The sequence below is a fragment of the Autumnicola aciditolerans genome, assembly GCF_041679265.1.
In the GTDB taxonomy this organism is placed as follows: domain Bacteria; phylum Bacteroidota; class Bacteroidia; order Flavobacteriales; family Flavobacteriaceae; genus Autumnicola.
The window spans coordinates 57,672-100,066 of record NZ_JBGFSM010000011.1; the positions used below are offsets into that span (position 1 = coordinate 57,672).

At 39.2% G+C, this 42,395-nt stretch carries 38 protein-coding genes (1 of these 38 only partly in view); 19 read left to right on the forward strand and 19 right to left on the reverse strand.

What is annotated here, in order from left to right; translation table 11 throughout:
- Together AB8M93_RS12725 and hutH are read left to right on the forward strand one after the other, a co-directional pair.
- On the forward strand, positions 1-829 hold the 3' portion of the coding sequence (locus tag AB8M93_RS12725) for an NAD(P)H-hydrate dehydratase (protein WP_373058235.1). 698 nt of this gene lie to the left of the window's left edge; the window shows 829 of its 1,527 coding nt (coding positions 699-1,527); its start codon lies beyond the left edge, outside the window; it ends in the stop codon at positions 827-829.
- Positions 830-939: 110 nt separating this feature from the next.
- Positions 940-2,451 (forward strand): histidine ammonia-lyase, encoded by a 1,512-nt coding sequence (gene hutH / locus AB8M93_RS12730; protein WP_373058237.1) that lies wholly within the window; start codon positions 940-942, stop codon positions 2,449-2,451.
- Here hutH and AB8M93_RS12735 read toward each other — a convergent pair.
- Positions 2,448-2,822, reverse strand: coding sequence for a hypothetical protein (locus tag AB8M93_RS12735; protein ID WP_373058239.1), 375 nt, complete (start codon positions 2,820-2,822; stop codon positions 2,448-2,450). The genes hutH and AB8M93_RS12735 overlap by 4 nt on opposite strands.
- Positions 2,823-2,930: 108 nt before the next feature.
- Entirely contained in the window at positions 2,931-5,492 is a 2,562-nt protein-coding gene (locus AB8M93_RS12740; RefSeq protein WP_373058241.1) for an ATP-dependent Clp protease ATP-binding subunit, read from the reverse strand.
- Positions 5,493-5,738: 246 nt separating this feature from the next.
- Here AB8M93_RS12740 and gyrA point away from each other — a divergent pair, with 246 nt between their 5' ends.
- A complete protein-coding gene (gene gyrA, locus AB8M93_RS12745; RefSeq protein ID WP_373058243.1) occupies positions 5,739-8,270 on the forward strand; it encodes a DNA gyrase subunit A in 2,532 nt (843 codons plus the stop codon).
- Between the two features lie 23 nt (positions 8,271-8,293).
- The gene (locus tag AB8M93_RS12750; RefSeq protein WP_373058245.1) at positions 8,294-9,547 is read left to right on the forward strand and encodes a tetratricopeptide repeat protein; all 1,254 of its coding nucleotides are present in this window, start codon (positions 8,294-8,296) and stop codon (positions 9,545-9,547) included.
- 55 nt (positions 9,548-9,602) lie between these two features.
- On the opposite strand, the gene AB8M93_RS12755 is transcribed toward AB8M93_RS12750, so the two are convergent.
- The gene (locus AB8M93_RS12755; protein WP_373058247.1) at positions 9,603-10,352 is read right to left on the reverse strand and encodes a C40 family peptidase; all 750 of its coding nucleotides are present in this window, start codon (positions 10,350-10,352) and stop codon (positions 9,603-9,605) included.
- Positions 10,353-10,375: 23 nt separating this feature from the next.
- Entirely contained in the window at positions 10,376-11,557 is a 1,182-nt protein-coding gene (locus AB8M93_RS12760) for an acetyl-CoA C-acyltransferase (protein WP_373058249.1), read from the reverse strand.
- A gap of 112 nt (positions 11,558-11,669) precedes the next feature.
- Here AB8M93_RS12760 and AB8M93_RS12765 point away from each other — a divergent pair, with 112 nt between their 5' ends.
- On the forward strand, positions 11,670-13,718 hold the full coding sequence (locus tag AB8M93_RS12765; RefSeq protein ID WP_373058251.1) for an HD family phosphohydrolase: 2,049 nt from the start codon (positions 11,670-11,672) through the stop codon (positions 13,716-13,718).
- Between the two features lie 2 nt (positions 13,719-13,720).
- Here the strand turns inward: AB8M93_RS12765 and AB8M93_RS12770 are convergent, their stop codons facing one another.
- Complete coding sequence (locus tag AB8M93_RS12770) at positions 13,721-14,170, reverse strand: transcription elongation factor (protein ID WP_373058253.1); 450 nt, start codon at positions 14,168-14,170, stop codon at positions 13,721-13,723.
- Between the two features lie 192 nt (positions 14,171-14,362).
- Here AB8M93_RS12770 and AB8M93_RS12775 point away from each other — a divergent pair, with 192 nt between their 5' ends.
- Together AB8M93_RS12775 and AB8M93_RS12780 are read left to right on the forward strand one after the other, a co-directional pair.
- Positions 14,363-15,025, forward strand: a complete 663-nt coding sequence (locus AB8M93_RS12775; protein ID WP_373058255.1) for a SatD family protein — start codon at positions 14,363-14,365, stop codon at positions 15,023-15,025.
- Positions 15,022-15,750, forward strand: coding sequence for a DUF3307 domain-containing protein (locus AB8M93_RS12780; protein ID WP_373058257.1), 729 nt, complete (start codon positions 15,022-15,024; stop codon positions 15,748-15,750). Before AB8M93_RS12775 ends, AB8M93_RS12780 begins: the two co-directional genes overlap by 4 nt.
- On the opposite strand, the gene AB8M93_RS12785 is transcribed toward AB8M93_RS12780, so the two are convergent.
- Positions 15,727-16,134 (reverse strand): glyoxalase, encoded by a 408-nt coding sequence (locus AB8M93_RS12785; RefSeq protein WP_373058259.1) that lies wholly within the window; start codon positions 16,132-16,134, stop codon positions 15,727-15,729. The two genes, AB8M93_RS12780 and AB8M93_RS12785, sit on opposite strands and share 24 nt — an antisense overlap.
- A 172-nt stretch (positions 16,135-16,306) precedes the next feature.
- Between AB8M93_RS12785 and AB8M93_RS12790 the strand changes: the two genes are divergently transcribed.
- The 4 genes from AB8M93_RS12790 to AB8M93_RS12805 all read left to right on the forward strand — a co-directional run bounded on the left by AB8M93_RS12790 (position 16,307) and on the right by AB8M93_RS12805 (position 19,547).
- Entirely contained in the window at positions 16,307-17,665 is a 1,359-nt protein-coding gene (locus AB8M93_RS12790; RefSeq protein ID WP_373058261.1) for an NAD-dependent succinate-semialdehyde dehydrogenase, read from the forward strand.
- A gap of 10 nt (positions 17,666-17,675) precedes the next feature.
- Entirely contained in the window at positions 17,676-18,545 is an 870-nt protein-coding gene (locus AB8M93_RS12795; protein WP_373058263.1) for a DUF72 domain-containing protein, read from the forward strand.
- A gap of 3 nt (positions 18,546-18,548) precedes the next feature.
- Positions 18,549-18,962 carry an NUDIX domain-containing protein gene (locus AB8M93_RS12800; RefSeq protein ID WP_373058265.1) on the forward strand — a complete coding sequence of 138 codons (414 nt, stop codon included), beginning with the start codon at positions 18,549-18,551 and terminating at the stop codon, positions 18,960-18,962.
- A 195-nt stretch (positions 18,963-19,157) separates the two neighbouring features.
- Positions 19,158-19,547 (forward strand): acyl-CoA thioesterase, encoded by a 390-nt coding sequence (locus tag AB8M93_RS12805; RefSeq protein ID WP_373058267.1) that lies wholly within the window; start codon positions 19,158-19,160, stop codon positions 19,545-19,547.
- Between the two features lie 2 nt (positions 19,548-19,549).
- Here AB8M93_RS12805 and AB8M93_RS12810 read toward each other — a convergent pair whose 3' ends face one another.
- From AB8M93_RS12810 to AB8M93_RS12825, 4 genes are all read right to left on the reverse strand, one after another.
- Complete coding sequence (locus AB8M93_RS12810; protein ID WP_373058269.1) at positions 19,550-20,473, reverse strand: mechanosensitive ion channel family protein; 924 nt, start codon at positions 20,471-20,473, stop codon at positions 19,550-19,552.
- Between the two features lie 78 nt (positions 20,474-20,551).
- Entirely contained in the window at positions 20,552-21,679 is a 1,128-nt protein-coding gene (locus AB8M93_RS12815) for an endonuclease/exonuclease/phosphatase family protein (protein WP_373058271.1), read from the reverse strand.
- 29 nt (positions 21,680-21,708) lie between these two features.
- The gene (locus tag AB8M93_RS12820; protein ID WP_373058273.1) at positions 21,709-23,019 is read right to left on the reverse strand and encodes a mechanosensitive ion channel family protein; all 1,311 of its coding nucleotides are present in this window, start codon (positions 23,017-23,019) and stop codon (positions 21,709-21,711) included.
- A gap of 2 nt (positions 23,020-23,021) precedes the next feature.
- Entirely contained in the window at positions 23,022-23,306 is a 285-nt protein-coding gene (locus AB8M93_RS12825; RefSeq protein WP_373058275.1) for a DUF3817 domain-containing protein, read from the reverse strand.
- A 166-nt stretch (positions 23,307-23,472) separates the two neighbouring features.
- On the opposite strand from AB8M93_RS12825, the gene galE reads away from it, so the two are divergent.
- Entirely contained in the window at positions 23,473-24,504 is a 1,032-nt protein-coding gene (gene galE, locus AB8M93_RS12830; protein ID WP_373058277.1) for a UDP-glucose 4-epimerase GalE, read from the forward strand.
- Positions 24,505-24,580: 76 nt separating this feature from the next.
- Here galE and AB8M93_RS12835 read toward each other — a convergent pair whose 3' ends face one another.
- The 4 genes from AB8M93_RS12835 to AB8M93_RS12850 form a co-directional block, all read right to left on the reverse strand.
- Positions 24,581-24,739: a YqaE/Pmp3 family membrane protein gene (locus tag AB8M93_RS12835; RefSeq protein WP_373058279.1), complete on the reverse strand. Its 159-nt coding sequence runs from the start codon at positions 24,737-24,739 to the stop codon at positions 24,581-24,583.
- A gap of 48 nt (positions 24,740-24,787) precedes the next feature.
- On the reverse strand, positions 24,788-25,570 hold the full coding sequence (locus AB8M93_RS12840) for a DUF1206 domain-containing protein (protein ID WP_373058281.1): 783 nt from the start codon (positions 25,568-25,570) through the stop codon (positions 24,788-24,790).
- Between the two features lie 120 nt (positions 25,571-25,690).
- The gene (locus AB8M93_RS12845; protein ID WP_373058283.1) at positions 25,691-26,308 is read right to left on the reverse strand and encodes a YqaA family protein; all 618 of its coding nucleotides are present in this window, start codon (positions 26,306-26,308) and stop codon (positions 25,691-25,693) included.
- An 81-nt stretch (positions 26,309-26,389) separates the two neighbouring features.
- The gene (locus tag AB8M93_RS12850) at positions 26,390-26,761 is read right to left on the reverse strand and encodes a hypothetical protein (protein WP_373058285.1); all 372 of its coding nucleotides are present in this window, start codon (positions 26,759-26,761) and stop codon (positions 26,390-26,392) included.
- A 212-nt stretch (positions 26,762-26,973) separates the two neighbouring features.
- Between AB8M93_RS12850 and AB8M93_RS12855 the strand changes: the two genes are divergently transcribed.
- Entirely contained in the window at positions 26,974-27,687 is a 714-nt protein-coding gene (locus AB8M93_RS12855; protein ID WP_373058287.1) for an SDR family oxidoreductase, read from the forward strand.
- An 87-nt stretch (positions 27,688-27,774) separates the two neighbouring features.
- Here the strand turns inward: AB8M93_RS12855 and AB8M93_RS12860 are convergent, their stop codons facing one another.
- Complete coding sequence (locus AB8M93_RS12860; protein ID WP_373058289.1) at positions 27,775-28,773, reverse strand: NADP-dependent oxidoreductase; 999 nt, start codon at positions 28,771-28,773, stop codon at positions 27,775-27,777.
- Positions 28,774-28,923: 150 nt separating this feature from the next.
- On the opposite strand from AB8M93_RS12860, the gene AB8M93_RS12865 reads away from it, so the two are divergent.
- The 3 genes from AB8M93_RS12865 to AB8M93_RS12875 all read left to right on the forward strand — a co-directional run bounded on the left by AB8M93_RS12865 (position 28,924) and on the right by AB8M93_RS12875 (position 33,610).
- On the forward strand, positions 28,924-31,191 hold the full coding sequence (locus AB8M93_RS12865; RefSeq protein ID WP_373058291.1) for an FUSC family protein: 2,268 nt from the start codon (positions 28,924-28,926) through the stop codon (positions 31,189-31,191).
- Positions 31,188-31,697: a DUF6155 family protein gene (locus AB8M93_RS12870; protein WP_373058293.1), complete on the forward strand. Its 510-nt coding sequence runs from the start codon at positions 31,188-31,190 to the stop codon at positions 31,695-31,697. Before AB8M93_RS12865 ends, AB8M93_RS12870 begins: the two co-directional genes overlap by 4 nt.
- Before the next feature lie 62 nt (positions 31,698-31,759).
- Entirely contained in the window at positions 31,760-33,610 is a 1,851-nt protein-coding gene (locus AB8M93_RS12875) for a T9SS type B sorting domain-containing protein (protein WP_373058295.1), read from the forward strand.
- A 2-nt stretch (positions 33,611-33,612) separates the two neighbouring features.
- On the opposite strand, the gene AB8M93_RS12880 is transcribed toward AB8M93_RS12875, so the two are convergent.
- Positions 33,613-34,827: an MFS transporter gene (locus AB8M93_RS12880; RefSeq protein WP_373058297.1), complete on the reverse strand. Its 1,215-nt coding sequence runs from the start codon at positions 34,825-34,827 to the stop codon at positions 33,613-33,615.
- Between the two features lie 539 nt (positions 34,828-35,366).
- Between AB8M93_RS12880 and epsC the strand changes: the two genes are divergently transcribed.
- Positions 35,367-36,158, forward strand: a complete 792-nt coding sequence (gene epsC, locus AB8M93_RS12885; protein WP_373058386.1) for a serine O-acetyltransferase EpsC — start codon at positions 35,367-35,369, stop codon at positions 36,156-36,158.
- The gene (cysM, locus tag AB8M93_RS12890; protein WP_373058299.1) at positions 36,155-37,045 is read left to right on the forward strand and encodes a cysteine synthase CysM; all 891 of its coding nucleotides are present in this window, start codon (positions 36,155-36,157) and stop codon (positions 37,043-37,045) included. Before epsC ends, cysM begins: the two co-directional genes overlap by 4 nt.
- Positions 37,046-37,096: 51 nt before the next feature.
- Here the strand turns inward: cysM and AB8M93_RS12895 are convergent, their stop codons facing one another.
- Complete coding sequence (locus tag AB8M93_RS12895; RefSeq protein WP_373058301.1) at positions 37,097-37,648, reverse strand: hypothetical protein; 552 nt, start codon at positions 37,646-37,648, stop codon at positions 37,097-37,099.
- Between the two features lie 275 nt (positions 37,649-37,923).
- On the opposite strand from AB8M93_RS12895, the gene AB8M93_RS12900 reads away from it, so the two are divergent.
- Positions 37,924-39,438, forward strand: coding sequence for a DEAD/DEAH box helicase (locus AB8M93_RS12900; RefSeq protein WP_373058303.1), 1,515 nt, complete (start codon positions 37,924-37,926; stop codon positions 39,436-39,438).
- A 56-nt stretch (positions 39,439-39,494) separates the two neighbouring features.
- On the opposite strand, the gene AB8M93_RS12905 is transcribed toward AB8M93_RS12900, so the two are convergent.
- Both AB8M93_RS12905 and AB8M93_RS12910 read right to left on the reverse strand, forming a co-directional pair.
- Entirely contained in the window at positions 39,495-41,792 is a 2,298-nt protein-coding gene (locus tag AB8M93_RS12905) for a transglycosylase domain-containing protein (RefSeq protein WP_373058305.1), read from the reverse strand.
- 216 nt (positions 41,793-42,008) lie between these two features.
- Positions 42,009-42,134: a hypothetical protein gene (locus AB8M93_RS12910; RefSeq protein ID WP_373058307.1), complete on the reverse strand. Its 126-nt coding sequence runs from the start codon at positions 42,132-42,134 to the stop codon at positions 42,009-42,011.
- Between the last annotated feature and the right edge of the window lie 261 nt (positions 42,135-42,395).

The window sequence follows — 42,395 nt, forward strand, 5'->3', positions numbered from 1 at the left end:
GCAGCTCTATATTCCCAGGAAGAAGAATTCTCATAAAGGCAATTACGGGCATATGATTACCATAGGCGGGAGCTACGGTAAAATTGGCAGTATTTTACTTTCCACCACAGCTGCTCTAAGAACTGGGGCAGGGCTGTGTACTGTATTTATTCCTAAATGCGGATACGAAATTATGCAAACCGGACTGCCCGAGGCAATGGTAATTACCGATAATAATTATGAAATGCTCACTAATATAAAAACAGATTTCGATGCAGATGCGGTATGCTTTGGAATGGGCGCGGGGAAGAGCGAGGAAACTGTAAAGGCATTTAAGGCATTGCTGGAAAACACCAAAAAGCCAATGCTTATTGATGCAGATGGCCTCAATATCCTTTCTGAAAATAATGACATGCTGGAGCTGGTTCCCGAAAATTCCGTTCTTACTCCACATCCAAAAGAATTGGAAAGGCTTATTGGCAAGTGGAAGGATGACTATCAGAAAATGAAAATGGTTCAGGATTTTTGTAGAGCGTATAAGCTAATTGTAGTGCTTAAAGGCGCTTATACCTTTATTTTTGATGGAGAAAGTAAGTATATTAATACTACAGGAAATCCCGGTATGGCCACTGCCGGAAGTGGTGACGTACTTTCCGGGGTTATAGCCGCCCTGCTTTGCCAAAGGTATAAACCTGTTGCTGCCGCACGACTCGGAGTTTTTTTACATGGACTTGCAGGAGATGTTTATGCAGCCAAACATTCTTATGAAGCCCTTATTTCTGGGGATCTTGTTGAAAATATAGGACAGGCTTATATGAAGCTTTTTGTAACCGGGGAAGATAATAAGTAAATCTTGAAGGATGGAGTTTTGGCATTTTTTGATTTTTATAGACTTTCGTAGAGATATTTCCTAAAAAAAACTAATTTTTGTATGCCGAAATAAATTTTTTGATAATCTCCATGCAAAGCACTCATTATATTTCTTCTGCAGTTTTAGATCTGGAACAGATAAAGGAAATTCTGGATAAGGGAAAGAACATTGCCCTTAGCGATGAGGCAAGAGTAAATATTCAAAAATCCCGGCAGTATCTGGATAAAAAGATTAATGAAAGTACTGCGCCGGTTTATGGAATAAACACGGGCTTTGGCGCCCTTTGCAACGTAAAAATCTCTCCAGAAAAATTAACGGAGCTACAGGAAAACCTCGTGAAATCGCATGCCTGTGGCACGGGAGAAAAAATTGCCAAACCTCTAATAAAATTAATGTTGCTGCTAAAGATACAGTCACTTAGCTATGGAAATTCTGGAATCTCCTTGGAAACGGTTAACCGACTGGTGGCCTTTTTTAATGAAAATATTTTGCCGGTAATCTATGAACAAGGTTCTCTTGGAGCTTCAGGAGATCTGGCGCCTTTGGCGCATTTGGCACTTCCTCTTATTGGAGATGGAGAAGTTTATTACAAAGAAGAGGTGATGAGTGGCGGAGAATTGCTTGATGTGATGGGGTGGGAGCCGTTAAAGTTGCAACCCAAAGAAGGGCTTGCGCTTTTAAATGGTACCCAGTTTATGAGTGCTCATGCGGTATATGCATTACTAAAATCTTATAAGTGGGCTTTTCTGGCAGATCTGGTTAGTGCTGTTTCCATAGATGCTTTTGATTGTAATCTTTCTCCTTTTGATGAGCTGGTGCACATGATAAGGCCTCACCGCGGGCAGGTAAAGACTGCAGAGAGGATAAGGGGATTTTTAAATGGCAGTGAAATTGCTTTAACGGAAAAAGAAAATGTCCAGGATCCATATTCTTTCAGGTGCGTGCCACAGGTGCATGGAGCTACCAAAGATACTCTTGCTTTTGTACGTAAAATCGTGAAAACCGAAATAAATTCGGTTACAGATAATCCAAATATCTTTGTTGATGAAGATAAAATAATTTCCGGGGGAAATTTTCATGGCCAACCTTTAGCCCTAGGACTTGATTATCTTAGTATTGCCATGGCAGAACTTGCCAATATTTCAGAAAGAAGAATTTACCAGCTGGTGTCCGGGCTAAGGAATTTACCCAACTTTCTTGTGGAAGATCCGGGGTTGAACAGCGGGTTTATGATTCCGCAGTATACCGCCGCAAGCATTGTGAGTCAAAATAAACAACTGGCTGTGCCTGCATCAGTAGATTCTATTGTTTCTTCAAACGGGCAGGAGGACCATGTGAGCATGGGAGCCAATAGCGCAACTAAAAATTTGAAAATAATAGATAATCTTCAAACGGTACTAGCCATAGAACTTTTTAATGCTTCACAGGCTATGCATTTTAGGGAGCCCGCCAGAACCTCACCTAAAATTTCACTGGTATTAGAGAAGTTTAGAGAGGAAGTGCCAATTTTAAGACAGGATGTGACCATGGCGCCCTACATTCAAAGAGCAAAAACTTTTCTGGAAAAGTTTAAAATTGAAGAGAATTACCTGGAAGTTTAAAATTTTGATTTCATCCAGTTAAGAGCTTCTTCCAGAGTGTCAAAGACTTCAAAAGCTTCTGGATTTTTATAAAATTTCTGTTCCACCTGCCTGGCATTTAATTTTACCAGGTGATTTTTACTTACCACGGCAATAGCTTTTAAGGTATCTACATTTGAAGATTCTTTATAGACCATTGGATCTACAGCATAGGAGTGGGTACGATTTGAAATATAACCATAGGCTTTTCCATCAAAGATATCCCGCCCTAACTCAAGCAATTTCCGGTTATTTTCAACGCTGAAGAGGATGCCTTCATTTAATTCAGCTATTAATACATTTTCATGTACAGAAATTAAGCCGAATTCCAGCTTAAGGTTTTTTTTTATCATTAAGATGACAGGTTTGTAGGTTCAGAAGTTTAGATCCCGGGGAAAAATCAAATCTGATGGATGTAAAAGTAAGAAAGCCGCCTGAATTAACAAGCGGCTTTTAAAAATTTAGGATTCTGTTTCCTTTACTGTCTTTTCAACATTAATGGTGAGTTCATTTTTCTCTTCATCCAGGTCCATATAAATCGTATCCCCTTCATTAATTTGTGAGGTAATAATCTCTTCAGCCAACGCGTCCTCAATATACTTCTGGATGGCTCTGTTTAATGGACGGGCACCATATTGTTTATCGAAACCTTTATCTGCAATAAAATCTTTGGCTTTATCGCTTAAGGTAAGATTGTATCCAAGACTGCCAATTCTTCCATATAACTTGGAGAGTTCAATATCTATAATTTTATGGATATCATCCCTTTCCAAAGAATTGAAAATTACCACATCATCAATTCGGTTAAGGAATTCCGGAGCAAAGGCTTTCTTCAATGCCCCTTCAATTACCCCCCGGGCATTTTCATCTACCTGAGATTTCATGGCAGCGGTTCCAAATCCAACTCCCTGCCCAAAATCTTTAAGTTTTCGGGCTCCAATATTGGAAGTCATAATTATTATGGTGTTCCTGAAATCGATCTTACGGCCTAAACTATCTGTTAAATATCCGTCATCCAACACCTGAAGTAACATATTAAATACATCTGGATGTGCTTTTTCTACTTCGTCCAGAAGAATAACTGCATAAGGTTTGCGTCTAACTTTTTCGGTTAACTGCCCTCCTTCTTCATAGCCTACATACCCCGGAGGTGCTCCAATTAACCTGGATACCGCAAATTTTTCCATGTATTCACTCATGTCTATTCGAATAAGGGTATCTTCATTATCGAATAATTCCCGCGCAAGCACTTTAGCCAACTGTGTTTTACCAACCCCGGTTTGTCCTAAAAAGATAAAGGATCCAATAGGTTTATCGGGATCTTTTAATCCAGCTCTGTTTCTTTGAATAGCTTTAACCACTTTGGAAACTGCATCATCCTGCCCAATCACCTTGCCTTTAATTTTTTCAGGGAGTTCCACAAGCTTATTGCTTTCGGTTTGGGCAATCCTGTTAACAGGTACACCCGTCATCATAGAAACCACATCAGCAACGCTGTCTTCACTTACTGTCTCTTTGTGTTTCTTAGATTCTTCTTCCCATTTTTCCTGGGCCAGGCTTAATTCTTTTTCAAGGTTCTTTTCATCATCACGCAGTTTTGCAGCTTCTTCATACTTCTGCTTTTTTACTACGGAATTTTTATTTTGCCTTACTTCTTCAAGCCGACGCTCTAGATCAAGGATTTGTTTGGGAACATCAATATTAGTAATATGTACACGGGAACCTGCTTCATCTAAGGCATCAATAGCTTTATCTGGAAGAAACCTGTCTGTCATATACCTATTAGTGAGTTTTACGCAAGCTTCAATAGCTTCATCGGTATAAACCACATTGTGATGCTCTTCATACTTATCCTTAATATTGTTTAGGATTTCAATAGTTTCCTCCACAGTTGTAGGTTCCACAATAACTTTCTGGAACCTTCTTTCCAGAGCTCCGTCTTTTTCTATGTATTGCCTATATTCATCTAGGGTAGTGGCGCCAATACATTGAATTTCCCCTCTGGCAAGAGCGGGTTTAAACATATTACTGGCATCCAGGCTACCTGTGGCGCCACCGGCACCTACAATAGTATGTATTTCATCAATAAAAAGAATAATGTCATCATTCTTTTCAAGCTCGTTCATCACCGCCTTCATCCGCTCTTCAAACTGGCCCCTGTATTTGGTTCCTGCAACAAGACTTGCCAGGTCCAGGGTCACCACACGTTTATCAAACAAGATGCGGGAGACTTTCCTTTTTACAATTCTTAAGGCCAAACCTTCAGCAATGGCAGATTTTCCAACACCTGGTTCTCCAATAAGAAGCGGGTTGTTCTTCTTGCGCCTGCTTAAGATCTGGGAAACACGCTCAATTTCTTTTTCTCTTCCCACTACAGGATCTAGCTTATCTGCTTCTGCCATTGCAGTAAGGTCCCTGCCAAAGTTATCAAGAACAGGTGTTTTAGATTTTTTAGATGTTTTGCCGGGGCCGCTGCCTCCACCGCCGCTAAACGGATTGTCTTTGGTAGCATCATCAGTATCCCCTTCATCAGAAAATGATTCGGCAGCAGGACTGTCTGAAAAATCATTTTCATCATTGGCTATCATGTATTTAAACTGATCCTTAACGCCGTCATAATCAATTTTGAGCTTATTCAGCAATTTAGTGGTAGGATCATTCTCGTTTCTTAAAATGCACAGCAACAGGTGGGCGGTATTAATAGAAGTGCTCTGGAAAAGCTTAGCTTCTAAAAAAGTAGTTTTAAGTGCACGCTCTGCCTGCCTTGTAAGGTGCAGATTCTTTTTTTCATTAGAAACCGATGCAGAGCCAGGAGTGGCCGGGCTTAAAATCTCCACCTTCCTTCTAAGGTGGCTCAGATCAATTTCCATTGCGTTTAATATATTTATAGCTTTGCCATCGCCATCCCTCAACAGTCCAAGCATAAGATGCTCTGTCCCGATGAAATCATGGCCCAGCCTTAATGCTTCTTCCTTGCTATAAGAAATTACATCTTTTACTCTAGGTGAAAAATTATCATCCATGTTATTTTCCTTTCTCTCATTAATTAACTAATCTATGAAGTTCAAAAACTGTACCTAAGATCAGTCGTAAGCTAATTGACGAAATTACTTTCAATAATCAAAACTCAAAGTAGTGAACTTATCAACGAATGTGCACTAAAAATTTGTTAATAAAAAAACACCAAAGCATGTGCCAGAGCGGCATAAAACAAGGTAAAATTCGTAAATTGGCACGTTAGATTTTAGAACTAAATTAAATTTTTTAATATGGCTGAAGGAGAAGAATTAATTCCTATCAACATTGAAGATGAAATGAAATCGGCTTACATTGATTATTCAATGTCGGTCATTGTGTCACGTGCGCTTCCCGATGTACGTGACGGGTTAAAACCTGTACATCGAAGGGTCTTATTCGGGATGTACGAACTTGGAGTGCTCTCCAACAGAGCCTATAAAAAATCTGCAAGAATAGTAGGAGAAGTGCTGGGTAAATATCACCCTCACGGAGACTCCTCTGTTTATGATACCATGGTACGGATGGCACAAGAATGGAGTATGCGCTACATGCTTGTGGACGGCCAGGGTAACTTTGGATCGGTAGACGGAGATAGTCCTGCAGCCATGCGTTACACAGAAGCCCGTATGCGTAAAATAAGCGAAGACATGCTGGCCGATATTGATAAGGAAACTGTAGATACCCAGCTTAACTTTGATGATTCCCTTAACGAACCTGTAGTACTGCCCACCCGTATCCCAAACCTACTGGTAAACGGAGCAAGTGGTATTGCAGTGGGAATGGCTACCAACATGGCTCCGCATAACCTCGCAGAAGTAATAGATGGCACCGTTGCATATATTGACAATCATGACATAGAGATTGATGAATTAATAGAGCACATTAAAGCTCCAGATTTTCCTACAGGTGGTATTATTTATGGTTATGATGGAGTAAGGGAGGCTTTTAAAACCGGCAGAGGGCGCATAGTGATGCGCGCCAAATCTACGCTGGAAGAAGTAAACGGCCGTGAGAGCATTGTGGTTACCGAGATACCTTACCAGGTGAATAAGGCGGATATGATCAAGAAAACGGCCGATCTTATTAATGAGAAGAAAATTGACGGCATCAGCCTGATCCGGGATGAGTCAGACAGAAATGGGATGCGTATTGTGTACCAGTTAAAAAGGGATGCAATTCCAAATATTGTTCTAAACACCTTGTTTAAGCATACCGCTCTGCAATCTTCCTTTAGTGTAAATAATATTGCGCTGGTAAATGGAAGACCGGAAATGCTTAATTTAAAGGATATTATTTATCATTTCGTTGAGCATCGTCACGAAGTGGTGGTTCGAAGAACCCAATACGAGCTTAAAAAAGCTGAAGACAGAGCACATATCCTGGAAGGTTTAATTATCGCTTCAGATAATATAGATGAAGTTATCGCGCTTATCAGAGCTTCCAGCAATGCTGAAGAAGCCAGAGAAAAGCTTATGGAGCGATTTGAACTTACCGAAATTCAGGCCCGCGCTATTGTGGAAATGCGATTAAGACAACTTACCGGTCTTGAGCAGGATAAATTGCGCGCTGAGTATGAAGAAATTTTAAAGACCATAGAAGACCTTAAAGATATCCTTGCCAGAAAAGAGAGAAGAATGCAGGTAATTAAAGATGAACTTCTGGAAGTAAAAGAAAAATATGGCGATGAAAGACGTTCTACTATAGAGTATGCTGGAGGAGATTTGAGTATTGAAGATATGATACCTGATGAGCAGGTAATAATTACTATTTCTCATGCCGGGTATATTAAAAGGACTTCGCTTACTGAATATAAAACTCAAAACAGGGGAGGAGTGGGACAAAAAGGCTCCACAACAAGAAATGAAGATTTCCTTGAATATCTGTTTGCAGGTACCAATCATCAGTACATGTTATTCTTTACTCAAAAAGGTAAATGCTTCTGGATGAGGGTTTATGAAATCCCTGAAGGCAGCAAGGCCTCAAAAGGAAGGGCTATTCAAAACCTTATTAATATAGAACCAGATGATAAGGTAAAAGCCTTCATTTGTACCCAGGACCTCAAAGATGAGGAATATGTCAACAGTCATTATGTAATAATGGCTACTAAAAAAGGCCAGGTGAAAAAAACTTCACTGGAACAATACTCCCGCCCAAGGGTTAATGGAATTAATGCCATTACTATTAAGGACGACGATGAATTACTGGAAGCTAAACTTACCAATGGTGAGAGCCAGGTAATGCTTGCAGTAAAAAGCGGAAAAGCCATTCGTTTTGAAGAAGGAAAAACCAGGCCAATGGGAAGAAATGCTTCCGGGGTACGAGGGATTACTTTGGCAGATGATAAGGATGAGGTTGTAGGGATGATTTCGGTTAATGACATGGAATCCAATATACTTGTGGTTTCAGAAAATGGATACGGAAAACGCTCCAGCCTTGAAGATTATCGTATTACTAACAGGGGCGGGAAAGGCGTAAAGACCATTTCTGTAACTGATAAAACAGGAGGGCTTGTTGCAATTAAAAATGTTTCTGATAAGGATGATCTTATGATCATTAATAAATCTGGTATTGCGATAAGAATGGGAGTGTCAGATCTTCGGGTAATGGGCCGTGCCACGCAGGGAGTTAGGCTTATTAATTTAAAAGGAAAAGATTCTATTGCGGCTGTGGCAAAAGTACTTCATGATGAGGACGATGTAGAGGCTATGGACGATGCGGAAACCCCCGATCCCACCAATCTTAATAGCAATGGCACAACTATTGCGGACGATAGTGAAGAATAATTAAATAATTAAACCAAAATCAAATGAAAACTAATATTTTGACGCTGGCGTTGTCTGTATTAACCTTTACGGCGTTCGCACAAAAGAATGAAATTAAGGATGCCGAAGATGCCATTGAAGATGGTAATTATGCTCAGGCCAAGACACAATTAACCAAGGCTGAACAGATGTTGTCTGACGCCAATGACAAATGGACAGAAAGATTCTACCTGTATAAAGGACAGGCTTATCTTGGGTCTGGAGAAAATGTTTCTCTTGAAGATCTTAAAACTGCTGCAGCCGCTTATCAAAAAGCTGCCGATATGGGAGCAGAAGGGGCTGAAGATGGACTTGTTGCTGTTAGAAACAGTTTAGTACAAGGCGCAATTGCCGATCAAAACGCGCAGGAATTTGAAAATGCCGCAGATAAATTATACACCAGTTATGAGTTAAGTGGAAAGACCGATACCATTCACCTTTATTATGCAGCGAATAATGCCGTCCAGGCCGGAGATTATGATAAAGGTCTTGAATACCTGAATACCCTTAACGAAATTGGTTATGATGGTTCCGGTACAGAATATTATGCTGTAAATACTGAAAGTGGTGAAGAAGAACTAATGGGAAGCAAAGAACAGCAGGATTTAATGGTTAAAACCAACCAATACAAGGATCCTTCTGAAAGAAAGATTCCTTCTAAAAAAGGTGATATCACCAGCCTTATCGCAAGGATTTATGTAAGCCAGGAAAAATATGAGGAGGCTGAAGAAGCAATGGAAGCAGCTATTAATGCAAATCCCGATGATTTGGAATTAAAACAGGTACAGGCTAATATGTACTATAACATGGGGGATAAAGAAAAGTATAATGAAATCATGGAGCAGGTGGTAGAACAGGCTCCAGATAATGCAGCCCTTTATTATAACCTTGGAGTGAACAGCGCAGATCTTGGTAATAAAGATAAAGCAATGCAGTATTATCAAAAAGCTATTGAACTGGATCCTTCTATGACTGATGCCAAATTAAATATGGTGGCACTAATTCTAGGGAAGGAAAGAGAGATTATTGATGAAATGAATAATCTGGGGATGAGCAAAGAAGATAATAAACGATATGATGAATTGCAGAAGGAAAGAAATGAAATCTATAAAGAAGCCATTCCTTACCTTGAGGAGGTTATTGAAAATAAACCTTCTAATGTAGAAGCTATTCGCACTGCTAAAAATATTTATACCCAGTTAGGGAATGAAGAAAAGGTGGCAGAGATGGATGCCATGTTGCAAAATCAACAACAATAGGATACATTTCATTTTGTGTATAAAAAAAGCCGCTGAAAATTTTCAGCGGCTTTTTTTATACAACTTTTTTAATCACCCTTAGCTGGTGTGTATGCCTTTTTTGGTCTACATTAAAAATGCCTGAATGATCTATGCGGTCAATTCTTACCTGCCCGTCTACATGAATAATATAATTGTCCTGCATCATAATGCCAACGTGCTCAATAATTCCTTCACTGTTATCAAAAAAAGCGAGATCACCCGGTTCACTTTCTTCTATAAAACTTAAAGCCAACCCCTGGGTGGCCTGTTCTGCCGGAGTTCTTTTGAGTCTATACCCGTTAAGCTTGTAAACCATTTGCGTAAGTCCGGCAGCATCTATTCCTAAAGGAGATCTGCCCCGCCAGCAGTATGGGCTATTTAGGTATAAAAGCGCACTATTTACCAGTGCCTCTTTTTCTTTCTTACCTACGGTAATTTCTCCTTCAAATTCATGCTGAAATAATTCCAGAGAATTTAATGCAGCTCCCAGAGGGACGGCAATTAATTGCTTCCTGGCATCGGTGATATAATTAAAAAGATCAGCCGAAAGGTGTATTTCCCCTTCTTCAAGCCCATTAAATTGAGCTTCATCAATTTTAAGATACTGCTTATTATATATCCAAGCTTCAAGGTTATCAAAAGCAACACGTATCCGGCTCCACTTTCCTCTTTCTTCCAAAACTTTAAAATGTTCACCGTATAATAACTGAGATACCATTTCACTTTGGTCTGAAGCCGAAAAGCGAATGGGGACGATGCTTAAATGGCAAATTCCGTATTGCATTCAGAAATGATTATCATATAAATTTAAGAATTTCGCTCTATTATCATTGCTGAAGCTCCGCCGCCGCCATTGCAGATTGCAGCAGCTCCCAATTTGGCGTTGTTCTGCTCCAGTACATTAAGCAGGGTGATCACAATGCGCACCCCGCTGCAGCCAAGTGGATGTCCCAGGGAGACCGAGCCACCGTTAACATTGGTGTTTTTATCGCTTAGCCCCAGAATTTTCATATTAGCCAGTCCCACCACAGAAAAAGCTTCATTAAATTCAAAAAAATCCACATCATCCTGGCTTATATTAGCTTTCGCCAATGCCTTTGGCAATGCCTTGGCAGGAGAAGTAGTAAACCATTTTGGTTCCTGGGCGGCATCTGCAAAACTTTTAATGGTCGCCAAAACGTTGAGTCCTAATTCTTCAGCTTTTTCACGGCTCATCAAAACCATTGCGCCGGCCCCATCATTAATGGTAGAAGCATTCGCCGCGGTCACTGTTCCGTCTTTGCTAAAGGCAGGGCGAAGAGAGGCAATTTTCTCCATTCTTACATTTTTATACTCTTCATCTTCCTTTACAATAACCGGATCGCCTTTTCGCTGCGGAACTTCCACGGGGACAACTTCATTATCAAATTTCCCCTCTTTCCAGGCTTTGGCAGACCTTTCATAAGATTGCATGGCAAAAGCATCCTGGTCTTCCCTGGAAAAATTATATTCCTTAGCACATAAATCTGCACAAACTCCCATAGCATTATGATCGTAAGCATCTACCAGCCCATCTTTTTGCATGCCATCTTCCATTGCAGCAGGACCAAATTTTTGTCCTTTCCGAAGATAAAGGTAATGTGGAATTAAACTCATATTTTCCATTCCGCCGGCTACCACTATAGAAGTATCTCCCAACATAATAGATTGGGCCGCGTGCATTAATGCCTTCATGCCGCTGGCACAAACTTTATTTACTGTGGTACAGGGAACAGTGGCGGGAATGCCTGCACCTAAAGCTGCCTGTCTTGCAGGAGCCTGCCCTACGCCTGCCTGTACTACATTACCCATAATAACTTCTTCTACAAGTTCAGGCTTCAGTTTGATTTTTTCTAAAGCCCCTTTAATAGCAATAGCACCAAGTTTTGTTGCAGGAACACTAGAAAGGCTGCCTAAAAAACTTCCTATTGGAGTGCGGGCAGCACTAACTATAACCACTTCTTTATTCATAATTTCTTTATTATTTTCTTCCTTCCGCGAAGTTAAGGATTTTATAAGGAACATAGCAATAGAGTATAATTCAGGGTGATTTTTATTACATTTGATCATTAGCTGAATATACATGAGCAATTTCGTAAATAACCTTTATAAAAACCAGGCGCTCTTTTATAAGGTTTTTTTATTCATATTATCTGCGGTACTAATCGTTTACCTGCTTCCTAAGGGAGGGAAATTTAAATATGATATCCCCAAAAATAAACCCTGGCAGTATGAAAATTTATATGCCCCTTTTGATTTTGCCATTCTAAAGACCGATGAAGAAATTCAGGAGGAAAGACAGGCGATAAAAAACAGCCTTATTCCATACTATGAATATAATGAGGATGTTGTAGAACGGGTAAAGGCAGATGCTTTGCATGAAGTGCAAAGGACTTTTAGCGACAGTATTCTGGATCTCGCGGAACGACCCCTGAATAATTTTGTAGAAAAAACCGTAGATAAAATTTATAAAAACGGATTGCTGCAGGAAAGCAACAGGATGGGACCAGAACAGCTGGTTTATTTGCGGAAAGGAAATGAAGCCTACGAAGTTACCTACAAGAAAATCCTGAAACAGGGTGATATTCGTAATTTTCTGAGCAATGAAATAGATGAAGCCAATATTGGTTTTTTCAAGAACGAATTGCTGGAGGTTTTTTTTAATTCGGTAGAACCCAATGTGGTTTATAATAATGACCTTACCCAAAAGGAACTGGAAAGCAGATTGAACAATATTTCCTATACTCGCGGCATTATTGAGCAGGGAAGCCGGGTAATTGCCAAGGGAGAGGTGGTGGATAATACCAAGTACAACATCCTGCGGTCCCTTAAGCAGGAGTATGAGTCCCAGGTATGGAGCCAGGCCAATCATAACTGGATCCTTGTGGGCTACAGTACGCTGGTAGCTTTGGCTTTGCTAATGCTGCTGTTGTTTATTAGAAAATATCGCTGGGAGATTTATGAAAATAATGTAAAGGTCACTTTTATTTTTTTCAACATCATCTTTATGGTAATGCTTACCACTCTGGTGGTAAAATTCAATATTGATTATGTCTACGTGGTGCCACTGTGTATTTTGCCACTAACGCTAAAAGCCTTTTTTGACGCCCGTTTAGGACTTTTTACCCATGTGCTAACAGTATTGTTGCTGGGTTTTATAGTACCCAACAGTTATGAGTACATGTTTTTACAAATCATTGCGGGTATTGTGACTATACTTACGGTTTCTGAACTTTATAAACGAGCCAATCTTTTTATTTCTGTAGGGCAGATTACCCTGGTGTACATTATTTCTTATTTTGCCTTTACCATTATCCAGGAGGGAAATATTGCTGATGTAAAAGGGGAGGTGTTTCTTACCTTTTTACTGGGAGGGCTGGCCACGCTTTTTGTACAACCCCTTATTTATATTTATGAAAAAATCTTTGGAATGGTTTCAGATATGTCCCTGCTGGAACTTTCTGACACCAATTCCAGGTTGCTTAAGGAATTGGCTGAAAAAGCGCCGGGTACCTTTCACCATTCCCTAAATGTGGCTAACCTTGCAGAAGCTGCCGCTAATGAGATAAGCGCCAATGCAATGATGGTAAGGGTAGGGGCACTTTACCACGATATCGGAAAAATGCAGAACCCTACTTATTTTACTGAAAATCAAACCACTTCTGTAAATTCGCATGATGAATTATCTCCCCGTGAAAGTGCAGAGATTATTATTGAACATGTCATCCGTGGAATTGAGATTGCTAAAAAAAATAATCTTCCAGACCGGGTGATCGATTTTATACGTACCCATCATGGCACCAGCACGGTGTATTATTTTCTTATGAAAGAGAAGGAAAATAGCAGTGGCGAAGTGGACCCCGATGATTTTCGCTACCCGGGGCCAATTCCGTTTAGTAAAGAAACGGCTATTTTAATGATGTGTGACAGTGTGGAAGCGGCCAGTAAAAGCCTTAAAGAACCTACCTCTACTCTTATAGATGAGTTTGTGGAGAAAGTTATTAATAAGCAAATGAAAGAAGGACAATTTTTAAATTCCAATATTACCTTTAAGGAAATCCAACTCGTAAAAAAAATTCTCAAGCGTAAGCTAAAAAATATATATCATTTACGAGTTGAATACCCTGAATAATTTTAGTGCAGCGCTACTATTTTAAATTCTTGTCCGTTAAAGGTATAACTATCTCCGGCTTTTTTGCCTTCCAGTCCTTCATATACCGGGGCATCGGTAGAAATAGCATACACTACGGTACCATCTTCCATTTGCAATTCGCCTAAAGGTACAGACACGTAATATAGATTTTGCTTTGTTTCCACCACACTGCCAAAATCCACAATTTTACTGTAATGCTCCAAATCCAGGCGGCTTAAGGTTTCTTTCATTTCCCTTGCATTGTTGAGATGGTCTGCATTTTTTTCAAAATCGCCTAGCAGCTTTCCGCGGTTATCTTCATCATAATCTGTCTTTACATCATTAGCATCCATAGACTCCTTTATCATGTCCATCTCTTCCTGATATTTCTCAATTTTCTCATTTACCACTTCTAAGGCCTTATAATAGATTTCTTTTTTATTGACTTTCATAGTTATTTTTATTGATTTTCTTAAAATTAGGTATCATACTATACCTGAAAGAATATTTAGCAAAAGTTTAATAAGCAGTTTTATTTACTTTTATTTTTATAAGCCTATGTCCTTATTCAGCATTATTATAAGCCTTAAAACTTATAAAGTGTAAATATTAGTTTTTAGCCTAATAAAACTTATATTTGAAATATGATAGCCGTAATTACTGCAGATCTTATTAATTCTTCCGGATACAGCCAGGAGCTGCTATCGCGGGCAATAGCCGTATTAAATGAAGAATTTAAAAAAATACAAGAGAAGCATGGCCAAGGAACCAGCTTTAGAATTTACCGTGGAGACAGTTTCCAGGGGATTATCAAAAATCCTGGAAAAGCCCTACATATTGCCATCACTCTAAAGGCTGCTATCAACAAAATTTCCACCGGTAAAAATCCTGGAAAAGCCCTTTCTATAGAGGCAGATTCAAAAACAGCAATAGGAATAGGAGCATATGATTTTGTAAGGGATGAAATTGCAGAATCCAACGGGCAGGCATTTCAGTTTTCAGGCCGTACATTAGATGAAATGAAAAAATCTGGAAGAACGTTAATGCTTAAAACACCAGACGAGAACATCAATGGAGAGTTTAACAGCAGCCTGTTGCTCCTGGATACGTTCATTAATAAATGGAGTACCGCTTCCGCAGAAGTGATTTTTTATCTCCTGCATGGTTATAAAGAGCAGGAAATAGCAGATAAGCTAAATATAAGCCAATCTGCCGTGAACCAGAGAAAAAAAGCTGCCGGCTGGGAAGCTATTTCTTCTTTGTTGGAAAGGTATGAAAAAGTAATTTCTGAAAAATTCAGCCTATGATGCCTTTGCTCATTTTCCTGCAACTCTTGTTGGCCCATATCCTTACAGATTTTGTTTTTCAGCCTACAAAATGGGTATTACATAAACGCCAGTATAAGGCGGCTTCTGTTTATTTATACCTACATTCTATTATTGCAGGATTGCTCACCTATCTCCTTCTAATAAGGTGGGAGTTATGGTATGTAGCTTTATTTATTTCTTTAACCCATTGTATTATAGATTACTGGAAATTAAAGCATAAAAAAGATAATCTGCCCGTATTCCTTTTGGACCAGCTGTTTCATTTATTAGTAATTCTGGCAGTATGGCTTTATCTTACTTACGGTTTTAAGCAATTGCTTCCTTTTGTAGTACAGTTTTTCTCTTCTACAGCCGTACTGGCTATCATAACCGGTTATCTTACCGTGATTTTTCCGGTAGGTTTTATAATAGGAAAAGCAACACAGCGCTGGCATAATGAACTTCTTGAGGATGGAAAAAGCGTAAGTCTGGAGGCTGCAGGGCGGTATATTGGTATTTTTGAAAGAATTCTGGTGCTTACCTTTATTTTAACCGGTAACTTTTCAGCAATAGGATTTTTAATAGCGGCAAAATCTATTCTTAGATTTAGTGATAAGTCTGAAGCAGGAGCAAGAAAACAAACAGAATATGTGCTTATTGGAACCCTTATGAGCTTCGCAATAACCATTTTGCTGGGCCTTTTAATATACCATATCTCGTTCTAGAAGCTGGAGATTATCCTGTAAGCGTTCTTTTACTATATTCATCATGCGTTTGTTTAAGGCAGAAGAATTTTTAATATACGCATCATACTCCTGTAGGGTGAACTGCCCTATGATGATTCCTTTCAGGGAATTCCTGAATTTAATATCCTTTTGAATAGCATTCTCAACATACTTAAGGCGTTTTTCCAGGCTCATGTCATAAAAGACATTTTTATGTTTAGAAACATAATTACGAAAAACAGCAAGTAATAATTCATTCTGAAGCTTGGCAACAGGCCTTAAAGTACGATTTTGAAACTGCTCATCAAGGCTCATGTTTTCAGAAACTTTTGCTGAAGGAATTTCTGGTCTTAACTCGATTAAATGAAGGTCTCGTGCATTCATAGCCGGTAAAGTTTCTTAAATTTAAGCATTCTGCGGCATAAATTTTCTCTTTAAGACCATACTTGTAAACTACTTATAAACAATAGCAGGCAAGTTAAAATCCTCTTAATCGGCCCTGCATGTCCTGTACTTCTTTTTATATTTAATAGAATTGATAAAAAGAAAAAGAAAAATGATTGTTTCAAAAAACCCATACAACGGCCAGGAGATTCAAAAATTTGAAGAATATACTAAAGACCAAATAGATGAGGCCCTGGAAAAGGCCACTTTAACCTTCAAATCATGGAGAAAAACATCTTTTACAGAGCGTTCAAAACTCATGAAAGCTGCTGCGGAAGAGCTAAAAGAGAATAAGCAGGAGTATGCTAAAGATATAACCCTTGAAATGGGCAAACCTATTAAACAAGCTGTTTCTGAAATTGAGAAATGCGCGTGGGTCTGTGAATATTATGCTGAAAATGCCGAAGAGCAACTTGCAGATGAAAAAATTGCAACAGATGCGGCAGATAGTTATGTGCGTTATGAACCCCTGGGGGTTGTACTGGCAGTAATGCCGTGGAATTTTCCTTTCTGGCAGGTATTCAGGTTTGCAGCGCCGGCCTTAATGGCAGGAAATATTGGAGTGCTGAAGCATGCCAGCAATGTAATGAAATCTGCCAATAATATTCAAAAAGTTTTTGAAAGGGCTGGTTTCCCTGAAGGATGCTTCCAAAACCTGGTTATTGGAAGTAAAAAAGTGGAAGCTATTATAAAAGACAAAAGAATAAAGGCAGTAACGTTAACCGGGAGTAAACCTGCAGGAAGCGCCGTAGCTTCAGTTGCCGCGAAAAATATTAAAAAATCGGTTTTGGAACTTGGGGGAAGCAATGCTCTTGTGGTTTTTGAAGATGCTAACCTGCAGGAAGCAGTAAAAACATGTGTGCAGGCGAGATTTCAAAATACGGGACAGAGTTGTATATCCGGCAAACGCCTGCTACTTCAAGAAAATATTGAAAAAAAATTTATGAAATTATTTCTGGAGGCAGTAAAAGATTTAAAGAGCGGCGATCCTCTTGAGGAGGAAACCTATATTGGTGTTTTGGCCAGGGAAGATCTGGCAAAAGATCTGGAAGACCAGGTAAACAGGTCGGTAGAGCAGGGCGCCCAAATACTGTTAGGTGGCAAAAGGGATCATGCGTATTATGAACCCACCATAGTAGGTAATGTAACTAAGGGAATGGCTGTTTTTGAAGAAGAAACCTTTGGTCCAGCCATCTCAGTAACTACTTTTAGAGATGAACAGGAAGCCGTAGACCTGGTAAACAGCTCTTCTTTTGGACTTGGAGTTTCTATTTTTACTGAAGATTTTGACTTTGCAAAGAAACTGGTGCCTCAATTTGATGATGGCGCGGTATTTATTAATGAACTGGTAAAAAGTGATCCGCGGCTTCCTTTTGGGGGGACTAAGGAATCAGGTTATGGCCGGGAACTTTCAGAACATGGGATTAGGGAGTTCCTGAACAAAAAAACAGTATATTTCAATAAATATTAAAGAAATTTAAATGAAATTCGGAAAAGTAGAACACCCGGAAGATGTAGATTTTTCTCTTCCGGCTACTCATGCACAAACCAAAAAAATACTTTCAGAGTATAAACCTGAAGAATTTAAGGATGTTAGAATTGGCTGTGCAAAATGGAACCGTACAGATCTTAAAAATTTTTATCCCAGGGGTACAAAAGATGAGCTCAGTTATTACAGCACCCAGTTTAATTCTATAGAATTAAACGCCTCCTTTTACAGAATTTTTCCGGAGGCACAATTTCAAAAATGGGAAGAAAAGGCAGAAGGAGATTTTAAATTTTTTCCAAAAGTCCCCAGGCTGGTGAGCCATTTAAAACGGCTTAATGACTGTGAAACTCTTGTGGATGATGTGGTAACCAATATGTTGCCGCTCAAAGAAAAATTGGGAATGGTTTTTCTTCAGATGCCAGATAATTTCCAGCCTAAATATATAGACCGTCTGGAACCTTTTTTTAACCACTGGCCAAAGGAAATTCCTTTGGCAGCAGAATTACGGCATACAGACTGGTATAATGACGCTGCCGTAGCCAATAAGCTTAATGATATTCTTATAAAATACAATATTGCCAGCATAATTACAGACAGTGCGGGCAGAAGGGATTTGCTGCACATGAGACTTACCAGTGATACTGCTTTTATTCGCTATAACGGGTCCAACCATGAGTCTGACTATTCCAGGCTAGACGATTGGCTGGAAAAGATAGAAGAATGGTATAAATTAGGTTTAAAAAACCTCTATTTTTTTGTTCATCAAAATCTTGAAGAAGCGTCTCCTTTATTGTCGGCTTACTTCATTAAAAATTTTAATGAAAAGTTTAAAACAGATATTCAAATACCAAAAACCTTATAGAAAATGAGCAATCAGGATATTGCTATAACAGTAGATAGCGTGGTTTTATGTAATGTAGAAAATCTTTTTAAAGTTCTACTTGTAAAAAGGAAAAATGATCCTTTTAAAGGGCAATGGGCGTTGCCAGGAGGATTTATGGAAGACGGGGAAGAGCTGGAAGCTGCCGCTAAACGGGAATTGAAAGAAGAGACAGGAGTAGAGATAAAGTCCATGGAACAGATTAAAGCTTTTGGAAGACCGGGTAGGGATCCTCGGGGAAGAATGATTTCCATAGCATTTTTGAGCCGTATATTTTGTGAGGAAGAACTCAAGCCGGGAGATGATGCAGGAGATGCTCAATGGTTTGAACTGGATAAACTTCCTGATCTGGCTTTTGATCATCAAGAGATCATTACCGCTGCACGGGGACTTCTTTAAAAATAATTCAAATTTTCTGGTGGAAGTTATTATAAGTGTATTTATACAAGAGACCTGTTTTTGAGATTTTGTTTAACTTGCAATTAAATAAATCCTAAGGATCCGGTTATTAATGATAATTTTTAAGTTACAGGCTTATCTTTTGAAAGCTGTAAGGCATTAAAGCCGGCTTGGAGTAATAATTGCACAAAAAACATGAGATTTCATACCAGAAAATGGGTTAAGCCCGGAGATTTAAATCCAAACCGCACCTTATTTGGGGGTAAATTATTAGAATGGATTGATGAGGAATGTGCACTCTACAGCATAATCCAGCTGGAAAATCCTAAAACGGTCACTAAGTATATGAGTGAAATTGATTTTAGGAGTTCGGCCAGGGAAGGAGATATTGTGGAAATTGGAATTGAAGTGGTAAAATTTGGTACGGCTTCTTTAACATTAAAGTGTGAGGTGCGCAACAAAATGACCCGTGAAACTATAATTACTATAGATAAAATCGTGATGGTTTCTCTTGATGAAAACGGGCATTCAAAACCCCACGGGAAGACCCAGGTAGAATTTGTAAAAGACAGGTTGGCAAATTAAAATTAAGAACCTTCTTTTTGCTGCTCTTTTTGTTTTTCGGCAAGGCGCACTGGAAACTCTGTTTCCCCGCCATATAATTTAATTTCCTGTATATCTGCCGGCATATAATATCCATGTTCTTCGAGGGCTTCTTTTACAGTTCTTACCACATTTCCTTTTGTAATTAAAGCCATTCTTCTAAAGTCTTTGGTGTCTACCCAAAAAAATACTTTTAGGTTTACCGTACTTGTGGCCAGTTCATCTTCAATAACAAAATTTTCGTGTTCTGCATCTTCAATAACCATAGGTTCTTTCCTCAGGGCTTCCATAACCGTTTGCTTTGCCCCATCAATATTATCTTCGTAAGCAATTCCTATTATAAAGCTCCATCTAAAAAACCCATCTTCAGTAAAATTGGTCACCGGTTTGGTAAGAACATCGCTGTTGGGAATGTAAACGTCTTTGCCGTCAAATGTTTTTAACTTGGTATAACGAAACTCCAGTGCCTTTACTTTTCCAAAATTTTCACCTATTTCTACGGTATCTTCTACATCAAAAGGGCGGTTGAACGCAAGAATAATTCCGGAGATAAAATTTTCCCCAATATCCTTAAAAGCAAACCCAAGCACCAGGGCACTTGCCCCTGCTGCAGTAAGCACTCCGGTCGCGATTCCACCTAAACCCGCAGCCCGCAATGCCAGCATAATAGCGGTAACTACAAATACAAACCTAATGGTTTTTCCTAAAAACCGGCTCATTAATGGGTCATGGGTGCGGGAAGAAATGCGCTTGGTGGCAAACTTGCCAATCCAGCCTCCCACAAGCACGCCCAGGATAATAATTAAAATTCCCAGGCCTATGCCGGGTAACTGCTCGATAAAATTATTGTAAAACCTTGAAAAGGCATCCTCTATAGTTGTGGAATTATACACATTTGCCTGCTGCATCTGGACGAGTTTTAAACTAAAATACAATTAAGCTTCTGAAAAAAGAAGTTTTTGTGATATTAGTGGAGCCTCAACTCATTATTCCTGCAGCAGGGCCTGTTTTTTCTGGTTTTTCTTCTGTTCTTCCTCTTTCTCTTCTCTTTGTTTCTTGATGGCGGCAGCAATTTGATCGTTAGCCCGTTTTAATTGATTAGCGGTAGGAGCTTCGGGAATTTGTTCTTCAGCCCTTTCCGGTTCCAGGCTTACCGTAATATAAAATGGAAAATGATCTGAATCTATGCCAGCCATTGCCTGGCATTTCACCAGACGGAATTCCTCTGAAACAAAGAAGTGGTCCAGGGGCCATCGTAAAATATTGCTGCCAGCATTGAAAGTGTTGTAAAAGCCGCGTCCCACGCGAATATCCAGCAGTCCTCCAACCTTTTTGAACAAACCGGTAGTGCCAGACCAGGCAACATCGTTAAAGTCACCGGCTACTATCACAGGTAATTTAGATTCCCTGGCCCTTTTTGCAATCATCATCATCTCGGCATCCCTGTCTGTAGAAGATGGATTGTGCTGGGGCATTGGCGGAGTGGGGTGAATGGCATACAGCTGAATCTCCTTTCCTGAATCCAGTTGTACAATACTGTGAATGGATGGAATACTGTCATCTATTAAATAATGTACTTTTGGATCTTTTAGTTTTAGCCTGGAATACAGTAACATGCCATACGTGTTGTTAAGCGGAGCTTCAACTTTATAAGGGAATTTAGAAGTAACTTCTGCCAGTTCAGATTTCCATTTGCTGTTGGTTTCTGTAAGCAAAACCATATCGGGATTTTCCTTTTTTAGCTCTTCAATTAAAAGTTTTGAGTTTTTATTTTTCTGCAACACATTAGCGGCAAAGAAACGGATGGTATTTGCTTTGCTGATTTCTGCGGAAGCATTGCCAACTTCATAATCGTTATGAGGAAGGTATGGGTATATCTTTACCATTTGAAAAAGGAAACAAATGGCAAGAAGGCCAACAAAAGAATAATCTTTCCAGGATTTTATGTTAAATCTTGCAAAATACACCACCAGGGCCACCATGGTGAGAATGGTAAGTTGAATATGAGGATAATCAAACATGCGTACCCACCAGTAGTCTGCAGCAGCCAGGGGAATAACTGTGAGTACTATAGCAAGGATTCCAAAGCCCCTCAAAAAAGGTTTTAATTTCATTATGGGGAATTATTTCGGGCTAATATAGTTTAAACTTCTTTAGGAGGAGCATCCATTTTTAAATGCTGAAAATCATCACCTGAGGGGGATTCAAAAAGTTTTAGATGGAAAAAAGGGATTGCTGCAATGAGATGATCAAAAATATCTGCCGTAATATATTCAAAATTTTCCCACCGCTTATCTTTGCTAAAACACAGGATTTCAAGCGGCAGCCCTTGCGCCGTGGGAGCAAGTTGCCTCACAATGATATACAGGTCTTTATTGATGGCAGAATGTTCATGTAGGTAAGTATCAGCGTATTTTCTAAATATTCCGAGATTGGTTTGATTTCTTCCGTTTAAGGCCAGGCTTTTATCCACACCGTTCCTCTGGTTGTATCGTTCTATTTCATTCTGTCGGTTTTCCACATAGTCAGAAATTAGTTTTATTTTTTTTAAATGCTGAAGATCTTCTGAAGAAAGAAATCTTACAGAATTTTGCTTGATGTATATAGCCCGTCTTATTCTCCTTCCCGGGCTTTCCTGCATTCCTCTCCAGTTTTGGAAGGAATCCGAAATTAGGCTGTAGGTGGGGATGGTGGTAAAGGTATTATCCCAGTTTTGAACCCTTACAGTGGCAAGGTTGATTTCTGTAACATTCCCATCGGCGCCATAGCGGCTAAAAGTAATCCAGTCTCCAATACGAACAATATCATTAACCGAAACCTGTATAGAAGCCACAAATCCTAAAATAGTATCTTTAAAAACCAGCAGTAATATGGCGGAAGCGGCACCAAGCGAAAGGGCAAAACTTACCACAGACTCGCCGGTAATTTCAGCAAAAATAAACATGAAGCCAATCACCCAAAGGATAATGAGAAATACCTGGCTGTAACTTTCTATAGGTTTATCACCATATTCATCCCTTGTCTTTAGGTAGTTTCTGGAAGTCCTTATAAAGCTTCTCACAATCCATATACAAAGAATGATTGCGTAAATATTAAGAAGGATAAACAGATTAAATGAAAAAAAAGAACCTTCCAGTAAGGCGGGAAAATCAGCAAAAATATAAGGAAGCGCGTAATAAACCAGCAGTAAGGGTACAATTTGCCCAACATATTTTGGAAAATTGCTTTGGATAAGAAAATCGTCAAATGTTGTGACCGTTTTATCTGTGAATGCCTTAAAAGATTCTATTACGAAGCGCCGTATAATATATTTTATTACCCATACTAATAAAAGAAGCACCCCCAGATTTACCAGCATATTAAGGTAAGAAGCCACAATGGTGTTCACTCCTTGTGAAACCAGAGTTCTTTCTACAATACAGGTTATATTTTCAAATTCCTGATTAAAATCCATATTTAAAGATATTTCCTTTCTACATAGAAGGGCCCAAAGGGGATAAGCGAAAATAGCAGGATTAAAGCCAGATCTTTGGCTTTCCATGGCATGGCATTAAAGAGTAAAAATGCCAGCAGGACGTAAGCAATAAAAAGCAGCCCGTGTGCCATTCCCACATATTGCACCGGTTGCGGTAGATCAAAAATGTATTTTAACGGCATCGCAAGCAGTAGCAAGGCCAGAAAAGATATCCCTTCCAGGATGCTAATCCATTTAAAAATGCTTTTTTTATGCTTTAATTGCATATTTCTTAATTAAGGAGTGCAAAGATAAATTATATAAAGAAATCAGCATTAGATTTAGAGAATTTTTCAGAAGCTGGATTTAGGTATTACAGGAGGGACAGATATAGTATTTAAGTAAGCCTTTTCTGGAATTTTTTATTAATTTGCAGCAACAACAACCAAACTTATGAATAAGAAAATTTTAGTTACGGGAGGATTGGGTTTTATTGGATCTCATACCGTAGTAGCCCTTCAGGAAAAGGGGTTTAAAGTGGTTATTATAGACAATCTCTCCAACTCTTCAATAGATGTTTTAGCAGGAATAACAAAAATTACCGGGAAAGAGCCTGAATTTGAAAGAATGGATCTTCGGAATAAGCAGGAAGTCAAAAACTTTTTTCAAAAATATCCAGATATAGAAGGTGTAATTCATTTTGCAGCTTCTAAGGCCGTAGGTGAAAGTGTAGAAAATCCTTTACTTTATTATGAAAACAACCTCTCCACACTGGTATATATTTTACAGGAATTAGTTGAAAGGCCAAAGGCACATTTTATTTTTAGTTCTTCCTGTACGGTTTACGGGCAGGCAGATAATTTACCGATCACAGAAAATGCACCGGTTAAAAAAGCGGAATCTCCCTATGGAAATACCAAACAAATAGGGGAAGAAATTATTGCTGATACCTGCAAGGTTCATGCTGGTCTTAAAGCAATATCTTTAAGATATTTTAATCCTATAGGAGCTCACCCTTCAGCTGATATTGGGGAACTGCCAATTGGAACTCCTCAAAACCTGGTACCTTTTATCACCCAGACGGCAATTGGTAAAAGAAAAGAGCTTTCGGTCTTTGGAGATGATTATCCTACAGAGGATGGTACCTGCATCCGGGATTATATTCATGTAATGGATCTGGCGAGAGCACATGTGGTGGCCCTACAACGCTTAATTAACGGCAGCGAAAAATCTAATTACGAGGTTTTTAATCTTGGAACAGGAAAAGGAAATTCTGTACTTGAAGTTATTAAAACCTTTGAAGAATCTACAGGTCAAAGATTGCCTTATAAAATTGCTGGCAGGAGGGAAGGAGATGTAATCGCTGCCTATGCAGATACAGAAAAGGCGAATAAGGAACTGGGATGGAAAGCCGACCTTACACTGGCTGAAGCACTGCAGAGTGCCTGGAAGTGGCAAACCGTTGTGGAGGATAAGGATCTATAAGCTAAAAAAATTACACGCATTATAAAAAAGCTGCAAATAGAAATCTGCAGCTTTTTTTACTAGAACATCTACTTATCTACTTGGTTCCATTTACCAGGAATGCGTGTATCACTCCAGGAATCCATCCTATTATAGTAAGAATAATACTAATTAGTAACGCAGATCCCACTCCATGTTTCATATACACGGCTAAAGGGGGTAATAAAATATTTAGAATAATTGTAAGTACTGACATCTTTATTTGATTTTTAGTGGTTATTATTAATTATTAAAGAACTATTTTTCAATCATAAAATTTCCGATACCTTACCATCATAAAAACATAAATAGAATAGCAAACCAAACCTGCTGCTACTAGGCCCATGAGCCAGGAACCGTATGAAAATTCCTGGAGGAAGGAAAAAGCATCTGCTGTTCCTTTAATATCTGTGGTGTTAGATACGATTGCGGCGTGGATAAAAAAATAGGCCAAAATTGCAAGAATTGTCCCCCGGGCGGCAAGGCCCAGTTTTCCAGTATTTTCAATAGTCCTTCTTCTTTTAGTTTCCTTTACCGATTTCTCCTTAAAATTATCCATAAAAGCACCGGTAAACACCTTTCTATACTGGTAAAAACTGGCGATTATTAATCCTAATCCTATGATTGCAAAAATATAGACCCCGGCTTCTCCTGCAAGAAAAGAGGGTTTTTGTGGTGTACTTCCCGCCGCTTGATCTTTACCAAAAACCTGTAATACGGTATATGTTGCAAGGAGTAAATACACAAATCCGCTGGCAAAAAAACCAGTACGTTCCAGTTTTGCCTGCGCATCTTTGCCTTCTCCTTCCGGATCCTTTATTGCCTGTACAAAACGCCAGCAGGAATAACATAAAAAACCTATGGCTATCAAGAATAGAATAGCATTTCCACAAGGCTGTTTTTCAAGAAACTCTATTACCTGAAGCTTTCCTGATTTTTGTCCACCAAGATTAAAAGCCGCCAGAAAAGTAAGGACACCGGTAATTGCATACACGAGACCTTTGGCGACGTAACCTGTACGGGCCATTTTCTTAAACTTGTAATCCATTCCTTTAAATTCACATTTTATCCATTTGATAATTTTCAATTTACTTTAAATCAAAAACATGCGAGTTCCAATTGGGAAAAGTTTAGTGATAATTTTGAAGATTTTAGCAGCTCCTGAGGCTTACACCATCTCAAAGATTACCAGAGCATAAAGATAGAATCGTACATAGCGAAGCAAACCAAACATTAAGTAGCTGGGGAAGGGAAATTTAATTATTCCGGCTGCAATGCTGGTAATAGAGAATGGAATGGGAAGCAGTGCCCCAACAATAATTAAAAAACCACCCCACTTGCGGGTATTGGCAATATGTTGAGCCATTTTTACTTCCAGCTGCTCATGCACATAATTAATTTTAGTGATCCCTCTGCCTATATAATAGGATACAATTCCGCCACAATAAGAAGCGGTGGCGAGCAGTGACAAATTAAGAATAGGGCTGCCGGATTTGCCGGACCAGGCTATAAAAAGTTCGGGAGGAATTAGCCCCAGCAGGGATTCTGAAATAAAAAACACACTAATAATTCCAAACGGGGAATAGGTTTCGGTTACTGTTACCAGCATGTTTTCTATATCCAACACAAAAAAGTCCAGGGCCAGTAAGGCACCTATAAAAAGGATAATGGGTAAAATTGCTTTTTTAACGCTTTTCCACACAAAACTATAGAACCCTGTATAGCCATAATACTGGTGCAATAGGCGTATACGCGACTTCTTTTTAGATTTCGCCTTCTTTTTCATCTACTTTTTTTAGCAATTTTACTTATCCACTGCTGAATAAGATTTTTTGGAAATAACTAATTTCCGTCTCGGAGAATGGTATTAATCGAACTCCTGAAAAGCCTTCACATACTCCCTAAGCTCAATTTCATTAACCTTATTGGAAGGATCTGCCATTAGAGACAATAAATAATCAAGACTTTCCTCTCCACTGGTCTGGCTGGTTTCTTCTTCAATATTATCCTCTTCATCCTCCAGTGGTTCATCATCAGGAATTGGAATTTCAAAGCCATTATTGGCCTGAATATGCTCATAGGCCAACCTGATAACTTTAGCTAACAAGGGATTGCCTTCCTCTACAACCAAAGCCCTTAAATCCTTAAGTTCTTCAACAATAGTATTTATAATGATCCCATTGCGGTTTAGATCACGGTGAATCTTGTTCAGTAAATTTTGAGCTTTTATATTTTCCAATGAAATAAATATTATCAGGTTAAACGAATACCGGCTGCTCCAAGGGAGCATTTTCGGTTTTGCAAAGTTACCTTTTTTGTGGTTTTTTGAAAGATTTTAACGTAGATTTTATGGAAAGATACTTCCCTAAAATTAACAATATCTTAGTTGTTTATCTTTCGGAAGAATCACTAAACTTCGTTAGCTTTAAAAACAATCAAAAAAAAATTTTTATGAGTTCATTAGAAGGAAAAGTAGCGTTTATAACAGGCGGAAGCAAAGGAATTGGATTTGGAGTTGCCCAATCTCTTCTTGAGAAAGGAATGAAGGTGGCCATTAGCAGTAGGTCTAAGAAAAATGCTGAGGAAGCTGCGGGAAAATTAAAATCCAAAGGCGATATTATTGGAGTGGAAGCCGATGTACGTAATTACGAAAGCCAGAAAAAAGCCATTAAAGAGGTGACTGACGAATGGGGCCAGCTGGATGTGATGGTGGCTAATGCCGGAGTGGGAAATTTTGGTTCTATAGAAGAATTAACCCCGCAGCAATGGCAGGACACTATAGACACTAACCTTACCGGCGTTTTTTACAGTGCAAAAGCCGCGGTAGATGCCTTAAGCAAATCTAAAGGTTATTTAATAACTATTTCCAGCCTGGCGGGAACAAATTTCTTTGCAGGAGGGGCAGCCTATAATGCCAGTAAGTTTGGAGTGACCGGTTTTACCCAGGCCGTTATGCTGGATTTAAGACAAAAAGGAATAAACGTAAGTACAATTATGCCGGGTTCTGTGGCCACCCATTTTAATGATCATGAACCAGGTGAAGCCGATGCATGGAAAATCCAGCCGGAAGATATTGGGGAAATAGTGGTGGATCTTTTAAAACTGAACCCACGTACCTTACCTAGCAAGATTGAAGTAAGGCCTTCGCAACCTCCAAAAAAATAATTCTTTACTAAAATACTGTTCAAAAAAAGCCGGAAATGCCGGCTTTTTTGTTTTTTGGTATTCTTTTAAAGAAGATCCTTTATGGCATCAATTCACCTTTACCACCATTTTTCCTTTATTTTTGCCCTCGAATAAATCTAAAAATGCCTGGGGAATTTTTTCAAATCCTTCCACAACGGTTTCTTCATATTTTAATTTTCCTTCTTTTAGCCATTGAGCCAGCTGTTTAATAGCATCAGGAAAATCTTCAGCATAATCCCTCACTGTAAAACCCTGCATAGAAATACTTTTCTTTATAAGAACTGTTTCCAGCCTTGGTCCCGTTGGCTGCTCTTCAGCATTATAGATAGAAATTGCCCCGCAATTAATTACGCGGCCATATTTATTCATACTTGCCATGGCAGCATCCAGAATTTCTCCCCCAACATTGTCAAAATACACATCCACTCCCAGTGCACAGGCTTCTGCAATGGCAGATTTTATGTTTCCGGTTTTTTTGTAGTTTATGCCGGAATCAAATCCGTATTTCTCCTTTAGCGTTTCTATTTTTTCATCGGTTCCGGCAATCCCGGTTACCTTGCAGGACTTTATTTTGCCAATTTGCCCAACAACACTTCCCACAGCACCGGCTGCACCAGAAACCAATAAATGTTCCCCTTCCTTAAGTTTCCCTATTTTTTCAAGTCCCAGGTATGCAGTAATCCCGGTAAGGCCAAGTACCCCAAGGTATGCCGATAATGGTGCTAAATTACGATCAATTTTATTCAGTCCCTTACCATCCGAAATCTGAATTTTCTTCCATTTGAGCATCCCGCTTACAAAGTCTCCTTTCTTGAAATTTTCATTTTTTGACTCTGTTACTTCAGCTACTACCATAGATTCAAGAGGTTCACCTACTTTGAATGGTGGAATGTAAGATTTCTCGTCGCGCATGCGGCCTCTTAAGTAAGGATCTACGCTTACATACAAAGTCTTCAGCAATAGTTGTCCTTCTGCCGCTTCTGGTGTTTCAATATCTTCAAATTTGAAATCTTCCAGTATTGGTTTTCCTGAAGGCCTGTTTTTTAAGTTTATACTTTTATTCATTTTACCTTTTCTTCTCAAATTAGTGGTAAAAGGAGGTTCCTGCAAAAATGAAATCCTAATTTAATGTCAAGAATTGCTTCACCCAGCAGGTTCTGTAATTAAAGCTTAACTTTATCCACAATTGGTTCTAATTAAAAGCTGTTTTTCTTCTTGAGATCATTATCCCGAAACCTGCATAAATTCCTGGATTTTTTAAGGAGTACCGACTTTTCTAAAGCCATGATACTTACTGTTGCCATTGTTGTACCTGTAAGCCTTTTTTCCTCTTTTTCAAGCCTGGTCATTGGAATAACTATAGCAAAAGGTTGTTTATTATGTTCTCCCAGTAACATTACCGGCAGCCTGAGACATAAGGTTATTGGTTTGGTTTGTGCCGCGGCGCTTGCGGCAGTTTCTACCGTATTATCTGCCTATGCGCAGGTAAGTATAGTCATTCTTATCCCTGTGCTGGCATTGCTAATGTTTGGCATAAGCTATCTTGCCGTGTATGGTTTGCGTGCTTCCCTGGTGAGTTTTTCCGGTTTACTCGCTGTGGTGTTAAGTTTCACTAAAATTCAGTCTGGCCTGGAAATATGGCAACAGGGCCTGTTAATTTTTGCCGGAGGATTATGGTACCTGCTATTAAGCCTCCTGTGGTATTCCATTAAGCCTAAGAAGGAAACCGATGTTCTCCTGGCGGAAGCTATGCAAATTACTTCAGATTACCTCAGGGTGCGCAAACAGCTGCTCACCGGACGGAAGAAGCGAAACAAACTTCAGGAAAAACTGTTTTCGCTCCAAACCGATCTTAACGAAAAACACGAAAGGCTGCGGGAAACGCTTATAAGCTCCGGAAATTTCCCAGGACATAATGACTTTGAGGAAAACAGGTTAATGGCATTTGTGGATTTGGTGGATATCCTTGAACTGGCCATGACCAATCCCGTGGATTATGAAAAAATGGACGTGCTTCTAAAAGATAAAGAGAAGCAACTGGAAGCGCTGGAAGATTTAATAACTGCCATGGCAGACCATCTGGGCTCGCTTGCTGCTTACCTTCAGTACGGGCGCAGGTTTCCAGCCAATCACCTGAATTCTTTTCTTTCCCAATTTGAGCAAAGCATTGAAACCTTTAGGGAGAGTATGGAGGTAAATGAACGGCGGGAAAGCATGTTGCTGCTGCGCAATTTGTATTCATACCAAAAGGAGCAGGTACAAAAGATCAATAGTATCTTTATTACACTAGGCAATAAAAATCAGGCAGATAATTCCCTGGTAAAGAAAGGCGATGTTCTTAAATTTTTGAGCAGGCAGGATTACAGTCCTTCCATTTTGCTGAAAAATTTCAATTTTAATTCAACTATTTTCCGGCATTCCCTTAGGCTTGCGGTAATTGTTGTTGTAGGTTTTTCTATTGGCATCTACTTTTCTATTCAAAATGCCTATTGGATATTGCTCACCATTGTAGTAATTATGCGACCTAACTACGGTCTTACTAAAGAACGCTCCAAACAACGGATTGTAGGTACTTTAATTGGCGGAGCGATAGCCATCGGTATTGTTTTTATTGTTCAGAATAAAATTATATACACCATTCTTGGAATAGGATCACTCACCATGGCTTTTTCTTTGCTTCAAAGAAACTACAGGACGGCTGCCATCTTTATTACTCTAAGTATCATATTTATTTACGCACTTATGCAACCAAATGTGATAAATGTTATTGAATACCGCATTTTAGATACCCTAATAGGGGCTGCTTTGGCTGCAATGGGAAATTATTTTTTATGGCCTGCATGGGAAGTTCACAGCGTAAAGGAGCAACTCATCGCCAGCCTTGGCGCCAATAAGAGCTATTTAAATGAAATTGATTCGCATTATCATATAAAAGGAGAACTTCCGGTGAGTTATAAGCTGGCCAGGAAGCATGCCTTTATTTGTATGGGGAATTTAAGTGCAGCCTTTCAGCGGGTTACGCAGGAGCCGGAATCCAGGCAAAAAGAAATAGCTCTTCTTTTTAAACTCGTGAGTTTAAACCAGACTTTTCTTTCTGCTCTTGCCTCTTTAGGCACCTTTATACGAAGCAATAAAACGACTTCAGCTTCAGAAAGTTTTGAAAAAATGACCGGTTATATATGCCGTAATATCGAAAAAGCTGAAGAAATGCTGGTTACTTCCGCAATTCCAGAGAATCATAACAATTTTATTGAAGTTGATGAGGCAAAAAGGGGGCTCAGTAAATCCTACGAAAATTTGCTGGAAATTCGAATAAAAGAAGTGGAAGCCGGCAAAAAAGAAATTGATCCAGAATTGAGAATAAAACTACGGGAAGCACAACTGGTAAACCACCAGCTGGAATGGCTTAGGGATCTTTCAGAAAATATCCTGAATGCGGTAACTAAAGTGAATAATATATTTAATCTTACAGGTGCAAAATGAGCAAAAGAGCCTTAAAGCAATATCTTAATTCTCTGGAGAAAGAGGAACTGGAATCTCAAATTCTGGATCTATACGGCCGTTTTAAAGAAGTAAAGACATTTTATGACTTTGTATTTAATCCAAATGAAGAGAAGCTGGTACAGGAAGCAAAATTTAAAATTTCCCGGGAATATTTTCCGGAGAGAAGAAAAAGGGCAAAAGCCAGAAGATCTATAGCTCAAAAATATATAAAACACTTCAGGAAACTGGAGATGGATCCTGTGATGCTTGCCGATTTGATGTTGTATAATATTGAAATTGCGCAGGCTTTTTCAGCAGATAAGGAAGTGAAAGAGAGTTTTACCAGGAGTATATTTAAATCTTTTGAAGAAGCCGTTCATTTTGTTCTTCAGCATAATCTACAGGATGAATTTCTTACAAGAATGCATAAAATTGAAAAAAATATAAAAGAACAGTACTGGCCTAATAGTTACCAATTTGAAAAATTGATGCATCAGTTTCAATGAATAGCAGAAAATTATTCGATTTAATATACATTTGGGAGATGCTGAAATTCCGCTTTTTTTATTTGATTTTACTTTTTCCTGTAATCTCTTTTGCGCAATTGGGATTTTGCCCGGGGAGCAAAGGAGATCCAATATTTCATGAAGATTTTGGCTCGGGTACAGGTACGGGGCCGGCGCTGGCTGCAGGGCTTACCAGTTACAGTTATGTCACGGGAGACCCGCAGGACGGGCAGTATACAATTTCCAGTGATATTGGTAATTATATTGATGCCTGGCATACCTATTTGCCGTCTACTACACTATCCAATGGAAGAGCTCTTATTGTAAATGCAGATTACACCTCAGGACAATTTTACCGTACCACAGTTTCAGGTTTATGTGAAAACACTTCTTATGAATTCTCGGCTTTTCTAATGAATATTTATAATGCTGCAAATCCTAATTGCCCTAATGGAGGAATCCCGGTAAATGTAAGGTTTGAAATTTGGGATGAAACCGATACCCAACTCCTCAGCCGGGGAAACACAGGGGATATTGCCTCTTCCTCCAATCCCCGTTGGGAGCAATATGCACTCACCTTCCAAAGCCAACCAGGGCAAAATGCGGTGATTCTAAAAATGTTTAATAACGGGAACGGAGGTTGCGGGAATGATCTGGCCATAGACGATATTGTTTTCGCCTCCTGCGGAGACCTTACCACTCTACAATCTGATACAGGTACAGCTCAGGTAATAGTTTGTCCAGATAATGCTCCCGTAAGCTTGGAACTTACTGCCAATCCAGATTCCAGCGTATATTCCACTCATTATTACCAGTGGCAGGAAAGCAGTGATGGCCAATCCTGGAACGATATTGTGGGAGCAACTTCGTTGAATTATACTACTCCGGAGCTGTCAAACACTTCTTACTTTAGGGTAAAAGTGGCGGAAGATCCTGTAAATTTGAGCAGTAATCTCTGCAGTTCAGCTTCTGAGGCCTACCTGGTGAAAATTGTGGAAATTCCAATGCCACCTGTAAACAATGGAAATAGAACTATTTGCGAAAATGAAAATATTCCGGCTCTTAGTGTAAGTATTTCGGAAGATGAAACCGTGAACTGGTATGATGCTCCTTCTGGAGGAAATCTTTTAGCTGAAGCTACGAGTTCCTTTATCCCGCAAAATGAGGGCACCTTTTATGCTGAAGCTGTCAAAAGCGGATACGAATGTGAAGGAAGTACCCGTACTGCTGTAACATTAGTTATTAATGAACTTCCTGAAGTTGCAGATGAAACCCTGCAAATTTGTTCCGAAGCTGGAATTAACCTTGATGCCGGAATTTCCGGATTATCCTATTTTTGGTCTACGGGAGATACCGGCCAGTCAATTACTGTAAATTCGGCAGGGGAGTACCAGGTAAGGGTAACTACACCACAAGGCTGTGAGGCGTTAAAACATTTTTCAGTATCGGCGGTAGACCAGGCTGCCATAAAAGAGGTGCTTTCCCGCGGCACTACTGTAGAAATAGTTCCGGAATTTGAGGGTGTTTTTGAATATTCCCTGGACGGGGTGAACTTCCAAAATTCCAATCTCTTCCAAAATATTCCCGGCGGAATTTACACGGCCTACATGAGAGATACCCAAGGCTGTAATACAGTAATCCAGGAATTTCCCCATATTGTTATTCCTGAATTTATTACGCCGAATGGAGATGGTTATCATGATGTTTTCACACTTAATGGAGTACGTTATTTTTCCTCTTCTGAAATATGGATTTTTGACCGCTATGGAAAATTATTGAAGTCGGGAAGAGGGGAAGGCTTTGCCTGGGATGGGACTTTTAATGGAAAAGCACTACCTGCTTCAGATTACTGGTATTACATTTCCATTGAAAATTTTGGTACATTAAAAGGACACTTCAGCATTATTCGCTGATATTAGCCATTTTTTACTTCAGGTTTTAAGCTACGTATTCTCTGGGAGTTAAGGTTTGCCAAAAACATTGCCCCAAAAATAAGAAGCATAATATTGGTGAAGCTCACTTTCCAATCAATTAAAAATCCAACCAGTAAAGGTCCCAAAGCTGTACTTACTACCATAAACATGGTAAAAACACTTCTAATGGCGCCCATTTTCTCCAGTCCGTACATTTCAGCAATAATAGCCGTTTTCACGGTGCCGGACATTCCAGTGGTGATGCCTGCCAGGATAAGATAAATTAAAGCTCCAAAAATGCTGTCCATAAATGCAAAGGGAAGCAGGCCAATATTTATGGGAATTAAGTAATAGCAGAACATTTTTTTGGCCGTGTATTTATCTACCCAACTTCCTCCCAACAGGGAAAATAAAAATCTTGAAGCCGCGTAAACTACGAAGAAAGTGGCATATAGCTGTGCTGACCAGCCTTTATCTTCTACAAAAACATACTGGTAAAAGAAAATTGCGGTGTTGGTAAAGCCCAACATGAATATTGCGGGCATCATAATCCCGAATTTTTGGTTGAAAACCACGCCTTTATAATCCTTTAAAAGCGAAAATGCCGATGGTTTCACCTCTTTAGAAAGTTCTTTATCAAATCCTCCCAGGTTGGTAAATTTTAATCTTATGAGGTAAAAAAACAATGCCGTACCACTTACTATAGCCGCAATTCTCCAGTTAAACGCAGCAATAATTGAAGCTATAATCACCGGAAAAATTGCTTCTCCTATAGAATATCCCAATGCGGAAATGCTTAGCGCTTTCCCCCGGTTTTTTCTGAAGTATTTAGAGACCAGCGTCATACTAATATGGCTTAACAACCCCTGGCCGCAAAGGCGCAGACCTATTAGTGCTACTAGTAATAAGCCTATGCTGTAAGAAAATCCAAGCAGGATACTGGAAACTGCAAGGCTGGCTACTGTAAAGGCAGTAATTTTTTTTGCCGGGATATGGTCTACGGTATGGCCAACGCTAAGCATTATAAAAGAAGCAGCTACGGTACAGCCGGCGTATATAGCTCCAAAAGTACCTTCTGTAATATTAAAAGCTTCAATTATTTCAGGAACATAAAGAGAAATAAGGAAAGTTTGCCCAAAACTAGAAAGAAAGGTAAGCAACCATCCAAAACTTACAGGTTTAAAATTTGTCTTTAAAAACGGGTAGTATTCTTTCAAGAAATTTTGATTTAGAACCTACAAATATAACATCTCTGGCAAGCAGGGAAAAAGAAAAATCGTTTAATACAATAACTCCACCCACGTACTTTAAACAGTTTGGTGTAGCTAAAATAACTTTAGCCTGCTTTTTGCTGATGGCAAATAGAAAACGTTCACAAAAAAAGCCACCTGTTAAGGGTGGCCTGATAAAAAAATTCAACCCAAAATTATTTTTTGGGAGCATTTTTACTTTGATCTTGTTTCTTTTGATCCTGTCTTTTTGCATTATCCTTTTTAGGGTCCTGCTTTTTTTGTTTTTCTTCCATGACGAATTTATATTATGGTTAATAAATAAAAATTACTACCTAAATTTACGGTAAAGAGAAATAGACGCTACGAAATTGTGAAATAATTAACTACAGCTTTTTTACTGTAATTTTTCCGCTAAAGAAAATATGCGCAATGCCCGCATTTATGAGAATTAAACCGAAATTTCCTTTGCTATTGCTTATTTTTGAAATTGAAAAATTTAAAATGCAAACATACCTGTGGCGATTATCAATAAAAAATCTATCATAGAACAGATTCAGCAAAATAAAAAGCATCCGAATCTAAAATTCAGCATAAAGGAAAAAACAGAAGAATTTACTCAGAAGCTTTTTTCCACCCTTTTTGATGTTGATACTGCGGTAGCTGATAATATAGAGGAACTTGAAAACATTTTTCAGGAACTGGCAGACCTGGTTTGCTGGGAACCCAATAAGCCCTGCCGTGACATCTGGCAGGAATATCTGGAAGGCCTGCCTGAAATCCTAATGAAATTAAATAAGGATGCAGAAGCTATAGCCAAAAACGATCCTGCGGCAAATTCGGTAGAAGAAGTTTACCTTTCTTATCCTGGGTTTTTTGCCATTGCCATTTACAGGTTGAGCCATCAATTTTATAAATTTGGATTGCCTCTGGTACCCAGGTTAATGACAGAATTTGCGCATCGTCTCACAGGGACAGATATTAATCCCGGCGCGCAGATTGGAACCCCATTTTTTATAGATCACGCCACCGGAGTGGTCATTGGAGAAACAGCCATAATTAAAGATAATGTAAAGGTTTATCAGGGGGTAACCCTGGGAGCCCTCTTTGTGGATCGCAAGATGAGAAGTATAAAAAGGCATCCTACCATAGAAGAAAATGTGACCATTTATGCTAATGCCACCATTTTGGGCGGAGAAACTATTGTGGGTGCAAATAGTATTATTGGCGGGAATGTTTGGTTAACAGCATCGGTACCTCAGGGCTCGATGGTATCTCATAATCCACAGATCAACATAAAAAATACATCGCAACAATGAATGATTCTATTTTAAAACTCATAGGGAATACTCCGCTTGTGAAGGCAAATACACTGGTGAAAAATCCTGGGGTGGCATTGTATTTTAAGCTTGAGGGGCAAAATCCGGGAGGTAGTGTAAAAGACCGGGCGGCTTACAATATGATAAAGAGTGCTTTAGACAGAGGAGAGATAAACAGCAATTCCAAACTTATTGAAGCTACCAGTGGCAATACGGGTATCGCCCTTGCAATGATAGCCGGGATGTTTAACCTGGATATAGAACTGGTAATGCCGGAAAATTCTACTGTGGAGAGAGTTCAAACCATGAGAGCCTATGGTGCAAAAGTTACCCTTACCAGTGCTGAAGGAGGAATAGAAGGCGCGCGCGATTATGCTGAAGATAAGGTGAAGCAGGGAGACTATTTTATGTTTAACCAGTTCAGCAATAACGATAACTGGAAAGCGCATTATAAAACCACAGGTCCTGAAATCTGGCAGGAAACAGAGCATAAAATTACTCATTTTGTTTCTTCTATGGGAACTACGGGCACTATAATGGGAACATCAACTTTTCTGAAGGAAAAAAATAAAGATATCCAGATTGTAGGAGTACAACCTACAGATGAAGCCAAAATTCCCGGAATACGAAAATGGCCTGAGGCCTATCTTCCTAAGATATTTGACAAAAATAAAGTAGACCGTATTTTAGAGGTAAGTGAACAGGAATCCAGGAAAATGACACGCAGGTTAGCCACTGAAGAAGGAATATTTGCAGGAATGAGTAGTGGTGGGGCCACTGCGGCCGCAGTTAAGCTTTGCCAGGAGTTAGAAGAAGGGCTTGTGGTGAGTATTATTTGTGACAGGGGAGACCGCTATTTGTCTTCAGACCTGTTTGATGAAAAATAAAAGACGAAAACTGCGTTGCAGCTCCCGTCTTTTAATTCAACCAAAAACCAATTAGTTACTTGCCAGTCCTTCCAGAGAAGATTCAGCTACAGGAAGTTTAAAACGCTCTTTTTTATTCCCGTTCTGAACCTGGATTTTATAGAAAGATTTATCTATATTATCCTTATTTCCCTTAGCCACAAAAGAATTTTTAGTGACATCCCAACCCTGGTACTTTCTATAAATTTCATTCCTGACCTCGTAAGGAAGTGCAATATTTTTAAATTTTTGATAAGAACTTTGCATCTTTCCTTCCCCATCATAAACCACCTTCATAAAGCCTTTTTGAGATTTAAAAATTACTTCATAAGAATTGGAATTCTTATTGCTGTTGTTTTCAATAAACTCCTGAATATCAAAATTCTTCTTTACAAACGCGAGGGCATTGTTGTGAAATTGTGAGGTATAAGCTTCTCCAATAACAAAACTCGCCTTGCGGGAATTTAAATTAGTGGTCAGGGGAACAGAGTTCATTTGAACTTCTGTTTCTTCAAGTTCAATAACCTGGGATTGGGCTGAAACAAAAAATCCAGCCAGCATTAAAAATAAAATTGCTTTTTTCATGATGATAAAATTTGATTGATGAATATTTAGTTATAAAAATTTAAAGTCAAAGAGCGTTCTGGACCAGGAGGATATAGTTGATGATTCTGGTCTCTATTAAAAAGACGACCATAAAAATAAAATGTTACAATACAGAGAAAATTTTTTTAAAAATGCCTGCAGATCGCTATTTTATGGGCAGGCCGAAAAAAATAAAAAACCTGTTTTAGGCCGAAAAGCTTTATTTTACTTTAAAAATCTGTTATTTTTGCAAAATTGCAGACTTAATAAAGCCTATGGAGATCGAAACATTCGGAATTGAAAATAAGAAAGTAGATAAGGAACTATATGATTATCAGCAGAAGGATATAGAGAAGATTTTTAAAGTAATTGAGGAACATCCTGAACATTACAACCTGCTGTACCAACTGCCTACCGGAGGAGGGAAAACAGTGATATTTTCCCAGATCGTGAGGGAATATATTCAAAGAACCAAGCAAAAAGTGCTTATACTTACGCACCGTATAGAATTGTGTAAGCAAACGTCTAAAATGCTTACCGATTTTGGGGTACGCAACAAAATTATTAATAGTAAAGTAAAAGAACTGCCAGACCAGGATGAATATATGTGTTTTGTGGCCATGGTAGAAACTTTAAATAACCGGCTTCATGATGAGAAGCTGGATTTAAGGAATATTGGGATGGTAATTATTGATGAAGCGCATTATAACTCCTTCAGAAAACTCTTCAAGTTCTTTGAAAGATGCTTCATTCTTGGGGTTACCGCTACTCCGTTAAGTTCCAATATAAAACTTCCCATGAAGGATAATTACCGGGAACTTATAGTGGGAGATTCTATTTCGTCTTTAATTGGAAAAGGCTTTCTGGCACGGGCAAAAACATTTAGTTATAATGTAGGCCTTTCAGGATTAAAAATTGGGATGAACGGGGATTATACGGTAAAATCTTCGGAGGAACTGTATTCCAACTTCTCGATGCAGGAAAAACTTCTGAATGCTTATATGGAAAGGTCCAAAGGCAAAAAAACCCTCATTTTCAACAATGGGATAAACACTTCTATTGAAGTTTATGAAACCTTTAAAAATGCAGGACTTCCTATCAGGCACCTGGATAATACCACCAGCAAACAGGACCGTAAGGATATTTTAAAATGGTTTAAGCATACTCCAGATGCTATTGTAACCTCTGTTAGTATTCTTACCACCGGTTTTGATGAACCAACCGTGGAAACCATTATTCTTAACCGTGCCACCAAATCGCTTACCCTTTATTTCCAGATGATTGGCAGGGGTTCCAGGGTACTTCCAGGGAAATCTGAATTTAATGTAATAGATCTTGGGAACAACATGGCCAGGTTTGGGGACTGGAGCGCACCTGTGGACTGGAAACAGATTTTTAGGTCTCCCGATTTTTATTTTGAGAATCTGCTGAGTGACGATGAGATAGAAAGGGAATTCAAATATGAAATGCCACCCGATGTAAGGAAGAAATTTGCCAATTCTGAAGATGTAGATTATGACGTGGAAAGCGCTTATGACGAGGTGATTAAAAAAGGCCTGAAGTCTAAAACGGTTTTAGAATGGTCTATGGAGCAACATGTGAAAATGTGTGTGGAAAACAGCGAGGATGTTTTTGATGCCAGGATTTTGGCGCAGGAACTAAAGCCTGATATTTCTTCCAGAATAAAACAATATTCTTATTGTATTAGCAAAAGCACCAAAAATTACCGCGACTGGCTGGAAGAGGATTATTCCAGGAAACTCAGGATGCAGATTAATAAAGAATTTTAGGACTAATATTACGCTATATAAAAGGCTGTTTAAAATTTTATGTTTGAACAGCCTTTTTAGTCTTTATCTTTTTTACCAAACAACCTCTTAAAAAAGCCCTTTTTCTCTTTTTTTTCTTCGGAATTCTTCTCTTCCTCATTTTTGTTTTTACCGGAGAACAGGCGCTTAAAAAATCCGTCGCGCTTTTTAGCCTCGCAATCCAGCATTTCTGCAACCTTTGGAGATACAGGACCAAACCTTGCATTAGTAATTTTGCTGAAGTAAGCGTCCTGCTGCATTTTTTGCATGAGTATGGCAAATATAGGTAGAGCACTATTAGCTCCCTGCCCAATTCTGGTGTTTCTAAAGCCAATGCGATGATCGTCTGATCCTACCCAGGTAACAGTGACCAGGCGTGGTGTAATACCTACAAACCAGCCATCTTTATTATCCTGGGTGGTCCCTGTTTTCCCCGCAATGTCATTATGAAGCCCATAAACAGCCCTAAGCCGGGTAGCGGTACCTTCATTAACTGTGGCCTGCATAAAATTAAGCATCACTTCCCGTGTATTTTCACTAAAGGCCGGGGAAGGGGAGACCTTGGGTTTAAATTCTGCCAGCAAGTTGCCTTCTCCATCTTCAATCCTGCTGATATAAAAAGGTTCACTGGGTCTACCCTTATTAACATAGCTGGTGTAGGCCCCGGCAAGTTCTTCTATATTTAATGAGGCTGTCCCCAGGGCTATCGAGGGAACTTCCGGAAGGGTGGAGGTAATTCCCATCTTTCGGGCTTCAGCTATTACATTTGGTATTCCTGTTTCCATCAGCACTTTTACGGCAATGGTATTCATAGACCTGCTTAAAGCCGTCTTCAGATTATAGTTCATGTAAGGATCATCTTCCGCAGAAGAATTGGAAGGTGTCCACCCGTTTTCATAGGTTACTTCTTCAGCAGAAAAATAAGTACACGGTTCCATTCCGTTCTCCAGGGCAGCGGTGTACACTATAGGTTTAAAAGTAGACCCTACCTGCCTTTTGCTCATGGAAACATGGTCATATTTAAAATACCTGAAATCCACCCCGCCAACCCAGGCCTTTACTGCACCGTTTTCCGGAGCAACCGCAAGAAGCCCGGCATTTAGAAATTTAAGATAATGGGCCACGCTATCTACCACACTCACATTCCTGGTAACGGAGCCTGTGTAATCAAATAATTCGGTGGGTTTGGTTTTCTTAAGTTCCACCATAATTTCTTCATGTGTCAAACCTTCCTTTTGCAGATTTTTATATGCGCGGGTTTTTTTAACGGCATCTTCCAGTATAGTTTTGTTAGTAAGCCATGGAGCATTTTTTCCATAGGAATTTTCGTGTTGTTCCTGGAGTTCCTGCATATGTTCTTTTAGCGCTGCTTCTGCCAGTTGCTGCATTTTATAATCCAGGGTGGTATGAACAATTAGGCCGTCTCTGTAAATATTATATTTCTGCCCGTCTTTATTTTTTAAGGTGTCCAGGATTAAACTTACATCCTTTCTTACCTGTTCCCGAAAGTAAGGCGCAAGGCCTTTATTATTGCTGTAATTCCTGTAATCCAGTTCAAGATCTGTTCTTTTTGCCGCCAAAGCTTCAGCTTGAGAAAGATAACCATACTTTGCCATTTGCATCAATACCACGTCGCGCCTTAACCTGCTGCGTTCAGGAAAAATTCTTGGGTTGTACGAGTGCGAAGCCTTCAGCATTCCCACCAATACTGCTCCTTCCACAAGAGAAAGGTCCCGGGTATGTTTATTGAAAAATTTCATGGAAGCACTTTCTATTCCGTAAGTATTATCGCTAAAGGGAACGGTGTTAAAATAGAGCGTAAGAATTTCCTGTTTGTTGTAAATTTCTTCCAGGCGTTTGGCAATAATGGCTTCCTGTACTTTATTAATCACAATGCCCAGGGCTCCGTAATCTTTTCTTCCGTATATATTTTTTGCCAGCTGAAGGGTGATGGTGCTTCCCCCGCCTGAAGATTCGTCCTGCAGTAAAATAGATTTGAAAAATACCCGCATGAGGCTGCGGTTATCTATGCCGTCATGTTCAAAAAACCGAACATCTTCTGTAGCAACCAAAGCCTGGATAAGATCTTCAGGTAAATCTTCGAAATTTATCGGTTGACGGTCAAAAATGTAAAATTTACCAATAAGTTCTCCATTGGAGGCTAAAACCTGTGTGGCTTTGCTCTGCTTGAGGCGGGAGAGTTCTTTAGAAGAAGGAATTTTTCCCCACATTCCAAAATAAATGCTGCCAAAGAAAATGAGGGCCAGGGCAGCAAAACCTAGTATAACGTATAATGCCCATTTCAATTTACGGGACTTCCTGAGTTTTGATAGCATAATAATGAGGACTGCTGCAAATAAACGAAGACTTCTAAAAAGTTATTTCCTTTTTAGAGGAATTTTAAGGAATAGTGGCATTAAGGAGCTTAAAAAATAAATTAGCCGGGGAGACATGATGTTGTCCTCCGGCTAACTGATAGGTAGGTACATAGGCAGAATTTTATTTGATGTAAATCCTTTCCCCTAAGGGAAATTATGATGATTGATGATTAATCAGGCTTTGTACATTCTGCGGGAGTACCAAAGATCCCTGTTTGCGGTTTGCCTGATGTTCATAAAAGGCCTTTTATGAGTTAAATCTCCTTCTCTTAATCCTGTAATGTTTTCTAAAGTTTTCATGATGATGATGTTTTGATTGATGAACAATTTTCTTAGTAACGCCTTCTGCTAAACCAGCTGCCTCTGTTAGATGCTTGCTGAAGGTTCATAAAGGATCTTTTATGTGTAAGATCTTGATCTCTAAATCCTGTGATGTTTTCTAAAGTTTTCATGATGATGATGTTTTGATTGATGAATTATTTTATTAGTAACGCCTTCTGCTAAACCAGCTGCCTCTGTTAGATGCTTGCTGAAGGTTCATAAAGGATCTTTTATGTGTAA

Excerpts from the sequence above, each read along its gene's own strand:
- AB8M93_RS12900 (WP_373058303.1), top strand. The coding sequence starts at position 37,924 with ATGGAGATCGAAACATTCGGAATTGAAAATAAGAAAGTAGATAAGGAA.
- hutH (WP_373058237.1), top strand. The coding sequence starts at position 940 with ATGCAAAGCACTCATTATATTTCTTCTGCAGTTTTAGATCTGGAACAG.
- AB8M93_RS12835 (WP_373058279.1), bottom strand. The coding sequence starts at position 24,739 with ATGTCAGTACTTACAATTATTCTAAATATTTTATTACCCCCTTTAGCC.
- AB8M93_RS12785 (WP_373058259.1), bottom strand. The coding sequence starts at position 16,134 with ATGAATGCACGAGACCTTCATTTAATCGAGTTAAGACCAGAAATTCCT.
- AB8M93_RS12790 (WP_373058261.1), top strand. The coding sequence starts at position 16,307 with ATGATTGTTTCAAAAAACCCATACAACGGCCAGGAGATTCAAAAATTT.
- AB8M93_RS12740 (WP_373058241.1), bottom strand. The coding sequence starts at position 5,492 with ATGGATGATAATTTTTCACCTAGAGTAAAAGATGTAATTTCTTATAGC.
- AB8M93_RS12780 (WP_373058257.1), top strand. The coding sequence starts at position 15,022 with ATGATGCCTTTGCTCATTTTCCTGCAACTCTTGTTGGCCCATATCCTT.
- AB8M93_RS12845 (WP_373058283.1), bottom strand. The coding sequence starts at position 26,308 with ATGAAAAAGAAGGCGAAATCTAAAAAGAAGTCGCGTATACGCCTATTG.
- AB8M93_RS12825 (WP_373058275.1), bottom strand. The coding sequence starts at position 23,306 with ATGCAATTAAAGCATAAAAAAAGCATTTTTAAATGGATTAGCATCCTG.
- AB8M93_RS12760 (WP_373058249.1), bottom strand. The coding sequence starts at position 11,557 with ATGAATAAAGAAGTGGTTATAGTTAGTGCTGCCCGCACTCCAATAGGA.
- AB8M93_RS12910 (WP_373058307.1), bottom strand. The coding sequence starts at position 42,134 with ATGAAAACTTTAGAAAACATTACAGGATTAAGAGAAGGAGATTTAACT.
- AB8M93_RS12805 (WP_373058267.1), top strand. The coding sequence starts at position 19,158 with ATGAGATTTCATACCAGAAAATGGGTTAAGCCCGGAGATTTAAATCCA.
- AB8M93_RS12770 (WP_373058253.1), bottom strand. The coding sequence starts at position 14,170 with ATGAAAGTCAATAAAAAAGAAATCTATTATAAGGCCTTAGAAGTGGTA.
- AB8M93_RS12765 (WP_373058251.1), top strand. The coding sequence starts at position 11,670 with ATGAGCAATTTCGTAAATAACCTTTATAAAAACCAGGCGCTCTTTTAT.
- AB8M93_RS12755 (WP_373058247.1), bottom strand. The coding sequence starts at position 10,352 with ATGCAATACGGAATTTGCCATTTAAGCATCGTCCCCATTCGCTTTTCG.
- AB8M93_RS12815 (WP_373058271.1), bottom strand. The coding sequence starts at position 21,679 with ATGAAATTAAAACCTTTTTTGAGGGGCTTTGGAATCCTTGCTATAGTA.
- AB8M93_RS12810 (WP_373058269.1), bottom strand. The coding sequence starts at position 20,473 with ATGCAGCAGGCAAATGTGTATAATTCCACAACTATAGAGGATGCCTTT.
- AB8M93_RS12870 (WP_373058293.1), top strand. The coding sequence starts at position 31,188 with ATGAGCAAAAGAGCCTTAAAGCAATATCTTAATTCTCTGGAGAAAGAG.
- AB8M93_RS12840 (WP_373058281.1), bottom strand. The coding sequence starts at position 25,570 with ATGGATTACAAGTTTAAGAAAATGGCCCGTACAGGTTACGTCGCCAAA.
- AB8M93_RS12895 (WP_373058301.1), bottom strand. The coding sequence starts at position 37,648 with ATGAAAAAAGCAATTTTATTTTTAATGCTGGCTGGATTTTTTGTTTCA.
- AB8M93_RS12735 (WP_373058239.1), bottom strand. The coding sequence starts at position 2,822 with ATGATAAAAAAAAACCTTAAGCTGGAATTCGGCTTAATTTCTGTACAT.
- AB8M93_RS12905 (WP_373058305.1), bottom strand. The coding sequence starts at position 41,792 with ATGCTATCAAAACTCAGGAAGTCCCGTAAATTGAAATGGGCATTATAC.
- AB8M93_RS12795 (WP_373058263.1), top strand. The coding sequence starts at position 17,676 with ATGAAATTCGGAAAAGTAGAACACCCGGAAGATGTAGATTTTTCTCTT.
- AB8M93_RS12820 (WP_373058273.1), bottom strand. The coding sequence starts at position 23,019 with ATGGATTTTAATCAGGAATTTGAAAATATAACCTGTATTGTAGAAAGA.
- galE (WP_373058277.1), top strand. The coding sequence starts at position 23,473 with ATGAATAAGAAAATTTTAGTTACGGGAGGATTGGGTTTTATTGGATCT.
- AB8M93_RS12860 (WP_373058289.1), bottom strand. The coding sequence starts at position 28,773 with ATGAATAAAAGTATAAACTTAAAAAACAGGCCTTCAGGAAAACCAATA.
- gyrA (WP_373058243.1), top strand. The coding sequence starts at position 5,739 with ATGGCTGAAGGAGAAGAATTAATTCCTATCAACATTGAAGATGAAATG.
- AB8M93_RS12750 (WP_373058245.1), top strand. The coding sequence starts at position 8,294 with ATGAAAACTAATATTTTGACGCTGGCGTTGTCTGTATTAACCTTTACG.
- AB8M93_RS12775 (WP_373058255.1), top strand. The coding sequence starts at position 14,363 with ATGATAGCCGTAATTACTGCAGATCTTATTAATTCTTCCGGATACAGC.
- AB8M93_RS12800 (WP_373058265.1), top strand. The coding sequence starts at position 18,549 with ATGAGCAATCAGGATATTGCTATAACAGTAGATAGCGTGGTTTTATGT.
- AB8M93_RS12855 (WP_373058287.1), top strand. The coding sequence starts at position 26,974 with ATGAGTTCATTAGAAGGAAAAGTAGCGTTTATAACAGGCGGAAGCAAA.
- cysM (WP_373058299.1), top strand. The coding sequence starts at position 36,155 with ATGAATGATTCTATTTTAAAACTCATAGGGAATACTCCGCTTGTGAAG.